We start from the raw sequence: 57,671 nt of genomic DNA on the forward strand, positions 1-57,671 counted from the left end.
CCGCATCGCCACCCGATACGACAAGACTGCCTCTAGCTTTCTGGCATTCCTGCACCTGGCTGCAGCCATGACACTGCTGCTATAATTGTCAACGCAGCCTAGTCTCCCACAGAAAAGCACAAGACCTTGTTAAAGCGGGCGTTCCACTCCAAAACCCACTGTTCCCTGAACATGAAGCCAGGTTCAGCACCAGCGGCCTTGGTGCTTATTCCCCTTCAATACATAGTCCCTCATGAGCCAGCTCAATCGTTTCTACAACTACTTCATTGCCACCCGATGCAAGACCTGGCCCCTCCACCTTGGTGGGCCAGGCAGCAGAAACTTTCCAGACAGCAATCAAATGTTGCTTTTCATCCAGGAGGCGAATCACCAGGTCTTTTCCTTCCTTCTCCGGGAATACTACACTGCGCTTTATCTGCTCATAATCCTAAACTGAGGAAACAATACCTCGCTTCAGTGTAATGGTAGAAGACTGATTGACTCCAGGAACCTTTCTGTGGGGCTTGCCTGCGTTTGTGTATGCTTCAGGCTGATAGGAAGCAGCAAGTCCCGACGCTTCCTGGAACGCCATTGTAAAATCCCCCACTCCACCTCAAAATGAAAAGCAGACCGGGAGCTTTTCCCCTTTAACATTTGCTTTAGCTGTTTCAGAAAGTACTGCATAGCGTAACATCATTTTTAGACTGGGGCTGCTTCATTTCAAATTCCCTTCGCTGGCGTTCTGCAAGCGAGAGTTATATTAAAGCCTCTGGCCTGATCGTTTTCAAAACCGTCATCCTTTTTAGCACAAGGTTGCATTTGCACCAGTCCAGGTGTAAAGAGGCATCTCTTATCTGTAGAGAAAACCTTCCAACAGTTGCTTTCTGTGCCTAGTTAAGAATGTGGAAAAGAGCAGTTTCAGCCACCAATAACTTAATCTTTAAGATAAACACAAACCTGTTAATTCACTGAATAACAGGTTTGTGTTTATCAACCACCTCATTTTACTCCCCAACCCTGGTAGTGTCCTGAATATCCGGCTTCACTTCATTTATCAATTTCTGCACAGCGGCATTGGCTACCATGTCGTCAGACTTATGTTTCAGTGTCACCATAGTTGCCCTCAGTTCCTTATACTTTTCCCAATCAAACTTTATCAGGAAGTTGGCGGCCCCTCTCACCCCTACCTCAAACAACCGAAGTTTCTCCTCATCCGGCATGCTGAAGTCAAGCCAGTTATAGTGGTGTGTGTCGAGGCAGTGCACCAGGTGTTTGTAATCAGGGTTGTTGGTAATGAAATCAAAATCATGTACCTGCCGGGCTGAGTCGAAAATAGCGCCAATCAGGTGGGGGAATTTGCTTATGACTTTGGGTCTGTCCCGGTCTGTTCCCAGCTTCACGCCAAAAGTGGGGGCATCCGGCACCCTCGTGTTGTCGTGGAAGAGATCGATTGGAAAGTTGGAGTTGATGCCGCCATCTATGAAGAAGACTTCGTCAGGTACGTTGCCAGTATACCCAATGTCTCTCCATTTTTTTAGCTCAGCCACGCCAAACGGCAGGTTCTTAACACGGAAAGGATGGAAGAAGAACGGAATGGACATAGAGGCCCGAACAAAATCTGCCGGGTTCACCTGCTCAGGATCTGCCCAGTACAAGTCTGCCATTGTTGGGAAATTCACCTTGGTTTGTGTGGTAATGTCAGCTGCCACAAGGGCCAACCGGCCTGCAGTATCTGAAGTGAAAGTACTGCCATCCCTGCGCCTCAGTTTTTCATTACCCTGTGCCCTGAGTTGCCTCAGTTTTCCCCAGGTGTCCACTCCCTTTTCTTTCAGGAGCGCCGACAACCAGTCATGGAAGTTTTGCCCGGGGTTCAGTCCGAAATCGTCCCGCAGGTTGTCCAGCACCTGCCCTCCTTTCCAGATAAGCTTCTTGATGCTGCTGTCTGACTTGACTGCGTCCACAAAATCCCTGGCGTCTGAGTCCCCGTCCATAAACTCATTAAAGTCTTTATTTGCCAGAACTTCCAGAATCCAGGTGCTGGCGTCCATGTTTTTAGGTCCGGCGGCCGCCATCAGCATGGCATTGATAGAACCGGCAGAGGTTCCTCCTAACTGCAGAAACCTTAACCCCACCTGCTCCAGCACATACACATACCCCACCAGGGCAATACCCAGCATGCCACCGCCTTCCATCACCAGGTCCACATACTGATGCCCTTCGTCATCCACCACATCAGAAAAGGTTTTGCCTTTTATCCGTTCACGCAATTCCGCCAACTCTGCCTGTACAAGGCCATTGTTTGTTGTAAATTGTTCTACTTTCATCTCTCAACTTTATTAAGGTTATGTGTAGGACTTGTTTCATTCATTACTAACTCAAAAGAAAGGCTCAGCCAGTGTGGCAGGAGCACCTGGTGTGTAGGAGTGGCAGGTGTACCATGGCAGGTAAGAAACGGCTTTTGGGGCATAGCGACTTGTCTGCAGCAAATAGTGCCGAAGTTCATAGTACATGTTGGAAAGCCAGCATAATGGCTGGGATGGGGGCTAAACCTGTTCGAATGCTACCTATCCGACAGGAGTAAGATTCAGATGCTGGGGGTGCGGTAACTGCTCATGGTCCGGTTGTAACGCAACACATTAGGGAGAAGAACCTGAGCAGGACAAGGCAACCCAGGTTGACAGGAGGTAACAGCGAAATGCCAGGGCCAGGTAGTTTCCCGGCATTTCGCATGGCAGGCATCAAAAGCCCAGGGCGTTTGCTTCTTTTAAATGCCTTACAATATAGTGAGCATTCTTGCCCAGTGTGTGTGCTTGGCAATATCAACAGATTTGCCCGGCACCTGTATGATTTAGATCAGGTTTAGAAGCAGCGATATATGCGTATGTACCTATTCTTTATTACGTGTTTAAAGGCAATAAGATATAAGTTAAAGCATAAAATTCCTCCGGTTTGTATAACGCGGAGATGTAACGGCTTTGCAGGGCACCAAAACCATTCCCTTATAGCAGGTATCTGCGTGCCACCCATCCTCCAGGTCCATGAGGCACCTCTTATCAAGTCTACCAGTTCTGTGCCTTCAGGCAACACTCAAAACTAATAATCAACTGCTTACACCAGACCACTTACAGGTGCGCTGCACTTTATATCATTTAGAAAATTATATTTTTTGTTTGCAAAGTTATATTACAAAAACATCCTATACTTCTTTTCTCCTTGGAGCTGCATACTTCTTTTTTGTATCATCGAGTATCAGTACCCAATCATTATCAGGGCCGCTACCAGGTGGCGTAAAGGCTTTGGTGCCTGTGTTCCTGAACTTGCCGATAAATGTGGACTGGCCCGTACGCGGATCAAACCAGGTGGCGTTCACATGCTTACCGGATATCAGCCCCATATTCACATCAATAGGCTTGCCTGCAGTACTGTAAATAAAGGCAAAGTCCTCGCCCCGGGTAGCCTGAATGCGCTCGGAGCCAGCATAGGCCTCCCGCACCAGCCCCTGGTCTGGGATCCGGGTCAGGAAAGGCCGCGATTCTATCAGTGTCCGGACATGCGTCATCTGAGAAGCTCCGGGTAAATCCAATGCCTCTTTCCATGATCTTCTGGGACCATTGATAGCGTTCCGCTCCGGCGTATACATCTGCCAGATGTCGTGGCAGCCGTAGGTGTGACCATGAGCACCTGCAAACAAGTCCTGGTACGCGGCACGGCGTACGTCATGCGCCTCCGAATAGCCCAGCTCTTTCGCGTTAAAGCAAACGGGATGGTCCTCATAGATAGGCTCACCGTCCATGGTTGGCTTGGTGTTGTTCAGGTTATAGTCGCGGCTGATATGCTCATACACCTTCGCATCACGGCAGTGGCCTGTCTGGTACATGTTAAAGTCTAACCAGGAGTCGTTATGAAACCAGGTGGAGGAACCGGCACCACCCTGCGGATGGTACGTCATCAGCACCTTCCCGGCCTCACCATTGCCTGCCCCGGTTGTAATGCCCTCTGCCATGGCACGCCAAACGGCTTCATCCTGCTCGTGGCGCGGGTTACGGTCTCCGCCCAATATCCAGATGATAGGCTTATCTTTATAACGCCTGCCCATGTACTCCCCAAAGACCCTCGCGTTGGAAGTGTTGAAAACCTCGGGCCCTACGCCCCAACTGTGCTTGTACAGTTTATCGCCCCACGTAGGCAGCATGCCAATAGTCAGCCCCAGTTCTTCGGCCTTGTTCACAATGTAATCTACATGCTGAAAATAAGCTTCATTTGGCTTGGTAGGGTTCTCGTTATGTAGTGGCAAATCGCCGTAGGGGTTTGGGTCCCGCAGGCCGTTAACCTCTGCCAGCACCACAGCCTGAATGACGGTAAATCCTTTTTCAGCCCTGTTTTTTAAGTACAGATCTGCCTCCTCACGGTTCAGCCTGTGAAACAACTCCCAGGCGGTATCACCCAGGTAAAAGAAAGGTGTGCCATCTGCTTTCACTAGAAAACGCTGGTTATCGCTTACCCGGAAATGCTGCGCTTCAGCAGGGCGGATGCCCAGTAACAGCACTGCGGCGCATCCAAGAGTTAAAAGTTTAGAGGTCATCTGAGGAGTATTTAAGTTTTCTTTATCAAGAAATTGCGCCCGTGTACTTCAAGCAATCCATACAATATATTATTTACAGAATACGGCAAAGGAATGCTCCCACATCAGGCGAATCCATGCGCGCGAGTGCGTACTACCTGGTACTTTCCGGCAGTGCAAACGCAATATACTGGTCACCGGAGGGACTGCCGATTTTACCGCCCCCGCAGGCAATCACAACATATTGCCTGCCGTTCAGGCTGTAAGTGGCGGGTGTGGCATAACCTGCCGCAGGCAGCTTCGCCTCCCACAGTACCTTTCCTGTTTTCTTATCAAAAGCCCTGATTTTTTCGTCCTTAGTGGCGGCAATAAACACCAGGCCTCCTTTTGTTACCAAGGGTCCACCGTAGTTTTCGGTGCCTGTTGGTGGCACCCCTTTCTTTGTCAGCTCCTCGTACTCTCCCAGCGGCACCTTCCACAGAAGCTTTCCGGAATTCAAATCAACCGCATTCAGGGTCCCCCATGGCGGCTTGATGCCCGGGTAACCGTTCTTATCCAGGAAACGGTGATACCCGGTTGATACATAAGGTATATCCCCGATAATATTCTTTGGCCCTGCGATGTTATCAGCCTCTGCCCCGCCAACCTCCTTTGCCAGCTCCAATCTGGCATGTGCTTCCTTTTCTTCTGAATTCAAAAGAAAGGAAATCAAGGCTATGCGCTCCCCTTCCGATATCTGCCGGAAAGCAGGCATCATGTTACGCCCCGACTGAATGATATGGTTCACCTGTTCCTCGTTCATGCGCTTGTTCAGCTCAACCAGGGCCGGAATAGAAGTACCATTCCCTTTGAGTTCTGTGCCGTGGCAGGAGATGCAATATTTATTATAAACTGTTTTACCGATGCCCTTCAACGACAAATCCTTTGTGGACTCCTTCGGCACATCTATCATGGTGAGTATCCAGGGCATTTCACTGCTGTTCACATACAGGATGCCCGAGGCCGGATCGACAGCAGCGCCACCCCACTCCCCTCCCCCATCATAGCCGGGGAAAATCCAGCTGCCTTCCTTGCTGGGTGGGTGAAACATTCCTTTGTGCTGCACCTGCCTGAACTTTCCCAGCAGCTGCTGGTGTGTTTCCGGCGTCAGGTCCGACACATCCTCCTCCTCGAACTTATGCCGGGCAAAGGGCTCAGGCAGTGTCGGGATAGGCTGTGATGGCCACACCTTTTCCCCAGGCAGGCCATTGGTTGGAACTGCCTTTTCCTCAATTGGGAAAATCGGCTCGCCGGTAGCTCTATTGAACATAAAAACATATCCGTGCTTCGTAATCTGGGCAACGGCATCTATTTTTTTACCCTCTTTGGTAATGGTAACTAGGTTTGGGTTGGCAGGCAGGTCTCGGTCCCACAGGTCGTGGTGCACCACCTGGTAATGCCAGATATAGTTCCCGGTGGCCGCATCCAGGGCCAGCAGGCTATTGGCAAAGAGGTTCTGCCCCTTGCGTACACCGCCGTAGAAATCAGGCCCGGCTGTACCGGTAGGAACATAGACAATACCCCGCTCCTCATCCAGCGACATGCCCGCCCAGCTGTTGGCGCCACCTATTTTCTGCCAGGCATCCGGATCTTCCCAGGTTTCATACCCCCTTTCTCCCGGGTGGGGAATGGTATGAAAAATCCAGCGGCGCTCGCCAGTGCGCACATCAAAAGCACGGACATGGCCGGGTGCGGCATCGCCGTCTTCGGTTACACGCATGCCCATGATGAGCAAATCTTTGTAGATGACACCGGGAGTGGTGCCGGCTATATAATCATCTTCTGTTCCTTCTCTGTCTAGGCCAATGGAAAGGTCGATGTAGCCACCTTTGCCAAAGCTTTCTATGAGTGCACCATCTGTGGCATTTACAGCAAAAAGTTTGGGGCCTACACTGTATAGGATGCGTTTTTCCTCCCCACCGTCACTCTCCCAATACACCACCCCCCGGTTGATCTGGTGAAACCAGGCCATGTTTCCGTCCGGGTTGTTACCGGCATCGGCCGGATCAAACAGCCATTTCTGCTCACCAGTGGCGGCATCCAGGGCAAACAGCTTCAGATAGGGGGATGTGCCGTAGAGCACGCCGTCTACCATAATCGGGTTGCACTGTATTTGGGAACGATTATTAGGGTCTTTGTCGCCTGTACTGTATTGCCACGCTATTTCCAGTTGGCTAACATTATCCGGGGTGATCTGCTCGTTTGAAGAGTAGCGGTTACCTGCCTTGCTTCCGGCATACGTACGCCAGTCGCTGTTTTTTACACCTGCTTCCCGTTCCGATACCAGTTGCTTTACACAGGAAACAGAAAGGACGCCGGCAAGAGGCAGGGCCATCCATAAAAGCTTTTTTCTCATTTAGTAGCTGCTGTAGAAACCGCCCTCAAAACAGGAGCGCAGTTGGTATGACTGAAGTCTGATTGCCTATAAAATTCAAATCAATATAATAAAATCAGCACAGGTTTCCCGCTTTTCCGGGCACTACTGCCTCGTTGTTTTTATCCGGGCAAATGGTGACGTAAAAGATGATTGCGATGTTTTGTGGATTAAGCTTTCTGCAGGGCATAAAAAAAGGCGGTAAACACCGCCTTTTTTTATGAAATTTCTATCTTTTTAACCGGCTTCTCTTTGGCTTCCTCTGATTTAGGAACTGTGATGCAGAGAATCCCATCTTTGTATTTAGCAGAGATCTTGTCGCCCTGCACCAGTCTTTCAGGCAGACTGAAACTGCGGGTAAATGACTGGTAGCTGAACTCTCTGCGGGTAAAATTACCCTTATCGTCCTGCTCCTCCTGCTTGTTTTCTTTTTCAGCAGAGATAATGAGCATGTTGTTATCCAGCTCTATTTTAAAATCCTGCTTGTCCATACCCGGAGCAGCTACTTCGAGTTCGAAGCTGTTTTTGGTCTCTCTGACGTTAACAGCCGGAACAGAGCCCCGCTCTGTATTATTGTTAAACGGCCAGTTAAACCAATCCCTCATCATACTATCATCAAAGAGTGATGGCATGGAAGGAAACAGGTTTCTGCCTTGCTTTGCTAATGCTCCCATAATAATACCCTCCTTTCATTAATTTAACGTTAAGTCTGTTCAAGTAAATCATGAGTATAAAAGCTAACTAACTTATAGCAAGTCGCTTACCAATTTGTAATTGGTGAAAAATTGACAGATTTTCTGACAGAAGTTCGGACACCGGCTGAAAAAATTTCAGACCAGGGGCTGTCTTCGTGCTTCACGCTGGCGATACGAGTTATGTGCTGGTGGTTTCCGGCACTGGAAGGAAAGGCGGCACCCACCGCACCAGCTAATCATATTCTTTTTTGAACTGGTGAAAAATGCCGAACACAAACATGAAAATGCCATAGGCGATTGTGCCGAAGGCAACCACCATAAAGGCAATGTCTCCCAGCGTGCTGCCTCCTGCTCCTATAAAATCGAAAGCGCTGTCAGTGTCCCCCACCTCCTGCGGATCCACCTGTATGGCTGCCTTGATGAAGAAATAGCCCAGCACTAACAGGAGAACTCCCCGGGCGCAGAAACCAGCCCAGGCTAAGGAATGAACGACTTTTCGCCACCCCTCAGAAAAGGCATCCATATGTATGCGTTGGATGTAGTTGCCCTTTATCACGTAATAAAACTGTACCAGGCCTGTTAGCGCGGTAACAAGGCCCGATAAGCCTACCAACCACCGCCCCCCGGTCCAGGTGAAAACCTCAGCAATAAAAAACTGCGTTTCCTGTTCAGAACCCTGGTTGTTTCCCATCATAATTTGTATGGCTGTATAAGCTACCATGGCATAGCCAAAGCCGCTCAAAGCGATACCTGTTCGCTTTGCCAGTCCGAAAGAATCTCCTCCCATTTCATAAGGGTCTGTTACGGCCTCAAATACCCGCCATACAATGTAGCCCCCAAGGCCCACGACGATGCTCCACAACAAGACTTCTCCAAGAGGCACATCCATTATAACCTCGACCATGCGCGCTTCATCCGCAGCATCTTCGGACATCTTAAGAAAAGATAAAACAGCAATGGACCCTACCAGGAGGTAAACCATCCCGATAGAAAAGCACCCGTAACGGGCAAGCAGGTGAACGATGTGTTTGTGTCTTTCCTTTACAGCCATGTGCGTGCATGCCGTAGCATTTTATGCATTTGTTGCGTTTAGATAGTAAGCGATGCGTTGTGCCGGCAGCGAAATGCTGGCCCCGAACCTTTCCTCCAGAAAACCTGCCCCGCGTATACTGTAGCTTCTGAGGTCTGTTCGTGCAGCGTTACGTAAGCTAACGTATCAGCAGATCAAAGTATACCTGATTTATTTAATACTTCTATTAAAAGCGATATATGCCTGCAGAAAGAAACACAAATGAATGGGACGATGAAAAGTACAACCTGCTGAATGCCCACTTCCGCCAAAGAATAAACGAATTACTCGGCACAAACCCTTACCTGGTAGAGAGAGTGGCAGAAGGCAAACAATTACAACTGAGCGAACTGATAGATAGGATGACAGCCAGAGACAAACAACTCTGGGTTGAATTCATGCGACTGGACCGGCTGAAACTGGATAGAGACATGCGGGACCACCTGGAGGGTAGAGGCACTCCCTACAGCCCCCAGAAAGGCTTCGGAAACAGCACAGGAAGCATTGGAGGCGAGGAAGAGCCCTGGTAACACCAGCTGAGAAAAGGGACTAAACAAATTTGTGCTTATGTTAAACGAGAAAGAAAGCATTCGCCTGAGCAAGTTTCTGAGCCTGGTGCTCCGGCACCGGCCTGAACAACTGGGCATAAAACTGGATGAGCTGGGCTGGACGGATGTCGGGTTCCTGCTCCGCCAAATGAACAGCAAAGGCATGGCTGTTACCCCTGAGGTACTGCAGCATGTGGTGGATACAAACAACAAGCAGCGGTTCGCCTTTAACGAAAGCAAAACAAAAATAAGGGCAAACCAGGGGCACTCTGTAGCAGTAGAACTTGGTTATGCACCACAGGTACCGCCTCCCGTGCTTTACCACGGCACCAGCACAAAAAATTTACTTGCCATCAGGGCAACAGGGCTTGAAAAGAGAAAGCGGCACCATGTTCACCTTTCGGCTGATGTTGCCACGGCCTTGCAGGTCGGGAAACGGCATGGCGAGCCGGTGGTTTTACATATCAACGCAGCAGACATGCATAAGGACGGCTTTCAGTTCTTCCTTTCAGAAAACAAGGTGTGGCTGACAGCGCATGTTCCGGTGCAGTATATAGCCGTGCCGGATGAGGAGCAGATAGAGGAGATAAAATGAAAAGACCCGTGCATATAAGCAGCTTTCTTCTGTTGGTACTGATGTCCTTTGGTAGTTTAGCCCAGGAGCGCCATTGGGAAGTGGGCATCGCCGGCGGAGTGGCACATAATTTAAAAACGCCGCTAAGTATCAGGCAGGCTGATGCAACACCCATACGCCTCAGCGCCAACTACCGGACAGAGCCGTTCACACCACCGGTTTATTATGATGTGCGGGTTAGCTCCTGGAAAGCAGGGAAAGGATGGGAGCTCAAATTTACGCACCACAAACTGATACTCCAGAACAAGCCCCCGGAAGTACAGCGGTTTTCCATAACAGATGGCTTCAACTTACTGACGTTGAACCGGCTCTGGCAAAAGAAAGGCCTCACACTATCAGCCGGAGGTGGTATTGTGATTACGCATCCTGAGTCTACCGTTCGGAATAAGCCCTTTCCGGAAAGCAGGGGAATCCTGAACAAAGGATACTATGTTTCCGGCCCTACCCTGGAGGCGGCTGTGAGCAAACGCCTGTACTTTGCAGCCCGGTGGTTTGCCTTTTGCGAAGGCAGAGCGTCGGCTTCCTACGTTCAGGTACCGGTGGCAGACGGCCATGCACGCGTGACCAATGCAGCGGTGCACCTCCTTTTTGGTGCCGGCATGAGACTGGGCAAAAAAGAAGCACAGGCGGATAGTAAGCTGTAAAGCAGTTTACTGGCCTTGTGTCTGTTCCACATGGTACCGAGAATGCGTCACCCTTCGATAAGCTGCGCCAGTTTTTCTTTTGTCAGTGGCTTGTTGATAAAGTCTTTTATCCTGAAGCTCTCGGCCGCCTGCATGTCCTTGGATGAAACAGAAGAAGAAAGCAGTACCACGCGAACGGGCTTACTGACAGATAGTAGCCGGAAGTGCTCCATAAATTCGAAGCCATCCATCAGGGGCATGTTGATGTCCAATAATATTAGATCAGGAAACACGCTTTGTCCGCAGGTTTCCTTCAGGAAATCCAGCGCTTCCTTTCCATTCGCTTTAAGAACAATGTGCTGCAGCTTGTTAAGCTTTTTGAGCAAAAACTGGCCAAGGTAACTACTGGCCGGATCATCATCTACTAATAATACGCTGTTAATCTGGTGCATAATGTATTGGGGTACCCGGAATATAAACGTGGAAAGTCGAACCTGCTCCTTCACTGCTTTCGGCGGTGATCTTACCTCCGTAGTTTTCTATTACTCTTTTAATGGTATAAAGGCCGATGCCATTGCCCTCTGTATGAGGATGCATGCGCTGGAACATTCCAAAAAGCTTTTTAAGCTGTCGGGGGTTGAGCCCTAACCCATTGTCTGCAACAGAAAGCTGTACGTGTTGTTCCTGCTGCATTGTACGTACCTTGATGCGGGGTGGCCGATCCGGATGCTGATATTTTATGGCGTTGGAAAGCAGGTTATACAATACGCTGCGCAAGTGCTTTCTGGGAAATATAAGCGACGGCACCTGCAGATCGTATTCAAATGCCACCTGGTGCCCCACTCCCTCTGCCAGAATATCGGTCTGCACGTCTTCCAGCACTTCCTGAACAAGGATAGCTTCCAGAGGCAAATCTGTGTCTTTCTGGGCCTTCACAATCTCAGAAAGATCCTTTATTGTTCGGTTGAGCTTCACCATGGAATTATTTAAATGCTCAAACAGGACATAATCCTCTTCCGCTAGCTTGCCCTCCAGCTGGTCCTGAAGCACAAGGATAAGACCTTCCATGGAATTAATAGGCGAGCGCAGGTCATGTGAGGCCGTGTAAACGAAGTTGTCGAGATCGGCATTGATGCGCTTCAGCTGCTCATTGGAAAGGGCCAGCTCTTTGTTCCGGGCCTGTATGTCGGTATTGGCTTTTGCCAGCTCCTGTGTAAGGGCCTGCAGTTGCTGCTCTGCCATTTTGCGCTCCGTCACATCTGTCATGACCCCAACTATCCTGTCTGGCTGCCCTTCCCTAACGTAGAACACCTTCCCGTGGCCTTCAATCCAGCGGAATTGTCCGTTAACATGCTTGATGCGGAAGCTCAGGAAAAGCCTGCCTGTTTCCAGCGAATGCTCATACTGCTTTGAAACCATTGGGCGGTCTTCCGGCAACAGGTGTTTCAGCAGGACCTCCATGTTCCATTCCGACAGCTCCGACGCATAGCCGAACAACTCATCGTGGTTGGCACTCCGGATTGTCTGCTGTGTCACCATGTTTAAATCAAACGTAGCCATGTTACCGGCATCCAACGCCATCCGCAGGTGTTCTTCACTTCTTTCCACATTTTTGCGGGCCTCCACCAGATCCGTTACCTCATGCGCAAACACCACCACGCCATCCACCTCTCCCTGTTGATTTAACCGTGCCTGGTATATAAAATTAAAGTACAGCTTTTCAAGCAGGGCGTTTTCGTAGCGGGCCAGCTGAACTTTGATTTCCTTGCCATGGAAGGTTTCGCCTGTTTCATATACATTCTTCAGGATAGTATAGATAGGCTGGTCAAGTATTTCAGGCAGCGCCTCCAGCACCGGCTTTCCCAGTAAATGGCGACCAGGGAAGAGTTGCTGATATCCTGGGTTGATGAACTCAAACACCATGTCCGGACCTGCCAGAATAGAAATAGCAGCGGGAGCCTGCATAAAAAGCCTTTCAAGGCGTGCGCGTTGCAACTCGGCCTCGGCATGGGCTGACTGCTCCTGAATCTTGCTTTGCAGTAGTTCATCTTCTGCCAGCCGGTGGTCGTGGATATCCGTAATGGTACCGTACCATTTGTTAATGCTCCCTTCTTCACCCTGGCCGGGAATGGCATGTATGCGGTGCCAGCGGTAAAGCCCGTCCGCCCTTCTGAGCCTGAAATCCAGCTCTATGCCTTTTCCGGTCTGCAAAGAATATTGCCCGGCTTCCCTTACCTGTCCTCTTTCATCCGGGTGGATGGCTCTTGACCACTTCCAGCCCAGCGTTTCTTCTTCCGTATGTCCGGTATATTCGTACCACTGCTGGTTCCCGTAGTCAACTCCTCCGGTGGTTGTGAAGGTTAGCACCAGGTGCGGAATAGAATTGGCCATCTGGCGCAATTCCCGTTCCCGCACCTCAATCTCCTGCCGGGACTGTACCTGAAAGATGTTGGAGGAAACCTGGTCTGCAATCAGTTTATGAAATTCCTGGTAGGCAAGGTCATATTCCAGCCTGAAACTGACACCTAATACAATAAAGCCATATAGCTGATTTTCTCCGGGCTTCGGGATGGGGAGCACTACAGCACGTTCCACTGCATCAGGCCATGTACCGTTGGCCAAATGTGCAAATTTACCTTTCAGGTCCTCTACCAACACATGCTGCCCATCTTGTTGCACCGCCTGCAGGGGCCAGTCTTTTTCCTGCACCAGGGCAAGGTCGATGTTTTGTGGCATGGCCGCAGCCGGTAAGTTTCCGGAATGACCGTACAATTCAGCGCTTGTGCCTTCCCCGTCCAAGAGGTAAATAAGGCTGAAAGCCACATCACTGCTGTTGCTCGTTAGCAGTTCGCAGGTTTGCTGGCAGGCCTGGGCCAATGAGTGCGAAGGGGCTGTAACTCTGGCTATCTCCTTTATTGCTTTTAACCGCCTTTCCCCGATAATCTTGCCTGTCACCTCACTACAGGCACAGAACATCCCTCCTGTGCTGCCATCGTTAGCTGGCATGGGGCTATAGGAAAAGGTCCAGTAAGTTTCTTCAAGGAAGCCTTTCCGATCCAGCAGGATCAGCAGGTCCTCCGCATAAAAAGGAGTTGATTCTTTCAGGATGTTCTCCGCAACGGCGCCTATCTGGTCCCAAATCTCTGCCCACATTACCCGGGCACTGGCTCCAAGAGCTTTGGGGTGCTTTTTACCTAAAGCAGGCAGATAGGCATCGTTGTGGAACATATACAGCTGATCGGACCACCAGATAAACATCGGAAACCTGGACTGCAGAATCATCTGAATACCTGTCTGGAGACTTTGCGGCCAGTCGGCAGGATTACCCAGGGGGTGCGAGTTCCAGTCATATTCCTGCATGAGGGCTCCCATCTCTCCCCCTCCCCTGAATAAGTGGGTTAAAGGTTGTGCTGAAGTACTCGTCTTCACTGTTGATCTCATCTGAAGTGGCAAAAGTAACGGTCCACTAAATTAGCTACCTTTCTTTACAATGCCTTATGGCTATAGCGAAAAAGCGTATCAGCAGGAACCTGGCAGCATCTGCAAACGGGCTTTTAGAGCTAAAAGACAGGGCTTTATTAGCCGGGCCGGCGTTTAGGGAAAAGACTGGAGTAGCTCAAACTTGTTTTTGCAGGTGGTAACAGAACAGTAGGGTGCTGCCGGCGCTACTGGCCAGGGAAGCCATCACGCAGGTTCCTTTTTGGGTTGTTTTGCGGCGCAAAGTATAAAGTAGAATATGCTCTTATTACTCCAGCACTTCGTAGAGCATCACAGGGTTCGACTTATTTTTGAGTTTCACTTCGCCCAACTGCCGGCACATGAAGGACTCTTTTACTTTCTCATACACATTGGAGGTGATAACTATCTGGCCAGGCTGGGCAGAAGCCTGCAGGCGCTGCGCAACGTTTACCACATCGCCAATAACGGTGTAGTCCAGGCGTTTGAGTGAAGCCGAACCAATGTTACCCGATACCATTTCACCTGAGCTCAAACCAATAGAGACCTTTGGTTTGTAAACAGTGCCATCAGACACTATCTCTTCAACGGCTTCAAACTCCTTCCTGATGGCGATGGCTGCATCTATTGCCCGGTCCAGATGGTACTCGCCCCGGAACACCGCGAGCACAGCATCGCCCATAAATTTATCTACATGGCCTTCCTGGGCTATCACCCCTTTCACCATCAGGTCAAACAGCCTGTTGAGTATGTTGATGACAGTATTGGCAGGAACACTTTCCGTGATAGCGGTAAAGCCACAAATATCAATAAACATCACTGTGGCCTCTATCGTCTCATTCAGCAGGAGGCTGTTCTCAAACTCCTTGTGCGTCATAAACTTCAGAACAGTCTCATCCACGTACATTTTAAGAATGTTGTTTTCCTTGATTGCTTTCAGGGTATCCCGCAGCTGGTTGACGTGCTGCATTGTTTTTTCTACTGTAAGCTCCAGGTCGTCAAAATTAACTGGCTTGCATACAAAGTCGAAGGCACCCCGGTTCATGGCTGTCCGGATGTTTTCCATGTCGCCATAAGCTGATACAATCACGGCTTTGATGATGGGGTTTACTTCCGGGATCTTGGTGAGCAGTGTCAAGCCATCCATTTCCGGCATGTTTATATCACTGAGCACAATGTCCAGATCAGGATGCTCCTGCAGTTTTTTCAGTGCCTCAACACCGTTCTGAGCAAAAACAAATTTGTAGGAGTTCTCCCTGATTTTCCGCCTGAATTTCTGTTTGATCAGAAGTTCCAGGTCGGCCTCATCATCTACCACGAGTATCTTTGCCATTAAATAACCAGAGTTTTAAACTTTTCTTTTAATGCACTGAAGTCCAATGGCTTGGTTAAAAAGTCATCGGCTCCGTATTGCATTGCCTGCTGGTAATTCTCTTCATCGCTGTAAGCCGTAATCATCATTACAACCGGCGGAGGTGAGTTAAACTTTCCACGAATTTTGCGGAGCAACTCAATACCGCTCATCCCGGGCATGTTGATATCCGATAATATGAGCACGACCTCCGAGGGATGCTGCTCCATATAGGACACTGCCTCTTCACCGGAAAGCGCAAAGGAAAAGCTAAGTTCTCCGTTCCGTATCTCTTTACGAAAGCGCTGTACGAACAGTGGCTGAACATCAGCTTCATCGTCAACTACAAGTATCTTCATTTCCTAATTTATATAATACAATATAATTTAAAAAATACATAGAAAGTAATATTTTTTATACGAAGATTAAAAATATTCTATAGCCTTTTCAGATACCAAATGCTTAGGTGAAACTAATTTCTACCTGCATGGCTCCCTGTAAAGCTTTCCAGCAGTTACCGCTTCCTCTATAAAAGGAACAGCCAGCCGGCAGTAAAAGACCAGGATGAAAAAATAAACTACTCTTTTAGATAAGGCATGAGAAGTGAGACACTTAGCTGTCTACGAAATTTTATTATGAGGTAACTCAATAATAAACTCAGTAAACTTCCCGACCTGGCTTTCAACCTGCAGCTTCCCTCCGTGGCCTTTCGTGATGATTTCATAACTCAGGGAAAGCCCAAGCCCGGTACCCTGCCCGCATGGTTTTGTGGTAAAAAACGGCTGGAATATCTTTTCCTTTACTTTGCCCGTAATGCCCGTTCCATTGTCGCGCACCCGCACCTCTATTACACCATCCAGCTGCCGGGTGCTTACCTGCACCTCCGGCTCATAATCAGGCTCTCCCTGCTGTTGCCGCTGTTGTACGGCATAGAAGGCATTATTAAACAGGTTCAGCAGCACCCGGCCTATCTCCTGCGGCACCACCTCTATCTTTTCAAGTGTAAGGTCCAGGTTCTTGATAAGCCGGACATTGAAGGTTTTGTTTTTAGCCCGCAACCCATGGTAAGAGAGCCGCATATATTCTTCCGTCAGCGCATTCATGTCAGTCTGCTCTTTCTGAACTGTGCTGCTTCGGGAATGCTGCAGCATCCCCTTCACAATAGAGTCGGCGCGCCTGCCGTGATGCTGTATCTTGTGCATGTTCTGGGCAAGGTCGTTGATCAGCGACTGTGCCGTGTCCAGCCGTCCTGCCTCCAGTTCCTGCTTTAGCTCCGCGCATAACTCGACGCTAACCTCTGAGAAGTTATTCACGAAGTTTAAGGGGTTCTGAATTTCATGCGCTACCCCGGCCGTCAGTTCCCCAAGAGAGGCCATCTTCTCCGACTGAATCAGCTGGGACTGGGTAGCCTTGAGTTCTGCCAGGGCTTTTTTCAGGTTATCACGCTGAAGCTCTGTCTCCTTTTTTTGCGCGATGATTTGCTGGTTCAGGTTTGCCAGTTCTGTATTCCGGAGCCGGTATAATTCTGTTTCTTTTTTAGACTGCTCTATTTTATGGGAAATCTCCAGGTTTATCACCTTCTTGTTCATAGCCTCGCTGTGCACCTCTTTTTCATAGGCCATGTGCTTTTCATAGTGATGCAGCGCCTCCTGATACTGCCCTACAGTTTTAAGAAGGCGGTAATATCCTTCGTGTATTCTGGACAATGTGTCCTTTGCCTTTATTTTGTTTCCAAGGCGTGCGCCTTTTTCAAGGTAGTGCAGCGCCTTCTCAGTACTGTACCCTGTGTAGCCCTTGTCGCTGTATAGTTGGCTCAGGCAGAACAGAATCTCCGCCTGGCCCTTTTTATCCTGCACTTGCATCCGTATTTTCTGGCTGTCCATCCAGTAGGCGCAGGCCTTTTCGTAGTTCCGGAGGTGAAAATGGATGTCTCCTAAATGGTACAGAGAATTTCCCTGCCCTTTTTTGTCCCCGGTCGCTTTTGTTATCTCTAAACTTTTCTGACAATATTCGATGGCCTCTGCATATTTCTTTAGTTTGAAGAAAGTGATGCCAATGTTGTCCAGGCACCGTGCTTCCCCCCACTCGTCGCCGTTGGCTTTCCTGATTTCTAAGCTTTGCTGATAATATTCCAGGGCATTCGCAAAGTCATTGTTCTCGAAATAAATCAGGCCAATGTTGTTGAGGCAGTATGACTCTCCTACCCAGAAATTATTTTTCCTGGCAATGCTCAGGCTTTGCAGCAGATAGTCCAATGCGGTGCTGTAGTTCCCTAAATACCTGTACGTTATACCGAGGTGATAATAAGAAAGGGATTTCCCCTCCTCATAGAGCAGCTTTTCCCTTAACCCGGCTGACTGAAACAAGAAATCCAAGGAGGCGGCATAATCGCCCTGGCTCCTGCGAATGATTCCTTTGTACTCATAAACATCAGACAGGCCCTTTTCATCATCCAGTACCTGAAACAGCTGAAGCGCCTCTTCCAAATGCTCCAGCGCCTTTTCATGCTCTGAAAGCCTGAGGTAGCAAAACCCGAGCGTTCTCAAGCCTTCGGCTTTGCCTTTGTCATAATGAATGCTTTCCGCAAGCGCCAGTGCTTCCTGGCTGTATTGGCGGGCTTGGTTTGAGTTCTTGACTCTTAGCTCCCAGGCCTGGCTATTCAGCAAGTCTACTTTAACTTTGGTGGATTCAGCAACGGAAGACATGAGCATCTTCTGCATAAACCTCAGATCATGTAAAGCTCCCATTGTATCCGGTCCGGGTCTTTGAACGCAACGTAGTTTTTGTTTAGAGTTTCATCCTTCTTCACACCGGTGTTTTCTACGCCAGCGTCTGACAGTGCCTTTGCTACCCGCTTTAATTCTTCTTCACTCTCACAGGCCATGGCCAGGTGATCCATGCCGATATGGAAAGGATTAAACCTGGTTTCTCCTCCTTCCGCTATTGCAGCGGGCCTGAAACCAATAAAATTGGAACCAACCATAATACCAAACAGATCCGGCGTATCAAGCGCTAAATCGAAGCCCAGCGTTTCTTTATAGAACTTTTTTGTCTGGTTCATATCCTTGCACCGTAAAGCAATATGATGAATACCAGGAGTTTTTATTTGAATAGACATAGCTTTTGAATTTTGGATGAAGTGACATAAGAAGGAAAATAAAAATAAGCTTTATCAGGTAGCAACCATGATGTGTTCATCTATATGCAGTACAGGCACCTGTATGATGAATTCTGTAAACTGCCCATCTACTGTTTCAAAATACAGCTTGCCTCCGTGGCCTTTGGTCACGATGTCATGACTTAAGGACAAACCCAGGCCCGTGCCCTGGCCTGTCGGCTTGGTAGTGAAGAAAGGCTGAAAGATACGTGTAACCGCCTCTTTCGAGATGCCTGTGCCATTGTCTTTCACCCTGATTTCAAAGGAATCACCAAGGCGGTGCGTGCTTACCGTTACCTGTGGCTGGTAGGCCTTGCCCAATTGCCTTTGCTTTGTTTGCACGGCATAAAAAGCATTATTCAGCAGGTTCACCAGCACCCGTCCCAGGTCCTGCGGAATAATTTCCACCTTACCTAACTCTTCATCAAAATCAGTGACAACCGCAGGCGAAAATCTTTTGTCCTTTGCACGTATCCCGTGATAAGAAATACGCAGGTACTCATTTACAAAGGCGTTGATGTCGATAGCCTCTTTGTGTCCCAGGTTCTTACGGGAGTGTTGCAGCATGCCTTTTACTATGGAGTCAGCGCGGAGGCCGTGAGCAGAAATCTTTGAAAGGTTCTGCTTCAGTTCGGAAAGCAGGTTGCTTGCCTCGCTTTTTGGCTCTTCCGGCAACTGCTGAACAGGTCCCTGCTGCAGTTCTTCCACAAGCTCTACATTAACTTCCGAAAAGTTATTAATAAAGTTCAGAGGGTTTTGGATCTCATGCGCAACACCGGCTGTCAGTTCTCCCAGCGAAGCCATTTTCTCTGACTGCACCAGTTGTGCCTGTGTTGCCTTCAGGTTGTCGAGGGTGTGCTGCAGTTCTGCTTTCTGCTGCTCCAGTTCCAGTGACTTACGCTCCAGTTCAGCGGTACGCTGTGCCACCAGACTTTCCATTTGCTCTGCGTAGCGCCGCAAAGATTCTGTCATCAGGTTGAAATGCCTGGCCAGCGCACCGATTTCATCCTGCACCTCAACAGGCACCTCTACTTTGAGCTCCCCGGCATTTACGCGTTTCACACCTTCCAGCACATAACTGAGGGGCCGCAACAAACTCTTTTGAAAAAAAGGCGGAAACACCAGCACTATCAAGAAGGTGGAAATAGGGATAAGATAGGCCAGGTACTTCAGAGCCTCTTCTGTGTGCTCATCAACTACTCCTGCTACATTACTGTTCCCGTACAGCATAAAGCCGAGCATACCCAGAATAACGAGGGTAAGGCACATAAAGAGACCGACCAGCTTTGCAAGAAAGGTCGTTTTCTCCTGTGCATAGGTCATGTAGTTGATGACAATACCTGTAATGAGTACCAGGTAAATGGCATGATGAAGCGGCTCCCACCAGCTGGAGGTGATACGGAATATACCCAAATTTGCATTTATCCAGGCAATAACAAGCAGCAGGCACCAAAGCGTAAATGCACGGTAGGCCTTCGTGTCGCGTGTGGCGGGATGTTGCAGCTTTCCTACCAGGAGCTTCAGTTTACCAGCTACGGTAGGTTGTGACACCGCCCTGCTGTCAACAGCTGTTTCTGCCTCTAGTTGCGTGGACAGGATGGCTTTTCTGATAAACACCACCACAAACCAGAAAGCCAGTAAAAGCTGGACCGGGAAAGTCCAGGGATAACCTACCTGATGAAAGTACATGCCAACACCCATCAGCACAAAACTTACCACAAGCGCCACCTTCAACTCCCTGGGGTATGGGTTGTACCGGTAAGTGTAACAAAAAAATAAGTTGTAAAGCCCCAGCACCACCAGGATAACACTGTGCACCCACACTATAGGCTCGTAGGCATAGGTACCAAAAGCGGAGTTACGGAGAAATGAAACGGCATTATATACCGTATGCAGCACAAACATGCCCGTAATCAGCAAGCCGTCTCTTGACTTGTTTTTGATGCTCAGCAGGTACATAGCCAGCGTCAGACAAAGTGTGAACTCTGCCAAGGCTGCTATTGACTGCGGTCGGAGTTGAAACCATTCCATGGTGTTGACCTCTAAAAAGTTTAATGTCTCATTTCTACCTCTTACATTCTGCTCCAACATAAACATTTAACTGCCCGGCCTTTCTGCCTCATACTGCTGCTCCCGCAGCCACTACAAGGTCTTTCACCGGCAGCGATATAATGAATTCCGCGTATTCGTATTTCCCTGATTCCATCTGCATGTTTTCTCCGTGCCCCTTCGTAATAATTTCATAGCTGAGCAACAGCCCCAGGCGGGTGCCTTCGCCAGAGGGTCATGGAAAAGCTAAGCCGTGCTCTCCAGCTAACAAATTCCTGCTTTCACTCCGCCTCCTTTGAGGCTGAAGCGGGTCCTGTTCTCTCCTATAACTGCCTCAGTAGACACAAAGGCGTAGCTATACTTTATGATTATACGTATAAATAATTTTAACATAACGCTATCAGGCAATTTTATTTACTTATTTTTAGCTACGGCAGGATTTATTTTCTTAAAGAGAAGAGTAAATGAGAAAATGTAAGTTTTGAGCTAGCGAACGTAACGCTGGGGGTAGGACTGGTTAGACCTGGTACATCAGAAAAAACACAGGTACTGTGGAACTGGCTAAAATCAAAAAACCGCTTCATTATAAAATGAGCGGCTTAATTTGAATAACTAACAAACACACTAACTAAAAAAAGTTCTTACAGGAACATGTTCAGGAAATCCTGCTTGCCGTTCAGGTACTCGTAGGCAAAGCCCTCTTCCGTCATCCTTTGTTTTATACCTTCCACATCCTCCGACTGCTTTACTTCGATACCAATAAAAACAGGACCTTTTTCCTTGTTGTTTTTCTTGATGTACTGGAAGTGAATGATGTCATCGTCCGGGTGCAGTACTTTGTTCATAAAGGTTCTGAGGGCACCGGGTTTCTGGCTAAAGGTTATCATGAAATAATGCTTCAGCCCCTGGTGCTGCATGGCCCGCTCCTTGATGTCCTCCATGCGGGTGATGTCGTTGTTGCTGCCGCTGATAACGCAGACCACGTTCTTGCCCTTGATTTTATCAGCGTAATATTTTAGCACAGAAACAGACAACGTGCCGGCTGGCTCCAGCACCACACCCTCTTCATTGTACATTTTGAGAATGTCTACGCATATCTGCCCTTCCGGCACGAGCACCACATCGTCCAGCAGTTCGCGGCAAATCTCAAAGGTTAGCTCGCCCGGGCACTTTACAGCCGCACCGTCCACAAAGGAATCAATGGTATCCAATGCCAGTCGCTGCTGCGCCTTCATGGAGTTGTACATCGACGGAGCTCCCTGCGGCTGAACACCTATCAGCTTTGTATTCGGGCTAATCTGCTTGAAAACACTGGAGAGGCCGGCGGCCAGGCCACCCCCGCCTATTGGCATGAACACATAATCTATCGGAAACGTGGCAGCTTTCAGTATCTCCAGCCCCACCGTTGCCTGCCCTTCCACGATGGCTATATCATCGAAGGGAGGCACAAAGGTGCTGCCACGGCTATCAGAAAACTCCTTGGCGGCTTTGAACGTGTCATCGTAGGTAGCGCCGGTCAGCACCACCTCCACCATTTCTTTACCGAATCCCCGCACCTTGCTCACTTTTTGAGCAGGTGTAGCGGCAGGCATAAAGATATAGCCCTTCAGGCCGAGAAGCTGGCATGCATAGGCCACCCCCTGCGCGTGGTTGCCGGCGCTGGAGCAGACAATTTCCCGCCCCTCCTGCTGTGGCAGGCTGCTCATCTTGTTATAGGCCCCCCTGATTTTATAGGAGCGCACTACCTGCAAGTCCTCCCGCTTCAGATACACATGGGCATCGTATAACTGCGACAGCCAGTGGTTCTGCAGCAGAGGGGTCTTGTTAATGACCCCTTTCAGGTTCCTCGCTGCCTTCTCTACATTCTCTAATGAAACAACCGTTTCTAAAGCGACTATATCTTTATTCATCTTGCCTTTACTTTGTTCGGGAGCGCAGCTTCCTTACGGTCGCTCCTGTTTGCCATAATTCTGAATCGCGAAGCTCTTTCAACTCTGCCTCTAATTCTTTTCTGTAACCCGGCGTTGAACCGCGCTGTATTGTGCGCGCTGCTTCTTTACCAGACGCTACACTGTCGTACAAATCGTTTAAAACAGGCAGTGTGGCATCTTTAAACTTACCTTTCCAATCCAGGGCACCACGCTGGGCAGTAACGGAGCAGTTTGCGTACATCCAGTCCATGCCGTTTTCGCCTACCAGTGGCACTAAGCTTTGTGTTAGTTCTTCCACCGTTTCGTTAAAGGCTTCTGATGGGGAGTGTCCGCGCTCACGCAGCACCTGGTACTGTGCTTCGATGATGCCCGCCAGAGCGCCCATCAGCACGCCACGCTCACCTGTCAGGTCGCTGTATACTTCTTTCTTGAAATCTGTTTCAAACAGGTAACCGGAACCCACGCCGATACCCATTGCTACAGCTTTTTCATAGGCTTTGCCTGTAGCATCCTGGAACACTGCAAAGGAGGAGTTAAGACCGCCACCGCTTACGAACAGCCTGCGCAGGGAGGTACCGCTGCCCTTAGGAGCCACCAGAATAACGTCTACATCGGCCGGTGGCACAATGTTGGTTTGCTCTTTAAATGTGATGCCGAAACCATGTGAGAAGTAAAGGGTTTTACCTGGCTTCAGTCTTTCTTTGATAGTTGGCCACAAGGCAATCTGGCCGGCATCTGAAAGCAGGTTGGCAATGATAGTACCACGCTCAGCAGCTTCTTCTATAGAGAAAAGAGTTTCTCCCTCTACCCAGCCGTCTTCGAGTGCTTTTTCCCATGAAGGAGAATCCTTACGCTGCCCAACAATTACATTAAACCCGTTGTCTTTCATGTTCAGTGCCTGGCCCGGGCCTTGTACCCCGTACCCAATCACTGCAATCACTTCGTCTTTCAGCACTTCCAGTGCTTTAGAAAGCGGGAATTCCTCACGTGTAACTACTGTTTCGTCTACTCCTCCAAAATTGATAGTTGCCATTTTGTTTTAGCTGGTTATAAGTGTATGATTTTTGTTTTTCTTGTTGAATCTAGCTACTTAAATATAGCTGCGCTGTTGTTTTCAGTTACTCGGAAAGGCATTCATCCACCCCTGCCCCTCCGTGGAGGGAAATTTTGCAAGTTTATTTAAACTTCCCTCCTCAGAGGGGCAGGGTGGGTTCTTATTGTATAGGCAAATTGGTTAGGCCATTCAGGATTAAAAGACCCGTCCTACATCGAGAAAATTTTGTCCCGGCTGTTGAGGTATTCGTTTTCAACACTCTCACTTCCGGGCTCGGCACGCTCAAACTCGCGCAGCTTCCTGTTAAAGCCTTCGCTGCCTTTGATGATGGCGATGCGGGCGCTCCGCACAAACTCAATCAAGCCGTACGGTTGCAGCACCTTAATAAGGTTGTCTGTTTCTTCGCGGTGGCCGGTGGTTTCAAACACGGTGTAGTCCTTCCTTATTACCACGGCTCTTGCACCATTCTCGCGCAATAACCGCTCTACCAGCGCCTTTTCTGCGATAACATCGGTCGGCACCTTGTACAGGGCCATTTCCTGCCATATCACGTCTTCGTTGGTGTGGTAGTACACTTTCAGCACCTCTACCTGCTTCTCAATCTGCCGGGTCAGCTTCCGGATAACGTCTTCTGTTTCGTTTATCACGATGTTGAAGCGGTGGATGCCCTCTATTTCAGATGGAGAAGTATTCAGGCTTTCAATGTTCATCTTCCTCCTCGAAAAGATGGTGGCAATCCGGTTCAGCAGCCCCACGTGGTGCTCTGTGTAAACCGTGATGTTAAATTCCTGCCTGTCGATATGATTCTGATTACTCATGCTGTTCTTCTGTTTAGGCTTACTTCAACCTGATTTCACTTACACTGCACCCCTGCGGCACCATCGGGAACACGTTGTTCTCCTTGGTAACCATCACCTCCAGCAGGTAAGAGCCATTGTGTGCGAGCATCTCCTGCAGGGCCTCTTTCAGGTTTTCTCTCTCAGATATTTTTCTGCCGGCAATGCCGTAGCCTTCCGCCACCTTGATGTAATCCGGGCTGGTGATGTCTACAAAAGAGTAGCGGCGCTCATGGAAGAGCTGCTGCCACTGCCGCACCATGCCCAGGAACTGGTTGTTCACGATGATAATTTTCACATCCACGCCGCTCTGCATAATGGTGCCCAGCTCCTGAATCGTCATCTGGATACCGCCATCGCCCACGAAGGCCACCACTGTACGGTCGGGTGCACCAAATTTAGCGCCGATAGCCGCAGGCAAAGCAAAGCCCATCGTGCCCAAACCTCCGCTGGTAATGTTACTGCGGGTATGGTTGAGTTTGGCGTAGCGGCAGGCCACCATCTGGTTCTGCCCCACATCACTCACAATGATGGCATCGCCGTTAGTCAGCTCGTTCAGTTGCTGCATCACCTCTCCCATCGTCATTTCGCCGGAAGTCGGGTGCAATTCATCCTGTATGACCTGCGCTACTTCCTCGGCTGCATAGTCCTTGAATTTCTGCAGCCACTCCGGATGGCTTTTCGCCTCCACCAGTTCCGTCAGCATCGGAAGCGTTTCTTTGCAGTCGCCCCACACCGGCACGGTGGTTTTCACGTTCTTGTCGATTTCAGACGGGTCAATATCCAAGTGGATTACCTTCGCCTGTTTCGCATACTTGTCCAGCCTGCCCGTCACCCGGTCGTCGAAGCGCATGCCAATGGCTATCAGCACATCGCACTCGTTTGTGAGCACGTTAGGGCCGTAGTTGCCGTGCATGCCCAGCATACCCACGTTCAGTTCGTGGTCGCTTGGCAGGGCCCCTGCCCCCATAATGGTCCAGGCAGCTGGTATGCCGCTTTTCTCTATGAATGTCTTAAACTCCTGCTCTGCCGAGCCCAGCATGACGCCCTGGCCCCACAGCACAAAAGGTTTCTTGGCCTGGTTAATCAGCTCAGCCGCCTGCTGTATGTATTCCTTCCGCACGATGGGCTTCGGGCGATAGCTGCGCACATGGTTGCATGGCGTATGCTCGCCGCAGGTAAACTGCTGTAACTGTGCATTCTTTGTAATGTCGAGCAACACAGGGCCCGGACGACCGCTTTTGGCAATGTAGAAAGCTTTGGCCAGCGCCTCGGGTATTTCACTTGCATCCGTTACCTGGTAGTTCCACTTGGTAACAGGGGCCGATATGCTGATTACGTCCGCCTCCTGGAAGGCATCCGTTCCTAAAAGATGCGCGAACACCTGCCCTGTGATGCATACCAAAGGCGTACTGTCAATCAGGGCATCAGCAAGACCTGTAATAAGGTTAGTGGCACCGGGGCCGCTGGTGGCAAACACCACCCCCACCTTGCCGGATGCACGGGCATAGCCCTGGCCGGCGTGGATCCCCCCCTGCTCATGGCGCACCAGCACGTGGTTTACCTGATCACGGAAGTCGTAAAGCGAATCATAGATAGGCATGATAGCACCACCCGGATAACCGAATATAGTGTCTACCCCCTCTTTCAGCAGACCACGTATAACCGCTTCACCTCCGGACATTGTCTTCTTCTCTTCAACCAATTCTGGAGCTTGTTTCTCTTGCGTTAACATAATCTTCTTCTAAATCTGTTATACATCCGTTACTGGCATCGCTCACCGTCCTGATATACTTCTGGAGCACACCGCGTTTCACCCTGGCCTGCGGAGCCACCCACTTGTCGCGGCGCAGGGCCAGCAGGGCATCATCCACGTGCATGTGCACTGTGTTGGTACCGGCATCCAGCGTAATGATGTCGCCATCCTCTACCAGTGCGATGTTACCGCCATCGAAGGCTTCGGGGGTTACATGGCCTATCACGAAGCCATGTGTACCGCCTGAGAAGCGTCCGTCTGTGATCAGGGCTACTTTATCGCCTAGTCCGGCACCCATGATGGCAGAGGTCGGCTTCAGCATTTCCGGCATGCCCGGGCCGCCTTTCGGGCCGACATAGCGGATAACCACCACATCCCCTGCTTTCACTTTATTTACTTTCAGGCCTTCGTTCAGTTCTTCTTCTGAGTTGAACACAACGGCGGGGCCTTCAAACTTCAATCCTTCTTTACCTGTGACTTTCGCCACGCCGCCCTTTGTTGCCAGGTTACCATATAGTATCTGGATGTGTCCATCTGGTTTGATAGGGTTGGAAAGCGGTCGCAGCAGGTCCTGCTCCTCGCCCAGCGGCTTTACATCCGCCAGGTTCTCAGCCACAGTTTTGCCTGTTACTGTCAGGAGGTCGCCGTTAATAAGGCCTTCGTTCAGCAAGGTTTTCATCACTGCCGGCACACCGCCCAGCGAGCAAAGGTCTTCCATGAGGTACTTGCCGCTTGGCTTCATGTCGCCTAGCACCGGCACCCGGTCGCTTACCGCCTGGAAATCTTCCAGCGTCAGCTTTACGCCTGCCGCAGAGGCAATGGCAATCAGGTGAATCACCGCATTAGTTGAACCGCCGAGCACCGTGATCACCACCATGGCGTTTTCGAATGCCTCACGCACGAGTATGTCGCGCGGCTTGATATCTTTCTCCAGGAGGTTCAGCAGGTAATGACCGGTATTAAGACATTCGTCTCTTTTCTGCTGGCTTACAGCCGGGGACGATGACGTATAAGGAATAGACATACCCAGCGCTTCTGCCGCTGATGCCATGGTATTGGCGGTGTACATACCCCCGCAGGCACCCGGCCCCGGGCAGGCATTGCGGATAATACCCCGGAAGTCCTCGTCAGATATGTTGTTGTTCAGTTTCTTGCCGTAAGCTTCGAAGCAGGACACAATGTTCAGCTTCTCCCCTTTGAACTCACCGCCTTTGATGGTGCCACCATACACCATCAGCGATGGTCTGTTGAGACGGGCCATCGCGATAAGCGAACCGGGCATGTTTTTATCGCAACCTACCACACAAGCTAGGGCGTCGTAATTGTGCGCACCTGTAATCGTCTCAATAGAATCCGCAATCACTTCTCTGGAAACAAGCGAATAGCGCATGCCTTCGGTGCCATTGGTGATGCCGTCGCTTACACCGATGGTGTTGAAACGCAGGCCAACCATCCCTAACTGACTGACACCTTTTTTTACTTCATCTGCAAGGTCGTTGAGGTGCATGTTGCAGGTGTTGCCCTCAAAGCCTGTGGAGCAGATGCCCACAAAAGGTTTGCGCAAGTCTTCTTCTGATAAACCGGAACCTATCAGCATCGCCTGCGAAGCAGGTAAGCTGTCGTCTTGTGTGTAGATGCGGCTGTATTTGTTTAAGGCCATTTTGGTGTTCGTTGTGTTGTTATGAAGCAGATGCATGCACTTTTGTCTGACAAGCTTTATCAATTTTGCTGCAGTGCATCTACATAGGTCGTAATTAGCTTTTGCAATTGTTAAATCGTTATAAAAGCAGGCATTTTGCTTCTAAACTTTCTACAATCTCCTCCTTTTAAATATTCTTTGAAAATCTACCTCCAGAATGCCTACTATTTCCAAAAGCTTTTATAACGCTATTAAATTGCTGATTATCAGTATTCTAACCAATAGACATATACATTATCTAAAAAAATATGCTGTGTTTATTTGTCTCTTTTGCTGACACAATTCATTAAAAAATGAACCTGCACCAAAGCCTGAGGGCAAAAAAAAAGCAGCCACCTTAGTAGAGATGGCTGCTTTTTTTTGCTGTGTTTTATACGCTTCAGTTTGAGCAAACCATCTCCACCCCCCGTGAAATATTCAAGAGGATAATAATGAGGCGGATGACAACGGCGTTCAGCATATTTGCTTTAAAGGATGAAACCAGTGTTTAACCTGGTGGTGATAAGGCGTTAGATAATAGTACTCAGGCCTAACTCAATGTTGTTCTTGTGCGGCACTACCAGAGCTCCTTCCAATACATAGTAGGCAATAAAACTTCCTACCTGCTCTGTGCTGTAAGGGGATGTCGGGTTCAGTTCTGGCGTTAGCACCTGCTTTTCAAGGGCATTGTGCACAGCTTCTTTCACAAGGTCAGCTTCGCGCTGCAGGCTGAAATGCTCCAGCAACATCGCCGCCGACAAAATGGCCGCAATCGGGTTGGCTATTCCTTTTCCTTTTGCCTGGGGATAAGATCCGTGAATTGGCTCAAAAAGCGATACATGGTTTCCTACCGAAGCAGAGGGCAGCAAGCCAAGTGAACCGGCAATTACAGAGGCCTCATCCGACAGAATATCGCCGAACATGTTTTCCGTCAGAATCACGTCAAAAGACCGTGGGTTCAGGATGAGCTGCATAGCGGCATTATCCACGAAAAGGTAGTCTACTGCTACTGCAGGGTACTCCTGCGCCATGTCCTGCACTACCTCCCGCCATAAACGGGATGTTTCCAGGACATTGGCCTTGTCTACCAAGGTCAGTTTCTGGCGCCTGTTCATGGCAGCCTGGAAGGCAAGGTGCGCAATGCGTACAATTTCTTCTTTGCTATAGGTGCAGTTATCGTAAGCTCCGTCAGGAGTGCGTCCTTTTTCTCCAAAGTAAATGCCACCTGTCAGTTCTCTGAAAATGAGCATGTCTGCCCCTGCAATGCGAGTGTTCTTTAAAGGAGAGTGGTCCAGCAGCACATCGTATGCAGTTACAGGCCTGATGTTGGCATAAAGTCCCAATGACTTTCTCAGTCGCAGCAGGCCCTGCTCAGGCCGCACTTTGGCAGCCGGATTGTTGTCATACTTTGGGTCCCCAATGGCACCCAGCAGAATGGCATCTGACTCCATGCAGGCATCTATGGTTTCCTCCGGAAGTGGGTTTCCTGTTGCGTCGATGGCGCAGGCACCCATCAAATGTTTCTCAAAGTGAAAACGGTGCCCGAACCTTTCAGCTATAGCCTCCAGCACTTTGATGGCCTCGTTACAAACTTCAGGTCCTATGCCATCACCTGGCAACACTACTATTTTCTTGTTTAATACGCCCATGGTCTTGTACTTTCGTATGCTTCTATGGCCTCTTTCTGGCTCACTAAAAAATCAATGTCATCGTAGCCGTTAATCAGGCACTCTTTTTTGTAGGGGTCAATGTCAAAGCTGACACGCTCATTCCATGCAGGAACAAAGAACTCCTGGCTTGGCAGATCCACCACGAATTCTGTTTGCGGGTCTTTTTCTATCTGCTCAAAAAGCCGCTGCAGCATCTCGTCCGACACCTGCAGGGGGAGCAAACCGTTGTTTAGCGCGTTGCCACGGAAAATGTCAGCAAAGTAACTGGATATCACCACCCGGAAACCGGCATCGTAAATAGCCCAGGCAGCATGCTCACGGCTGGAACCGCAACCAAAATTTTTACCTGCTATGAGTATCTGGCCGCTGTAGCGGGGATTGTTCAGCACGAAGTCAGCTTTTGGATTGCCGTTGCTATCATAGCGCCAGTCCCGGAACAGGTTCTCCCCGAATCCTTCTCTGGAAGTAGCTTTCAGGAACCGGGCAGGGATAATCTGATCAGTGTCTATGTTTTCTATCGGTAACGGAACGGCGCCCGACTGTATAATCTCGAACTTCTCCATTAATTCAGGTATTGGGTTATGTCAACAATTTTACCTTCCACGGCTGTGATGGCCGCTACCAATGGGCTGGCCAGTAATGTTCTGGAGCCTGGCCCCTGGCGGCCTTCAAAGTTTCGGTTGGAAGTAGAAACACAGTAAGCGCCTGCCGGTATCTTGTCTTCGTTCATGGCTAAACAGGCACTGCAGCCCGGCTCACGCAGTTCAAAGCCTGCCTCTGCCAATAGCTTATCCAGTCCCTCTGCCTTCGCCTGCGACTCTACCTGCTTGGAACCCGGCACTATAATCGCCTCCACGTGGCTGGCTTTCTGGCGGCCTTTCACAAACTCCGCCACTACCCGTAAATCCTCGATGCGGGAATTGGTACAGCTGCCAATAAACACGTAGTTTATTTCTTTGCCGACTAAAGACTCGCCCGGGGCAAAGCCCATGTACTGTAACGATTTGTCGTAACTAACCGCCTCTCTGGCAGGCACGTTCACCGGAATGGCAGCACTAATCGCAATACCCATACCAGGGTTTGTACCGAACGTAATCATTGGTGTGATATCGTCGGCATCAAAGAAGTATTCTTTATCGAAAGTAGCTCCTTCTTCTGTATAAAGGGTTTTCCAATAAGCCAAAGCCTGCTCCCAACGCTCTCCCTTTGGCGCATGCTCCCGGCCTTTTACATAGGCAAAAGTTGTCTCGTCCGGGGCAATCATACCGCCGCGAGCCCCCATTTCGATGCTCATGTTGCACACCGTCATACGGCCTTCCATGCTCAGGGAGCGGATGGCACTGCCGGCATACTCTACAAAGTAGCCTGTTGCCCCGCCTGTGCCTAATTTTGAAATCACGTAAAGGATCAGGTCTTTGGCAGACACGCCTTTGTGCAGCGGACCATCAATCGTAATACGCATCTTTTTGGGCTTGCTAAGCAGCAAACACTGCGAGGCCATCACCTGTGCCACCTGGCTGGTCCCGATTCCAAAGGCGATGGCACCGAAGGCACCATGCGTGGAAGTATGGCTGTCTCCGCACACAATGGTCATGCCCGGCTGCGTGATACCCAGCTCGGGCCCGATAACATGCACAATCCCCTGGTTCTGATGCCCAAGGCCAAAAAGCTCCACACCATACTTGCTGCAGTTCTCGGTCAGTTTGTCAACCTGCAAACGCGACAACGGCTCCTGGATAGGCAGGTGCTGGTCTTTGGTAGGCACATTATGGTCGGCGGTGGCTACTATCTGCTCTTTTCGGAACAGTGGCAGGTTGCGCGCTTCAATTTCATCAAACGCCTGCGGGCTGGTTACCTCGTGTATCAGGTGCCTGTCGATATAAAAAACATCCAGGCCGCCCGGAATAGAGCGCACCACATGGGCATCCCAGATTTTATCAAATAGTGTCTTTTTCATATTAGTTGGCAGCCACCAAATTTTCCTGTTCTACTAATGCATGCAAATCATTGTCCACTACTTCTTTCTTGCAATCTGCAACCTGCAGGAAAGAGGCATAGGCTTTATCGAGTGTGCTCTTGTCGAAGTTGTACCCGATTTTCTGCAAGCGGTATGCCAATGCAGCCCGCCCGGAACGTGCTGTAAGCACAATAGAGGAATCCGGTACGCCTACGTCACGTGGATCGATGATCTCGTATGTTTCGCGGTGCTTGATAACGCCATCCTGGTGAATACCGCTGGAGTGTGAGAAGGCATTGGAACCCACAATAGCCTTGTTCGGCTGCACCGGCATGCGCATCATGTGCGAAACCATGGTAGAGGTTTCCGCCAACAGTTTAGAGTTGACGTTAGTATCGAGCTTCAGGTAGGGGTGCTGGCGTAATATCATCACCACTTCTTCCAGGGCTGTGTTTCCGGCGCGCTCCCCTACTCCATTGATGGTGCACTCGATCTGGCGTGCGCCGTTAATCACACCGGCAATAGAGTTAGCAGTAGCCAGGCCTAAGTCGTTGTGGCAATGCGTGGAAAGGCGCACTCTGTCTATGCCCTTCACATTTTCATACAGGTACTTTATTTTGGCACCGTACTCTTCAGGCAGGCAGTAGCCGGTGGTATCCGGGATATTCAGAACCGTGGCACCCGCTTTCACGGCTGCTTCGCATATTTTAGCCAGGAACTCGTTCTCAGTTCTTCCGGCATCTTCTGCATAAAACTCCACATCCTCCACGAAGCTCTTAGCCAGGCGAACCGCCTCTACTGCACGCTCCATCACTTTCTCCTGCGAAGTGCGCAGCTTAAATTTTATGTGGGATTCAGATGTACCGATGCCGGTGTGTATCCTGGGGTTGCGGGCAGAGGCTAGTGCCTCCGCAGCAATGCGTATGTCCTGCTCCACAGCTCGGGACAGACCACAAACGGTTGCTTCCTTTGTCTGAGCGGCTATTGCTCTCACTGCCTCAAAGTCACCCGGGCTGGATACCGGAAAGCCAGCTTCAATCACGTCTACCCCCAGTAGTTCGAGCTGTCGTGCAATTACCAGTTTCTCATCCATGTTTAATTTGCAACCAGGCACTTGCTCGCCATCCCGTAAGGTGGTGTCAAAGATTTGTATTTTCTGAGCTGACATACTTAATTTGATTTATTATTGCAGATATAATTCTTTATCGAAGCGTAAATAAGGATATAAACAGCAGCTACAAAAACTATTTAAAGGAAGGCCTGTTATTTCTAAACGCTTTTTCTATCTCCATAAATAGCTGTTTACCAGCAACTTAATCCACAAGCTAATACAATGTCTACCAAAAATAATGATCCTGTTTTTCAATTGGTTAAGTCTCTTACAAAGTCAGAAAAGCGGCATTTCCGTTTGTTTGCCAAAAGACAGGGTGTTTCTGACGGGCTTAAGTTTCTTCAGCTTTTCGATGCGATGGACAGCCAAACAGGGTATGACGAAGAAAAAGTGCTGGCGCAAGCCCCGGACGTGAAAAAGGTGCAATTGGCAAACATGAAAGCAAACCTGTACAAGCAGCTTCTATCGAGCCTCCGCCTCTACCACGCGAACCAGAACCTCGACATCCAGCTACATGAGCAGCTGGATTATGCCCGCGTGTTGTATAACAAAGGGTTTTATCAGCAAAGCCTGAAAATGCTGGAAAAGGTAAAGCTGGGGGCACTGCAGGCTGAAATGCCACATATTGCCCTGACTGCTATTGACTTTGAGAAGCTGATCGAATCACAGTACATTACCCGAAGCCTGGAAGGAAAAGCAGAGACATTATCTGCTGAAGCGGTGGATACCGCCCTCCATGTATCGCAGATACATGCCCTTTCCAATGCTGCCCTGCGCCTGTATGGCCTGTACATAAAGGTGGGGCACGCGCGGAACGTAGAAGAGTACAACAGCACTACAACTTTTTTTCAGGAGAACCTGCCTGTCATTGATCTGAAGCGTGCCGGGTTCACAGAGAAGCTCTACTATTACCAGGCGCATGTGTGGTATCACTATATTATCCAGGATTTTAAATCCTGCTACAGGTATGCGCAGAAGTGGGTGGATTTATTTGAGGACAACCCGGAGATGAAGTACAAGCAGGACATGCTGTACATCAAGGGTTTGCACAATTTGCTACTAGCCCTCTACAACATGCTCTATTACAGCAAGTTTACACAGGTACTGCAGAAGTTAGAAGACTTTGCGGCTGACCCGGATAGACGAGCGAGTCCAAACTCGGAGGTGCTGCTGTTCCTTTTTATCTATACAAACAAGATAAATAAGTATTTTCTGGAAGGTAACTTTTCCGAAGGCGTAACGATTATTCCGAAATTACTTGAGAACCTGCACCGGTTTAAATCGCACCTGGACCCACACCGCAGGCTTACGTTTTACTATAAGATAGCCAGCCTCTACTTCGGCAGCGGAGACTACCAGCAGGCTATCAAATACCTCCAGAAGATCATTTATTACAAAGACATCAGTTTACGGGAAGACCTGCAATGCTTTGCCCGTATCCTCAACCTGATTGCCCATTATGAGGCTGGTGAGGATGAGGTACTGGAATACCAAATCAGGTCGGTGTACCGCTTCCTGGGTAAAATGAACGATCAGCAACAAATGCAAATCGAGATATTCAGGTTCCTGCGAAATTTAGGCGATGTGACACCAGGCGAACTGAAGGATGCTTTTGCTGCCCTGAAAGAAAAGCTGATGACCATCTCGCTGGACCCTTACGAGAAGCGCCCTTTCCTTTACCTGGATATCATCTCCTGGTTGGAGAGCAAGATAGAAAACACCCCGGTTCAGGAAATCGCGAAACGAAAGCACAAAACCATGAAGTAAGGTTGTTTTGCTGATTGCCCTAAGTAGACGCATCAGTCCCAGCGGGACGACCTTTTCATAGCAAGGGCACTTGTAAGCTTATAGCTCCAGAGGAGCGACCTGTTAAGACATTTTACAGGTCGCTCCTCTGGAGCTATATTTTTTTACTTATCTCTCTATCAACAGGTCGTCCCGCTGGGACTTTTTGCCCCGTCAAAGTGGCTTTGCTATATCGGTTTTACCTCTTCGAAACAAAAACAGGCGTCTCGGTCACATTTATTCTCAGCTTCCCGTTTTTCGTCTTTACCGTCTCTTTTTTCATGTCGTCGGCTCCTTCTACAAAGGAGTGGATAACAGCCTGGCCTGTACCCAGGTTTAGTTCATACTCCCCTGTCCGGCTTACCTGGTCTGGTATCCAGAGCACGTACATTTCATTCTTCCCGTGTTCATATACATCTACCGCCGGGTCAGAGCTGAGCGTTTTTTTGTAGGTGTAGTTCCCCATCAGCTTATTCAGCTGTGCCTTGAAGTCGGCTGCCGGCCTGCGCTTGTAGTTGTTCACCTTATCAATTTCGCCGGAGGTGGAGTACTTTCCGGAACCTGGGTTGGTCACATCAGTAGCCATATAGGTGTAGATGCGGTAAATACCCAGTCGCGCATACATAAGAGCTGTTCTGATGCCCCAGTCTGCCTGCGTCTGCAGTATGCTTCTGGTTGGTGTTGCCATCGCCCGCTGTGTTGATTCCGGATGCACATCATAACCTGTTTCGGAAATCTGCACCGGCATACCGCCGCATTCTTCATAAGACAGTTGCAAAAAAGAAATGGCTCTTTCAGTAGCAGTGGATTTTTCAGGGCATATTCCGGTGGTAGTTTTTTGCTGGTCCTGGGTGGAATTGGCAGTGTTATGGTACACATGATAATCGATGATATCGAACGGCAGGTCTACCACATTCCGGCCTTTTTCATCCAGTTTATACCCCCTGTGCTCTTTGCTCCAGTCTATCATGCCCCGGACAAACCCGATGTCCCCCACCAGGCCTCCTATCACTACCTGCATGGTCGGGTCGGCTGTTTTAACGCCATAGCCCGGCCCCATTGCGCCTTTGTGACCGTCGTAGCAGGCGGAGCTTCTGGCGGCATACTCCCTGCCATTCTGATACGCATGCCTTCCTTTCCAGTAGCGGTCCGGCTCATTGTCTACCTGGATATACTGCACGGTACCCAGGCCTGCTTTGGATTCGTTAGCTGGCTGATGATTATAAAAAGGACCTTCTTTTACAGTAAGAAATTCTGCCGGAATATCTTTGTTCCTGCCGTAGCGGGCGGAAATCCGGTAATAAAGGTTTGCTATTTTTTCGTAGGACTTCCAGTCTTCCCCGTCTGCATCCCATGCCTTGGGCACATTGTTTTCATCTCTCAGTTCAGGCGGATAATTGGCCTCCAGAAACCAATCCGGCACTTTCTGCGGGCACACCATCACCTCTTTGCCCTCGTCATGCATCCGCTGGTAGTAGGTATCTCTTAAAGCCTGTCCCCAGGCGGAGGGTTCATAAGAATACTCTCCCTCTTTTCCTTCAAAGGTTTTCCAGTCGGCATAGTCACGGAAGCAGGTATATCCTTTCAGCGCCTCCCATTTATGCTCTGCCACTCCTTTCCATACATTGCGCGGGTCTACTACATCTGGCCACAGTATCACCATACCCAGCATGTTGCCAATAGGTGCCAATTTCGGAACATACGGGGCAGGCTTCTTGTAAGGAAGCCAGTTTCCTGTCAACCTCACTTCGTTTGGCACATGCGTATCTACTTTGAAAATAATGTAGGCGACATCAATGGTTTCGGGCAGCTTGTATTTCGGCTTCGTGTTTTCCGGCGACCATGACAGCGGGTCTTTACCTGTAGTCCATGCCCGGTAGTCTGTGCCATCGAACACAGGTCCTGGCTCTCTCTTCCAGGTACCATCGGCTACCGCACTTCTCCTCACAAAGTAGGTGCGCATCTCCCCTTGCACAAGCTCACCTGTGCCGTCATAGAATTCAATGTTTTCTAGGTTAAACTCCAGTTCTTCCGGAATCCGTACCCACACCTCGGAGGGCTTCACCAGCGGTGTCCAGTCCAGCACAACGCTTTTATCTACATCACCGTCAAACAGTTCTCCTGCCTCCTGGTGCTGGCTATGGCTCAGGTGGTAGGTTTGAATATACTCAGAAGGCAATACACCTTTATACCTCCCGGAGGGAAGTATAACCGGGCTATCTTCTACTGGCTTTCCGGCAATCAACTGCTTTGTATCACTTAAGAGTGCATAGGCCCTGTCCTGGGCCAGCTTCACCACTTTCTCCAGGGCATGGCCCTTTATGATTTTAACGGAAGCATTGTGTTTTACCTCCAGAAAAGTAAAACCGCATAAAATCATTAGAACCCCACATACCAGGAACGGATGTGGTTTAAATCTTTTCAACTTCATGTAATGCACCGGGTTTAATAAGCTTAGACAATGAATTCAACATCAAAGATGTGTAGGTAGCGGTCTTTATACAGAACGATTACTTAGGGTTTTATTGCAGGCTTTCAAAATGAAGCTATACAATATAACGATCGTATAGTACAGGACTAAGATGGTATTTGTTTCAAATCAGGTTAGGGAGCAACTGGGCACATGGCCGTGAATGGCTGGAGAGGCGATATGCTCGTGAAATTTTAATGCTGCTCTTTCATACTTCTACCTTATCATAAACCGGCAACTGCACCATAATTTTTTCTTTTAGCGACGGTGAAGAAACCCTGTGTCACGTTTGTTGAGGTAGATGATGACTTCCTCTACAGAGACCAGATCTCCTTTTGCATGATAATTTTCTATGCGTTTCATTTCTCCCGATATCAATCCTGCCCGGGCAGCCTGTACCTTTCCCTGCGAGTGCACCACTTCTTCTTTCCATGGCAGTGGCTTGCCGGGGTAACTGTAAAGTTCTAATGTTGGGTAGCTTTTAAGGGCAGCTGTGACGGCGGTCATAAAGGCCCGGGGTTGCTGAAACGGGGCTGCTGTTACAATCAGCCGCTCGTACTGCTGCTCCAGGGCGTATGCCACGAGCGATTCTGCTTCAATGCCTGTGTGCAGAATATCTGTGTCTGCCGGCACAGGAGGCACCGGGCACAGTTCTTCCTCTCCCACTCCGGAACCCACCAAGGCATTTTTCCAGCTTTCATACCCGGGATAGCCGCTGATGGGGCCTGTGTTCAGGAACAGCACCTTCTTAACTTGCTTTTGCTGCAGTAGCTGCCGTGCCGCCGCAAACGCTGACTCCTGGTTGTCTTCGGTCTGTCCAAACAGGAACAAAGCATCTGCCGGTTCCTCAGGCAGCGTATCACAAAGGGTACGTATTATCAGTTCTTCTATCATAGCTACCCCTATACGGCAAGTGCCTGCGTCGGGTGCTGTACAAGGATGTAAACTATCAAGAGGTATTTTGTTGAGGCATATGAGGCTGCTTTACTGATGATGGCACCTTTCTTTGCCTTACTGGTAACTGTAACGGTATATTTACCATCATCTAGGTGGAGTTAAAAAGGAGTCTTTAAGTTCTTCTTTTTCAATTCAAAAGGTTCCTGGTTCCCATTTGCAGCGAGGGTGGCGCCTGTTACTGATAAGTCAAACAGCACTGGTTCCTGCGTCGGGGATTCCACAGTTACTTCAAAACTGTAACCCTCCTTCATGCTGTCCGGCGCTGGTGTGGAGTGCATAAAAAAGCTGAGGGACAGAAAGAGAAGTGACAGGAGTAGTTTCATCTTCTTAAATCTTTTGTTTTATATAAACAGGATTTCCTTTTTGCTCTACTTTACCCCATACAACACCCTGTATTATAACAATTTATCAACAAAAATTCATTCTTCCAGTTCTGCTACCACCTATGCTGCGCATAAGCCTGAAATCAAACAGCCCCTTTCTAGCTAGCGAAAGGTTGAAAACGCTCTGTCAGAAGGCCTGACCTGTAACAGCTCAGCAACTCCTTGAGGTCTTCAATCAAATCCTTGATCTTATCCCCATCCCTGATGTCGGCCACTTTCAAAGGTTTGTCTGAATAGGAATACAGCGTTTCGCTAGACAGAATATCCAGCTCATCCTCTATCGCTTTTTCTGTGGATTCGAAAGGTAAGTGTGCGATTAGCTGCTTTCCCTGCTCATCATAAATGAGGGTGTAGCCTGCAATACCTGTCTGCTCCTGGTACGCCTTGGCAAAGCCACCATCAATCACGATGAGTTTCCCGTTTGCCTTGATCGGGTTCTCCCCTTTCTTGACCACTACCGGCACATGACCATTGATAATGATGGAGCTGTCGGGGTCCAGTCCGAAGTTCTGCAGTATTTTACTACAGGTAACAGGGCTATCCCTGTACTGGTAATAGTAGCTTTTCGCTTCCTTATGAATAGAGGTGTCTTCTATAAAATAGCGTTCGAAAGTCGTCATTTTGTCTTTCCCGAATAAGGGCGACTGGGGGCCTGACCACAGGTACCACATCATGTCTACCGCCAGTTCATTTTCAGGGGTTCCCTCCACTCCGGAAAAAGCTTCCCGGGCCACTTTGTCCAGGAAGTCCAGGTACGCTTTGCCTTTCAGTTTTTTTCCCAGCATCTCTACCACAGCAAGGTCTCCGTTTTCATCAATCGGGATGCTCCCATGAAACAGCAGGCAGTCGTTTGAGATATGGTACATGGCGCCTTTTTCAAACAGGAACTGCACATGTTTTCGCAGTCTGCTGCTCTGCTGAAACGACTCGGAAAGCTTTGCAACAAGGTCCTCCTCTTCTCTGGACAGCCGGGTGGGGTCTTCCGGATCAATGGTGGGGAAAAACGTATCCCTCAACCTGTATGTCCTGTTATCAATTTCTATTTCACCTGTGGCAAAGTTGATGTTCGACAGCATCTTCCTGTGCCCAAGTCCGAAGTCAGGCCTGCGCTTAATGAGCTGTTCCTCCAGCTTAAACTGAATAACACTGATGGCTTTGTGCATGATGCGGTTCAGCCAGTGTTCGCTCTCATTCAGCAAATCTTCTGGGTTTACCTTCGGGTTAAAGATGAGGCTTTTGTCTTCTTTATAATGCTCCAGCGCAAAGGATGCCAGTGGTATCAGGTTAATCCCATAACCCTTTTCTAAGGTGTCGGTGTTGGCATAGCGGAGGGAGAGCCGTATAACATTCGCCATACAGGCCAGGGATCCCGAAGCAGCCCCCATCCACACAATGTCGTGGTTGCCCCATTGAATGTCCACAGAGTGATATTCCATGAGGCTGTCTACTACCGTTTCAGCGCCTGGGCCACGGTCGTATATGTCACCTATCACATGGATTTTAGAAACGGCTATCCGCTGAATAAACTCTGCCAGCGCGATAATTAATTTCTCGCAGGCACCAATCTCCATAACCGTTTGCAACACCGTTTCATTGTAAGCCTGCTTCCTGTCCCCCTGCGCCTTCCCCTGGAGCAACTCTGCTATGATAAGCCCATACTCCCGCGACAAGAGCCTGTCAATTTTTCTTTTGGTGTAGATGGCTGTCAGCTCATAGGCTATGGAGACCAGCCTTTTGATAGTGTCGGTGTAAAAGTTCTCCCAATCCGGATTTTCCTTTTTTACAATCTGCAGCTTCTCCTGCGGGTAATAAACCAGGAATGCCAGTCTTCGCAGGTCCTTCTCGGCCAGTTCTGCACCAAACAACTCCACTATTTTCTGGCGTATCAGCCCGGAACCGTTTCGGAGCATATGCTGAAAAGTTTCATGCTCCCCATGAATATCGCTGATAAACAGTTCAGGGCTTTTGGGGAGGGACAATAATGCTTCGAGAAGAATTATTTCCTTTCCGACCTGTGCCGCGTTGGGAAAGCGATCGGAGAGTAACTTCAGGTATTTGGTGTCATTTTTCATAAGCCATCAGGAGTCAGGACTCCTTTTTATCTTTTCAGCTTCGTAATTCCATTCAAAATGTTTACGATAGTTGAAAATACCAGTCGTGCAGGCGTAAAAGAAAGTCGAAGTTCTGACCCGAATGTTTTACTGAAGGGCGAAGCCGAAAGGCATCAAATTTTGATAAAAATAAAAGCTAATGCTGCTAGAACTGCTCCCAGTAATGGCCCTACAACAGGCACCCAACTGTAAGCCCAATCGCTGTGGCCTTTGCCACGGATAGGCAGGAGCCAGTGTGCTATCCTGGGGCCTAAATCTCTTGCCGGATTAATGGCATAGCCCGTAGTGCCGCCCAGCGAAAGCCCGATAACCCACACCAGAAAAGCAACCGGAATAGCCCCTAAAGAACCCAGGCCTACAGGGGTGTTATTTTCGTCGCCAATAGCTGCAGGCGTAAAGAAAAGAATGACAAATATGAGAACGAACGTACCGATGATTTCACTAATCAGGTTGACAGGGTAATTCCGGATGGCGGGACCCGTTGCGAAAACAGCCAGCTTTGTATGCTGCTCAGGCGTCAGGTCAAAATGGTCCTTGTGCATCAGCCAGGCCAGAGCAGCGCCCGTAAAGGCTCCAAAGAGCTGCATCAGCATATACGGCAATACGTTTGCCCACTCAAACTGGCCAGCCAGCGCCAGGGCCACGCTTACTGCAGGGTTTAAATGCGCGCCGCTGTAGGGGCCGGCTACCGCCACACCTATAAATACCCCGAGTGCCCAGGCTGTGGTAATGACTATCCAGCCACCTCCGTGCCCTTTGGTGCCATGTAACACCACATTCGCTACCACGCCTGCCCCCATCAAAATGAGCAAAGCCGTTCCGATGTATTCTGCTAATAAAGGATGCATGGGCTATTGCTTTAGGTTTGCTGCCCAGTTTTTCGCCCGCCCGATAGCTTTATGCCATGATTGCAGGTTGCGATCTACCGTTTCAGCATCCATCTTAGGTTCGAACACATCATCCTGCTGCCCAAGCGCCCTGAGCTCATTTATATCCTTCCAGTAGCCAACCGCGAGCCCGGCCAGATAAGCGGCTCCCAACGCTGTCGTTTCGCGCATCTTTGGTCGTTTTACAGTACAGTCTAAGATGTCTGCCTGGAACTGCATCAGGAAATTATTTTCTGTAGCTCCACCGTCCACTTTAAGCTCCCGGGTAGGCAGGTTGCTGTCTTTTTCCATGGCTTTCAGCACATCGTATACCTGGTAAGCAACAGATTCCAGTGCCGCCCTGGCAAAATGTGCAGAGGTTGTGCCGCGTGTAATACCAAAGAAGGCACCTCTGGCATCCTGGTCCCAGTACGGTGCTCCCAGGCCGGTAAGGGCAGGCACAAAATATACACCCTCGTTACTGGCCAGGCTAGTGGCCAGCGCTTCACTCTGCCGGGCATGGTCTATTATTTTTATGCCATCCCGAAGCCACTGGATAGCAGCTCCGCCAATAAAGATGCTGCCTTCAAGCGCATAGGCTACCTTTCCGTTTATTTTCCAGGCTATGGTGGTCAGCAGCTGGTTTTGTGACTTCACAGGCTGCTCTCCTGTGTTCATGACAAGAAAGCAGCCGGTGCCATAAGTAGTCTTCGCCATTCCTGTCTCCAGGCAGAGCTGCCCAAACAACGCTGCCTGCTGATCTCCTGCAACGCCCGCTATCGGTATTTTGGCAGAGAACATTCTGCCTGAAGTAGTGCAAACCACCTCACTGCTCGACTTTACTTCAGGCAGGAGACTGGCTGGAATATCAAACAGGTCCAGCAATTCCTGGTCCCACTGCTGCTCATGAATGTTGAACAGCATGGTGCGGCTGGCATTCGTGATGTCTGTATAGTGTTTGCTACCGTTAGACAGTTTCCATATCAGCCAGCTGTCTACTGTTCCGAAGCAGACTTCTCCTCTGCCTGCTTTTTCCCTGGCACCCGCTACATGCTCCAGTATCCACTTAATTTTGGTGGCGGAAAAGTAAGCGTCTATTACCAGCCCGGTCTTCTCGTTGATCATACTCTCCAGCCCCCTGGACTTTAGTTCGTTACAATAAGTTGCCGTTCTCCTGTCCTGCCACACAATGGCGTTGTAGAGTGGCTCACCTGTATTTCTATCCCATAAAATAGTTGTTTCCCTTTGGTTTGTGATGCCGATACCTGCTATGTCATAGGCAGAAAGATTGGCTTTTGTAATGGCTTCGGTTGCTACTGCTACCTGCGAGGACCATATCTCCAACGGGTCATGCTCCACCCAGCCCGGCTTTGGAAACTTTTGCTCAAAATCACGCTGCGCATCGGATACAATGCTGCCCTGCCGGTTAAATACAATAGCTCTGGAACTGGTTGTTCCCTGGTCGAGCGCAAGCAAAAACTGCTTTTCCTGATTCATGGTCTGGTAGGTTATGTAGGGATTTACTCATTGATTAAATACCGGCTCGCCAACTGCTGAAAGGACAGGATTTCGCTTTGCTCCCAGGCCTCACTAAGGCCCAGCTCCTCCCGCATGATCTTCGCCACTTCAGGGGCTATCTCTATGGCAGCCTGTGCATCCAGAAAGAGTATTCTCATCCTCCTGGCTAACACATCCTCCACCCTGAGTGCCATTTCGTTTCTGACCATCCAGACCACTTCAGCCCGCGTGTGGGGGTATTGCGGGTGGAGCTCCTGCCCTAATGCGGGATGTTCCGCTATCAGGCTTCTGATACCTGCTGCATCGCTGCCATAAACCGAAAGATGCCCCTCCCTGTTGGTGGTTTCACTGTAGCCATGCAGCCTGATAGACCGGGAGGCGCTTGCTGCTACTGATATGTTTTTTAGTTTCGCGAAGGCCTCTACGGTGTCTTCCCCCATCTTCCGGAAGGTTGTCCATTTTCCCCCGATAATAGAAATCAGGTGGCTGTCTGCTATGGTCACTTTATGGCTGCGGGAAATCTCTTTTGTCTTCGCCCCTTCTGCCCTGGGTGCCGCCAGCGGTCTTAGCCCCGCATATACTGCCAACACATCCTGCCGGGTAGGCTGCCTGACAAGGTATTCGCCACAGGTTTCCAGTATAAAATCCACCTCCTGCTCCAGTGCCCTTGGCTCTGCTTTCGTCTCTTTCACAATAGTATCTGTGGTACCCAGTACCATCTTCCCATACCAGGGAATACAGAAAAGTACCCTTCCATCTGATGTTTCGGGAATCATCAGGGCATCCTGTCCTCCTAAAAAAGAAAGGTCCAGCACCAGGTGTGCGCCCTGGCTGGGGATGATGGACCGCAGCGCTCCCGGGTTATCCATCTGCAGAATCCTGTCCACAAATACGCCGGTGGCATTCACCACAGCTTTTGCTTTTACTTCATACTGGCCCTGCCCGAGCTGGTCTTTCACTTTTACACCGCTGAGGATACCATTTTCATCACGGGTCAGGCCTGTTACTTCCATATAGTTAAGGACACAGCCGCCCATGTCGAAGCACGTCTGCGCAACATTGAGCGCCAGCCGTGCGTCGTCAAACTGCCCGTCATAGTACATCACCCCGCCTTTCAGGCCGCGTTGCTTTATGGTGGGAATTTTCCGGATGACTTCCTGTTTTGACAGCCACTTTGATTTGCCAATTCTGAGGCTGCCAGCCATCAGGTCATATACCCGAAGCCCGACACTGTACTTAATCTGATTCCAGAGAGAGTAGACGGGTATGATAAAGGCCTGCTTTTTTGAAACGTGCGGGGCATTTTGCATCACCAGCCCGCGCTCTTTTAGCGCCTCCAGAACCAGCGTAACATCGCCCTGCGCCAGGTAGCGCACGCCGCCATGCAGCAGCTTGGTGCTTCGGCTGGAGGTGCCAATGGCAAAATCAGCTTTTTCGAGCAGGACAACAGACAATCCCCTGGAAAGTGCATCCAGCGCCACACCTAAGCCGGATGCGCCTCCTCCAATCACCACCAAATCCCATGATTTCTGGTTATCCTTTAGTTCTCTTATGCCCCTGGCCCTGTTCACATCTTTAAATCTTTTCGTTTATCTGACCTATTTACAAAATATTCATAACCATAAGAGAAACAGGAAACTACAGGAGTAAGTGGAAAACCAATGGGTTGAAGCATTCTTGCAGCCTCTCTTTTACCTGAGCAGCATTAACATATTTTAATTTATAGTTTTATCTCTAAAACAGAAAAGAAAATATAGAATAATTTTAATGTGGTTTCTTTAAGCCATGTCTTCTTCCTGTTTGCAACTTATATAAAAGTAAAAGCCCGGGTAAGTGGAGATCTACCCGGGCTTTTAGCGTGATGAAAAATAAAGTACCTGCTTCCGGTAAACGGACCAGGCTCAATATGTAAAAAAGGATCTTTCTGCTCCTGGTGCAGCAAACTAACCGTTCGCCTTTTTAGCTGAATCTGCTGTTTTGATGTACTTTGCGGCTTCTATGAAAGTAGGGTTCCAGATTTTCTTTTCATTGTCCTTCAGAAAACGCAGCAGTTTGCGGTGAGACTCAAGGGAAACGTTCAGGGAGTGCTCTCCACCCACGCCATGGAAAAGGAATACAATCATGCTGTTTTTCTGCATCGCCTCTTTTACCAAAGCAATCAGCTCCTCTCCGGACTGCCCGTTGACAACATAGGAGCCTACGTTGTACAGGTCTGTCGACTTGTTAAGTTGCACCATTTCACTGTGTACCCCCCGTGCTGCCACAAAATCACCTTTGATAGTATCTATATAAGATACCTCTCCGACTTTTGTATCCCCGCATGGGTAAGCAAAGGTGCGTTCCTTCTTTCCGTCAAGTGTCTGCAGCACGCTGTTGGTCATTCTTATCTCATCCGTTAAACGGCGGAGAGAATAGGTAGACAAATCATAATCTGCGGTAACAAAACTTCTTCCGGGCTGACTTCCATCACAGGGGTGAAAAAGAGTATGATTCGCTAATTCGTGCTTGCTGGCTGCTACCTTTTTCCAATCCGCTATTCGCTGTGTAAAACCCGGGAAAGCAGCCGTTAAATAAAATGTCCCTTTCAAACCCAGGGAATCCAGAGCGGGAACAGTGTTGTCCAGGTGTACATTGAGGGCATCGTCATAAGTCAGTACGACAGCAGCCTGCTTTTTATTCCAGCTTTGTGCAAAAACAGATACACTGCACAGGCACAGCAAGAAAGCAAGGGTTCTTTTAAAGATTATCATGTTGTTTATAATGTTTGAATTGAAGTTGCCAGACGCTTAGTTCCCTTTTTTCAGGTAGCGGTAAAGTTCGGAATCGGTAGAGAGAATGATACTTGTTTTTCCGTCAAAAGACTTCTCCAGGGCCTCCATAGACCTGAGGAAACTGTAAAGTTCTCTTGCCTGTGCATTTTTGTTATAAGCTGCCGCGTAAATAGAGGTGGCCTGTGCGTCGGCCCGCCCTTGTATCACCTCTGCTTCCCGGGTAGCTTCAGATTGTATCTGGGCCAGGTCACGCTCTTTGTTACCTTCTATCTTCCGTGCCTCGCCCTGCCCTTCAGACCGGAACTGGTCAGCAATACGGTTTCGTTCGCTCTTCATCCTGTCATACACACGGTCCCGCACTTCGTCCACATAATTCATGCGCTTAAAGCGGAAGTCGAGGATCTGAACGCCAAGGTCTGAGGTTCTTTCATTTGCCCGCTGCAGGATCAGGGCTTCAATCCTGTCTCTGCCCACGCTAATCTTTTCCAGGTTTTCGAGGTCTTCCATAAAATCCTCTTCCACCTCTGGCTCACGATTAGTAGACCGGACAATGTCCAGCAGGTCGTTGCTGGCTATGGCATTGCGGGTCTCGCCATCCAGAATGTCATCGAGCCTGGACTGCCCGGAACGCTCATCGCGCAGGCGGATAAAGAACTGTAGCGGGTTGGTAATTTGCCAGCGGGCATAGGTATCCACGAAAATGAACTTCTTGTCTTTTGTAGGCACCTGGTTGGCGTCACCGTCCCATTCGAGGTAGCGCTTGTCAAAAAACTGTACTTTCTGGATGATGGGTATCTTATAATGCAAACCAGGTTCAGTGCGAGGGGCACCTACAGGCTTGCCAAACTGTGTCACGATGGCCTGCTGCGTCTCGTCCAGCACAAAGATGCTGCTGAAGGCCAGCGTCAGGAGAGCAACGGCGGCTAAAAGCGAGAGTATACTTCTTATGTTCAAGGTTTATTGCTTTTGAGGCTGATTATTCAGATTTAGTAAAGGCAGCACGTTATTGCCGTTTTCATCCACGATAACTTTATCGCCGATCTTTGGCAGTAGTCTTTCCATTGTTTCGAGATAAAGCCGCTTTCTGGTTACTTCAGGTGCCTTCACATACTCCTCGAAAAGGGAATTGAAGCGGGCGGCCTCGCCGGTGGCCACATTCACTCTTTTAAGGGCATAGGCTTCTGCCAGCTGTATCGTTTCATCGGCCTCTCCACGCGCACGTGGAATAATACGGTTATATTCCGACTCGGCCTGGTTGATGAGTGTTTCACGTTCCTGCTGCGCCTCATTCACGGCATTAAAAGACGGCTTTACGGGGTCCGGCGGGTTCACGTCCTGCAGCACGACCTGGTCAATGCGAATACCGTTCTCATACTCATCGCACATGCGCTGCAGGAGCACCTCCACACTGGTTGCCACCTCCTGCCGCCCCACTGTCAGGACTTCGTTTACGGTTCGGTCTCCGACCACTTTCCGCACCGCAGACTCTGACATGTCACGCAGCGCCTTATCGGCATTCCGTACCCGGAACAGGTAGCGGTAGGAGTCTACAATACGGTACTGCACTACCCACTCCACATCCGCCAGGTTCAGGTCGCCGGTCAGCATCAGCGACTCGTCTGCAAAACCCACATTCGCATATTGTGTAGTAGTGCCAGGCTCTACGGTACGAAAGCCGAACTCCTGTTTCAGCTGCCGCTGCACCGGTATCTTTTCCATTTCTTCTATCCCAAACGGCAGAATAAAATGAAGCCCAGGCTCCACCGTCCGGTCAAACTGGCCCACATACAGCACCACCCCTTCTTCCTCTGGTCCAACTGTTTTAATGGAAGTGAATACAATAATGAGCAGCACCAGGCCAAGAAGTATCTTACGGTAGTGCTTGCTGAGCAGGAACATGTAGTATTGTAGCCTGTAGTTAGATTCTTCTGCCATGGGCGCGGGCATTGGTTTGTACACGACAATTTACTAAAAATTGTGAGAAGCCCTAGCCCTTGTTTGGGTTGTAGTGCAATGTTCTCCTGCCATTTTACTAAATCCCATAACAAAGTATCAACTCAAGCAAAGAAGTTAAACGACTTAGTCCCTTGCCCACTTCTGTGCCTTTCAGTCTCTCTCCTTCTGGGTCAGCTTTCTGAATATCATTAAGATGGTTTGTTTTGTAACTTATGGTTAAAGTTGAACCCACACAGTAGTTCATGTTAGTGTGTGCCAGGTTGCCTTAACTTAAAATTTCAAATACCCGTTTAACGAAAACTGGTTGTTGATATTTTGAAAGAAAAGGTATGATATTCTGACTATCACTTCCTGCAGGCCACCTGTGAACTCCTTATTCAATACTTCATCCAGCTTACCCGGGAGAAGCCAAATGCCAGCTTCATGTATTGTTAAAAGAGAAGATAGCTGCCTCATGCTGGTTGTGTGGATGAAGCGCCTGCAAGGAGGCTTCCTGACCCTTAAAACGAACGGCACAAACCCTGTTTTAGAAGCTTTTAGCTACAAACAGCGTAAACAGAAACACGAAGAAAGAAACAGGACGGTTTGGAGTCTCCGATGAAAAAACTAAGCCCGTTTATGACCTTTGTAATAGCAGAACACACATTCTTAACATGCTAAATATTATCAAAAAGGGTATGCAATTGCAGGAATAATAACTAAAACTTCATTATATTGCGATAATCACAAATTAAAGCATCATTAAAACATATTTGAAAAGACGAATACACATGGATGGTTCTGCCAACAGCACATTAGAGGTTTACAATAAGCAAGTAGGTCTCCGGTTTCAATTGTACAACAGTTTATTCACTGCACTTCCCTTCCACCGGATGGAAAGAACCGGAGTATTGCTGACTATATTCCTGTTACACTGCGAAGAAGGCTTCAGTAAAGAACAGAGTCCGGTTGAAATAATAGACACATTTTTTAAGCAGCATACTTCCTATAAGGAAGACAAGGAAATGCTGGACCTGCTGTTCCGGTTTGTGCAGTACAATGAGCGCCAAGTCGTTTTGTTTGATGCCCTGGAGGATGCCGCATACCGCGACATTCACGACATGCAGGGCCCTGGAACATTGAAGCACCTGCAGTCGGAGGTACAGCAGAAGCAGAACCATGCCGAGCTGAAAGAAAAGTTGAAAGACTTTTCTGTTCGTTTGGTGTTAACCGCCCACCCTACGCAGTTTTACCCGAGCGAGGTGCTCGGCATCATCAACGACCTGTCGAAAGCGATGATGAACGACAACACCTCGCAGATAAACAGTTACCTGCGGCAGTTAGGTAAAACGCCTTTCTTCCGGAACGAAAAACCAACTCCTTATGATGAAGCCGTAAACCTTATCTGGTACCTTGAGAATGTTTTTTACCCGGCTGCAGGCCATATCCTGACCTACCTGAAGAACCAGTTCCCAAACGAGGTAAGCAGCAAGAACCCTCTTATCCGATTCGGTTTCTGGCCAGGTGGCGACAGAGACGGCAACCCTTTTGTAAACGCAGGCATCACCCTCAGAGTAGCAGAAGCGCTGCGGGGAGCTGCCCTTAAATCCTATTACCTGGATGTACGCCGGCTAAAGCGGCGTCTGACTTTTAAGAACGTGCTGAACGTGGTGGTAGCGCTGGAGCAGAAGCTTTATAACAACCTGTTCGTGCCCAACCATGAGCTGGATATCTCAGGCGAGGAAATCATACAGACACTGGTTCAGATTCGCACCACCCTCATAGAGGAGCACAACAGCCTGTTCCTCCAGCTGGTTGAAAACCTGTTGCGCAAAGTAGAGTTATTCGGGCTTTATTTCGCTGCCCTGGATGTCCGGCAGGACAGTTCTGTTCACGCGGAGCTGCTGCAAACTATAGCTGACACGACAGATGTGTTGCCGGCTGATTATGCTGACCTATCGGCAGAGGAAAAAATAGCTGCGTTGCTGGAGAACAGGAAAACAGTTGATCCGTCAGCTTTTGAAAACGAGTTGCACCGTGATGTACTGGAGAGTATGGCCGCCATCAAAACCATTCAGGAAACAAACGGAGAACAAGGTTGCCACCGCTACATCATCAGCCACAGCACCAGTGCCCTCGATATCCTCAGTGTGTACGGTCTGCTTACAATGAGTGGCTGGGGGCACGAATCGCGGAGCGTAGACATTGTGCCGCTTTTTGAAACCATAGACGACCTGCGAAACGCTGGTGACGTGATGGCTGCTTTATACCAGAATGAGGTATACCGCCAGCACCTTCATAACCGGGGCAACATCCAGACCATCATGCTAGGCTTTTCGGATGGCACCAAAGATGGCGGGTACCTGATGGCCAACTGGGGCATTTACAAAGCGAAAGAAGAGTTAAGCGCCATTTCGAAGCAATACGATGTGCAGGTCGTATTCTTCGACGGCAGAGGAGGCCCACCGGCAAGAGGCGGCGGACGTACGCACCAGTTCTATGCTTCTATGGGACCTAACATTTCGAACAAGGAAATTCAGCTGACGATACAGGGGCAAACTATCAGCTCGAACTTCGGAACAGTGGATGCCGCACAGTTCAACATAGAACAGCTGATGCATGCCGGCATCCATAGTGCGCTCTTTGCCTCTAAAGACGGCACGCTAACTTCAGAGGAGGAGGAACTGCTTTTAGACCTGTCGAAGGAGAGTTTTGAGAAGTACAATACCCTAAAGAACCACCCGAACTTCCTGGAGTATATGCTTTATGCCAGCCCGCTGCGCTACTATGCGGAAGCGAACATTGGCAGCCGTCCTTCAAAGCGCAAGCCAGGCAAGCTTAACCTGAACGACCTGCGTGCGGTGCCGTATGTGGGCTCCTGGAGCCAGCTAAAACAGAACCTGCCAGGTTATTACGGTGTCGGAACAGCACTTCAAAGAGTGGACGCAGCGGGTAAATGGGAAGATGTAGCCAAACTTTACAAGCGCTCCCTGTTCTTTAAAACACTGATAGACAACTGCGAAATGGCCATGACAAAATGCTTCTTCCCGTTAACTGCATTCCTGTCGACCCACCCGAACTATGGCGAGTTGTGGAACATGATTCATGATGAGTTCCAGCTGACAAAGAGCTATATCCTGCGCCTGACAGGAGCTGTTGAACTGATGGAAGACAAACCGATAAACTTACAGTCGATACAAATGCGCCAGCGGATTGAGCTTCCGTTGCTTACCATCCAGCAATATGCGCTGACAAAAATCAGGGAGATGGAAGAGCAAGGCCAGCAAAGTGAGTATAAACCGAAATACGAGAAACTGGTAGTGCGCTGCTCTTTCGGCATCATTAATGCGGAAAGGAACTCAGCATAATGAGTAGAAACATTTGATTTAAAAGTAAAGCTGCCACCCATACCGGGGTGGCAGCTTTACTTTTAAATCAAATGTTCTGGAACGGCGGCACGCGTTAGCTGCCGGTTTCTACCCCTACCATCCTGTTTTCACACAGGGCACTCCGTCCCGGATTAAAAAATCAGCGTCTTCGTGGGTGAAGCTATCACGGAATACTCCCCCAATACCTGGCTGTTACTTGATATAACGAAGTTACCTGTTATCTAAAACCTTTGATAACAACTAACCGATGCACTACCCTGGGAAATGTCTCTTCATCAAGACATAATACACCTTTCGTTGATCGCGCTTTTCCTCTTCCACTACACCAGATGTTCTAACAAAGGATTGGCAACTTCATTACTTCTGCTCCTGCACATGCTCATCCTATCCTATAGGGCTTACATTTTCTAAGAAAAAATCAAAAAATTTATCTTTGCGAACCTTGCAAGTTGATACCACCTTTTGCACCTCTATTTTCACAAAAATATATACAAAAGGTATTTTTTTTGCTGAATTTCTATCTAAAAATGCAGTTGCGATACAATATCTATAAAGAATAATTTGTTTTTTGGCGTTTCCTGTAGTAATTTATGCATTCGTTTACACGAATAAGTTAAGTGTTTACCTCAGTTTACGTTAGATGAATCAAGAAAATACAATAAATGCGGGGTTGTACAGACCCGAGTTTGAGCATGATGCCTGCGGGGTTGGGTGCGTTGTAAACCTGAATGGAAAGAAGGCCCACAGCATTGTGAAAGATGCGCTTACCATGCTGACCAATATGGAGCACCGTGGTGCAACAGGAAGTGATTCTGAGACAGGCGATGGTGCAGGTATTCTGGTACAGTTACCCCATGAGTTTTTCAAGAAACAGCTCGATGAGTTTGCCATCAAGCTTCCGCAGCCAGGCTTCTATGGCGTCGGGATGATTTTTTTCCCATCTGTATACGAGGTTAGAGACAAGTGCCGGCAGGTAATGAACCAGTGCATCCGCAAAATGGGCTTTAACCTGCTGGGGTACCGTTTAGTACCTGTAAACGGTCGTGTACCCGGGCATGAAGCCAAAGCGGTAGAGCCTTATATAGAGCAGGTTTTTGTTCAACCATCTGATGCAAGCATCAAAGAAGATGAACTGGAGCGAAAGCTTTTTGTGCTGCGTAGCCTGATAACACACGAAATCAAGAAAACAGTAAGCGGCGAGAACGGCACCTTCTTTATTGCCAGCCTTTCTTCGCGTACTATTATATATAAAGGACAGCTGAAGACAGACCAGGTAGAGAAGTACTATCATGACCTTCGCCACCCTGACTTTAAGTCTGCCCTGGCAGTGGTTCACTCCCGTTTCTCTACCAACACGTTCCCAAACTGGAAACTGGCACAGCCTTTCCGCTTTATTGCGCACAACGGTGAGATCAACACCATCAAGGGAAATGTGACGAAGATGAAGTCGAAGGAGGCTTTGATGTATTCTCCCCTGTTCACAGAAGAGGAGATGAAGTGGCTGCTTCCTATCACGAACCCGGAGAACTCTGACTCTGCCAACCTGGATGCCATGGTGGAGCTGCTGACGCTGGCCGGCAGGCCGCTGCCGCACGTGATGATGATGCTGGTGCCGGAAGCCTGGCAGGACAACCCGTTTATGGATCCCTACAGGAAAGCCTTCTATAAATACCATGCTTCCCTGATGGAGCCGTGGGATGGTCCGGCTGCCCTGTTCTTTACCGACGGAAAACAGATTGGTGCCACACTAGACCGTAATGGTCTGCGCCCTGTGCGTTTCTGTTTGACAAAACAAGGTCGTCTTATCATGGCATCAGAGGCTGGTGCGCTGCCTGTTAACCCGAAAGACGTGGTACGACGAGGCAGACTGCAGCCAGGCAAAATGCTCCTTGCCAACATCGAGGAAAATAAGATTTATGAAGATGAGGAGATAAAGCGCATCGTTTGCAACGATAAGCCTTATTTTGAATGGATACAGCAGAACCGCATTAAGCTGCACCAGCAGCCGGAGCCGGACATCTGCCTGAACGACGTGTCTCCGGAGGAATTGCTGCAGAAGCAGAAGGCGTACGGCTATACTGCCGAAGACTTAAAGCTGATCATCAAGCCAATGGCTACCACAGGCAAAGAGCCTTTGGGCAGCATGGGTTCTGATGCGCCGCTGGCAGTGCTCTCGCTGCAAAGCCAGCACGTATCCAATTACTTTAAGCAGCATTTTGCGCAGGTAAGTAACCCGCCCATCGACCCGATTCGCGAACGCTTGGTGATGTCACTTTTCACCCGTTTGGGTGAATCGCTGAATGTGCTGGATGAGACACCGGCCCATACGCGCCAGATACACATTTCGCACCCGGTGCTGAGCCACGGCGATTTTAACAAGATCATCAACCTTAAGTCAGAAGGCTTTGATCACGCTATTATAGACGCTACTTTCCCAACAACTGAAACAGGTGCATTGCAGGAAGCACTGGATGTTATCTGTGAAGCGGCAGAGGCTGCTGTGCGCGAAGGGAAGAAAATCCTCATCATCTCAAACCGTGCCATCGGGGCAACACGAGCTGCTATTCCTTCGCTTTTAGCGGTAGGCGCCATCCACCATCACCTGGTGCACAAGCGCATCCGTACAAAAACGGGATTGGTGGTAGAAGCCGGCGATGCCTGGGAAACACACCACTTCGCCACCATTATTGGCTATGGTGCCAGCTGTGTTTACCCATATATGGTGTACGACACGATTCAAAACCTGCTGCAGCAGGAAAAACTGGACACCTCTGTGCCATTCAACAAGTATGCAGATAACTTTATCTATGCTGTTGGTAACGGATTGCTGAAGATTCTTTCAAAGATGGGCATCAGCACCCTGCAGTCTTACCAGAGTGCCCAGATATTTGAGTGCCTGGGTTTCGGGCAGGAAGTAATTCAAAAATGCTTTAAAGGAACCACCAGCCGCCTGGAAGGTCTGAACTTCGAGGACCTGGAAAAAGAGGCGCTTATCAAGCACCAGTCTGCTTTCTTAGATGAAAACCTTCTGTTAGAGACAGGTGGTTTCTTCCAGTGGAGAAGAAGGGGGGAAGAACACCTGCTGCGTCCGGAGATCATTCACCTGTTGCAGAAGTCTACCAGATTAAATGATTTCCGCCTCTACGAGGAATACTCGAAGCATGTGCGCAAGCACCAGGAGTCCACTATCACGCTGCGTAACCTGTTCGAATTCCGCAAGCGCCAGTCGGTGCCGCTGGAAGAAGTAGAGCCAGCTGAAAGCATCCTGAAGCGCTTTGCCACAGGTGCCATGTCCTTTGGGTCGCTCTCACATGAAGCGCATGCCACCCTCGCCATTGCCATGAACCGCATCGGAGGCAAGAGCAATAGCGGTGAAGGCGGCGAAGACGAAGCTCGCTATGTGATAAAGCCAAACGGCGACTCAGAGCGTTCTGCTATCAAGCAGGTAGCATCAGGCCGTTTCGGCGTGACCAGCCATTATCTGGCCAACGCCGATGAGATACAGATAAAGATTGCTCAAGGTGCCAAGCCAGGAGAAGGCGGGCAGCTGCCAGGCCACAAAGTAGATGGCTGGATTGCCCGCGTACGTCACTCCACACCGGGCGTAGGCCTTATTTCGCCACCGCCACACCACGACATCTACTCTATCGAGGACCTGAAGCAGCTGATATACGACCTGAAAAACGCTAACCCGAACGCCAGAATCAATGTGAAGCTGGTAGCAGAGGCCGGTGTGGGTACGATTGCGGCCGGTGTGGCCAAGGCAAAAGCAGATGCCATTATGATTTCCGGTGCCGACGGTGGTACAGGGGCCAGCCCGCTGAGCTCTATCCGCCACGCCGGCTTGCCATGGGAAATTGGCTTGGCAGAAGCGCACCAGACACTGGTGAAAAACAACCTGCGCAGCCGTGTGGTGCTGCAGACAGACGGAAAGCTGATGACAGGTTATGATCTGGCCGTTGCAACCCTGCTAGGAGCCGAGGAATATGGTGTGGCCACCGCCGCCCTGATTGCCGAAGGCTGCATTATGATGCGCAAGTGCCACCTGAACACCTGCCCTGTAGGTATTGCCACGCAAAACCCGGAGTTGCGCCAGCTCTTTACAGGTGAGCCGGAGTATGTAGTGAACCTGTTCCAGTTTATGGCTGAGGAACTACGGCAGATAATGGCCTCACTTGGTTTCCGCACTATCAACGAGATGGTGGGCCAGAGCCAGGTACTGAAAGTAAGAAACGACCTGAACCACTGGAAACTGAAGAACCTCAACTTCGCCCCTATCCTGCACCAGGAATTAGTACCGAACAACGTAGGTATCTACAACCAGATTCACCAGGTGCATGATATTGAGCAGATACTGGACAGAAAACTTATCCGTGATTACAAGAAAGGTAAAACAGAGGTAGAACACCGCATCATTAACGTGGACCGCTCGGTAGGCGCTATGCTATCCTACGAGGTTTCCCTGGAGCACGGGAAAGCAGGCCTGCCGGCAGACAGCTTCAAGGCGACCTTCCATGGTTCTGCCGGACAAACGTTCGGTGCCTTCCTGGCACCTGGCCTCACCTTCAAGCTGGTTGGGGAAGCCAATGACTACCTGGGCAAAGGCCTTTCTGGTGGTAAGCTGATTCTGCAGCCGTTTGAAGGCACTACCTACCTGCCGCATGAGCACATCATTACCGGCAATGTGGCCTTGTATGGTGCCACTTCCGGAACCGCCTATATCAACGGTATGGCTGGTGAGCGCTTCTGCGTGCGTAACTCTGGAGTAGAGGCTGTAGTGGAAGGTATTGGCGACCACGGCTGCGAGTACATGACAGGAGGTAAAGTACTGGTACTAGGCTCAGTAGGTAAAAACTTTGCAGCCGGTATGAGCGGCGGTATGGCCTTTGTTTATGACCCTGCCAATGCCTTCCCGGATCAATGTAACCTCGACATGGTGGACCTGGAGCAGCCGAATGCCGAAGACCTGGCCTGGATAGAGCAAAAGCTGCGGGAGCATGCTTCCTATACTGGCAGTGTGCTGGCAGATGAGCTCCTGCAAGGCTGGCACGCACACCAGAAGTTCTTCCACAAGGTGATGCCACACGACCTGAAGAAAGCCTTGAAAGTAAAAGAAAGTGAAATGATAAAAGAAGTAGCCTGATGGGACACGCAGAAGGATTTTTAAAATATAACCGGGAGCTGCCACAAGCACGCGACCCGAAACAAAGAATAAACGACTCAAACGAAATATACACTGAATTCCCGGAGGAAAAGACAAAGATACAGGCTGCCCGCTGCATGGACTGCGGTGTGCCTTTCTGCCACAACGGCTGCCCCCTGGGTAACCTGATTCCGGACTTCAACGATGCGGTGTACGAAGGCGAGTGGGAACGTGCCGCGCAGATTCTGTACAGCACCAACAACTTTCCTGAATTCACGGGCCGCATCTGCCCTGCTCCCTGCGAGTCCAGCTGCGTGTTGTCTATCAACAAGCCAGCTGTAGCCATTGAGCACATCGAGAAAGCCATTGCCGAGAAGTCGTTTGAGCTGGGGCTGGTAAAGGCACAGCCACCTGTGCGCCGGACAGGCAAGAAAGTAGCCGTTATCGGTTCTGGTCCTGCCGGCCTGGCTGCCGCAGCCCAATTGAACCAGGCAGGCCATAAAGTGGATGTTTATGACAAAGACGATAAGGCAGGCGGACTATTGCGCTATGGTATTCCGGATTTTAAGCTGGAGAAGTGGACGATAGACCGACGCCTGGCTGTGCTGGAGGAAGAAGGTGTCCGCTTCCATTTAGGTGTGGAAGTAGGAAAAGACATCAGCCTCAAAAAACTGCACCGGAAGTATGATGCCATTCTGCTTGCCATTGGCTCTACCAAGCCAAGACCGCTGAACATTCCGGGTAACCATCTGAAAGGCATTCACTTTGCAATGGACTACCTCACCCTGCATAACCGCAGAGTGGCTGGTGAGGACATACCGGCAGACAAAGACCTGTACGCCCGCGATAAGCACGTGCTCGTGGTTGGCGGTGGCGACACCGGCTCTGACTGCGTAGGAACGGCTAACCGGCAGTTTGCAAAGTCTGTTAGCCAGCTACAGTATCGCACCATGCCTTCTACAGTCCGGACGCCAGATAACCCGTGGCCGGAGACGCCGATGACCTACACCTCCTCCAGCTCGCATGAGGAAGGTTGCGAACGCAGCTGGGGCTGGCTCACCAAAGAGTTTATCGGTGACGAGACAGGTCATGTCACAGGCCTGAAGGTGGTGGAACTGGAATGGAAGAATGGCCGGGAGTACACAGAGAAAGCGGGAAGCGAAAAAATACTGCCTTGCGACCTGGGCCTGATTGCTATCGGCTACGAGCGCCCGATGCATGATGCCTTTAAAGCAAGTTTAGATATTGAAACAGACCAGCGGGGAAACTTTAAGCTACAGAACTGGCAAACCAACGTGCCGGGTATCTTCGCCGCCGGAGACGCTTACCGTGGTCAGTCGCTGGTGGTGTGGGCCATTTCCGACGGTCGGGAAGCCGCCCGTGCCATCGACATGCACCTGATGGGTGCCTCTGAGCTGCCATCCAAAGAACTTTCCAAGCTGGTGCTGAACAGCTAAGGACCTGTTTCCATAAATAATAACAATAGAAAAGCCGCTTTGTCTTCTGACAGAGCGGCTTTTCTGTGTCTAAAACATCTATAAACACGAGCTCAAACCCTCACTAATGCTATACATAAAGTACTCGTTCACTTAAAGCAGTTTCTTGTTTGTTGCGTAAACTAATTAAAGCTTTTAAAAAAGTCCTGATCGATTTCAAATACTGTTACAGGCTTAAGCCCAAGTCGGTATTTTTCAAATAATTCAACTAACCTATTACCATCTATAAGTTCAATAGGTGTAACTCCATCTCTAGTAGCTTCTGACTTGGCTTCTTTTGTAAACCTTCCGGTTGTGATAATGAGCCCTTTTTCTCCTC

The 57,671-nt window shown here is 49.5% G+C and carries 40 protein-coding genes and 1 pseudogene (1 of these 41 running past the window's edge); 7 read left to right on the forward strand and 34 right to left on the reverse strand.

Annotated elements, in window-relative coordinates:
* Positions 1 to 205 precede the first annotated feature (205 nt).
* The 7 genes and pseudogenes from ACYVB1_RS18180 to ACYVB1_RS18210 form a co-directional block, all read right to left on the reverse strand.
* Positions 206 to 571 (reverse strand): annotated as a pseudogene (locus tag ACYVB1_RS18180) (phage tail protein).
* Between the two features lie 412 nt (positions 572 to 983).
* The gene (locus tag ACYVB1_RS18185; RefSeq protein ID WP_460925225.1) at positions 984 to 2,303 is read right to left on the reverse strand and encodes a patatin-like phospholipase family protein; all 1,320 of its coding nucleotides are present in this window, start codon (positions 2,301 to 2,303) and stop codon (positions 984 to 986) included.
* Positions 2,304 to 2,354: 51 nt separating this feature from the next.
* Positions 2,355 to 2,489: a hypothetical protein gene (locus ACYVB1_RS18190; RefSeq protein ID WP_460925226.1), complete on the reverse strand. Its 135-nt coding sequence runs from the start codon at positions 2,487 to 2,489 to the stop codon at positions 2,355 to 2,357.
* Positions 2,490 to 3,175: 686 nt separating this feature from the next.
* On the reverse strand, positions 3,176 to 4,561 hold the full coding sequence (locus ACYVB1_RS18195; protein ID WP_460925227.1) for a glycoside hydrolase family 140 protein: 1,386 nt from the start codon (positions 4,559 to 4,561) through the stop codon (positions 3,176 to 3,178).
* 133 nt (positions 4,562 to 4,694) lie between these two features.
* Positions 4,695 to 6,935: an outer membrane protein assembly factor BamB family protein gene (locus ACYVB1_RS18200; RefSeq protein ID WP_460925228.1), complete on the reverse strand. Its 2,241-nt coding sequence runs from the start codon at positions 6,933 to 6,935 to the stop codon at positions 4,695 to 4,697.
* Between the two features lie 236 nt (positions 6,936 to 7,171).
* Positions 7,172 to 7,585 carry an Hsp20/alpha crystallin family protein gene (locus ACYVB1_RS18205; protein ID WP_460925229.1) on the reverse strand — a complete coding sequence of 138 codons (414 nt, stop codon included), beginning with the start codon at positions 7,583 to 7,585 and terminating at the stop codon, positions 7,172 to 7,174.
* Between the two features lie 295 nt (positions 7,586 to 7,880).
* Positions 7,881 to 8,699, reverse strand: a complete 819-nt coding sequence (locus ACYVB1_RS18210; protein ID WP_460925230.1) for a DUF1206 domain-containing protein — start codon at positions 8,697 to 8,699, stop codon at positions 7,881 to 7,883.
* A gap of 218 nt (positions 8,700 to 8,917) precedes the next feature.
* Between ACYVB1_RS18210 and ACYVB1_RS18215 the strand changes: the two genes are divergently transcribed.
* Genes ACYVB1_RS18215 through ACYVB1_RS18225 form a run of 3 tightly spaced genes read left to right on the forward strand, consistent with a single transcriptional unit; the run spans position 8,918 to position 10,543 of the window.
* Entirely contained in the window at positions 8,918 to 9,247 is a 330-nt protein-coding gene (locus tag ACYVB1_RS18215) for a hypothetical protein (protein ID WP_460925231.1), read from the forward strand.
* Positions 9,248 to 9,284: 37 nt separating this feature from the next.
* Entirely contained in the window at positions 9,285 to 9,860 is a 576-nt protein-coding gene (locus ACYVB1_RS18220) for an RNA 2'-phosphotransferase (RefSeq protein WP_460925232.1), read from the forward strand.
* The gene (locus tag ACYVB1_RS18225; protein WP_460925233.1) at positions 9,857 to 10,543 is read left to right on the forward strand and encodes a hypothetical protein; all 687 of its coding nucleotides are present in this window, start codon (positions 9,857 to 9,859) and stop codon (positions 10,541 to 10,543) included. The genes ACYVB1_RS18220 and ACYVB1_RS18225 overlap by 4 nt, the downstream gene beginning before the upstream one ends.
* Positions 10,544 to 10,590: 47 nt before the next feature.
* Here ACYVB1_RS18225 and ACYVB1_RS18230 read toward each other — a convergent pair whose 3' ends face one another.
* The 16 genes from ACYVB1_RS18230 to ACYVB1_RS18305 all read right to left on the reverse strand — a co-directional run bounded on the left by ACYVB1_RS18230 (position 10,591) and on the right by ACYVB1_RS18305 (position 32,585).
* On the reverse strand, positions 10,591 to 10,974 hold the full coding sequence (locus ACYVB1_RS18230) for a response regulator (RefSeq protein WP_460925234.1): 384 nt from the start codon (positions 10,972 to 10,974) through the stop codon (positions 10,591 to 10,593).
* Positions 10,961 to 13,951, reverse strand: a complete 2,991-nt coding sequence (locus ACYVB1_RS18235; RefSeq protein ID WP_460925235.1) for a PAS domain-containing protein — start codon at positions 13,949 to 13,951, stop codon at positions 10,961 to 10,963. Before ACYVB1_RS18235 ends, ACYVB1_RS18230 begins: the two co-directional genes overlap by 14 nt.
* A 316-nt stretch (positions 13,952 to 14,267) precedes the next feature.
* The gene (locus tag ACYVB1_RS18240) at positions 14,268 to 15,311 is read right to left on the reverse strand and encodes an adenylate/guanylate cyclase domain-containing protein (RefSeq protein ID WP_460925236.1); all 1,044 of its coding nucleotides are present in this window, start codon (positions 15,309 to 15,311) and stop codon (positions 14,268 to 14,270) included.
* Positions 15,311 to 15,688 (reverse strand): response regulator, encoded by a 378-nt coding sequence (locus ACYVB1_RS18245; RefSeq protein ID WP_460925237.1) that lies wholly within the window; start codon positions 15,686 to 15,688, stop codon positions 15,311 to 15,313. The genes ACYVB1_RS18240 and ACYVB1_RS18245 overlap by 1 nt, the downstream gene beginning before the upstream one ends.
* Positions 15,689 to 15,949: 261 nt before the next feature.
* A complete protein-coding gene (locus ACYVB1_RS18250) occupies positions 15,950 to 18,049 on the reverse strand; it encodes a tetratricopeptide repeat protein (protein WP_460925238.1) in 2,100 nt (699 codons plus the stop codon).
* A gap of 5 nt (positions 18,050 to 18,054) precedes the next feature.
* Positions 18,055 to 18,447, reverse strand: coding sequence for a VOC family protein (locus tag ACYVB1_RS18255; protein WP_460925239.1), 393 nt, complete (start codon positions 18,445 to 18,447; stop codon positions 18,055 to 18,057).
* Between the two features lie 54 nt (positions 18,448 to 18,501).
* Positions 18,502 to 20,517, reverse strand: coding sequence for a sensor histidine kinase (locus ACYVB1_RS18260; RefSeq protein WP_460925240.1), 2,016 nt, complete (start codon positions 20,515 to 20,517; stop codon positions 18,502 to 18,504).
* A 659-nt stretch (positions 20,518 to 21,176) separates the two neighbouring features.
* Positions 21,177 to 22,445 (reverse strand): threonine ammonia-lyase IlvA, encoded by a 1,269-nt coding sequence (gene ilvA / locus ACYVB1_RS18265; protein ID WP_460925241.1) that lies wholly within the window; start codon positions 22,443 to 22,445, stop codon positions 21,177 to 21,179.
* Between the two features lie 7 nt (positions 22,446 to 22,452).
* Positions 22,453 to 23,499 (reverse strand): ketol-acid reductoisomerase, encoded by a 1,047-nt coding sequence (gene ilvC, locus ACYVB1_RS18270; RefSeq protein WP_460925242.1) that lies wholly within the window; start codon positions 23,497 to 23,499, stop codon positions 22,453 to 22,455.
* A gap of 230 nt (positions 23,500 to 23,729) precedes the next feature.
* Positions 23,730 to 24,338 (reverse strand): acetolactate synthase small subunit, encoded by a 609-nt coding sequence (ilvN, locus tag ACYVB1_RS18275; RefSeq protein WP_460925243.1) that lies wholly within the window; start codon positions 24,336 to 24,338, stop codon positions 23,730 to 23,732.
* Between the two features lie 19 nt (positions 24,339 to 24,357).
* Complete coding sequence (gene ilvB / locus ACYVB1_RS18280) at positions 24,358 to 26,091, reverse strand: biosynthetic-type acetolactate synthase large subunit (RefSeq protein ID WP_460925244.1); 1,734 nt, start codon at positions 26,089 to 26,091, stop codon at positions 24,358 to 24,360.
* A complete protein-coding gene (gene ilvD, locus ACYVB1_RS18285) occupies positions 26,054 to 27,772 on the reverse strand; it encodes a dihydroxy-acid dehydratase (protein ID WP_460925245.1) in 1,719 nt (572 codons plus the stop codon). The genes ilvB and ilvD overlap by 38 nt, the downstream gene beginning before the upstream one ends.
* Positions 27,773 to 28,320: 548 nt before the next feature.
* Positions 28,321 to 29,439: a 3-isopropylmalate dehydrogenase gene (leuB, locus tag ACYVB1_RS18290; RefSeq protein ID WP_460925246.1), complete on the reverse strand. Its 1,119-nt coding sequence runs from the start codon at positions 29,437 to 29,439 to the stop codon at positions 28,321 to 28,323.
* Positions 29,427 to 30,023, reverse strand: coding sequence for a 3-isopropylmalate dehydratase small subunit (gene leuD / locus ACYVB1_RS18295; protein ID WP_460925247.1), 597 nt, complete (start codon positions 30,021 to 30,023; stop codon positions 29,427 to 29,429). Before leuD ends, leuB begins: the two co-directional genes overlap by 13 nt.
* Positions 30,023 to 31,417 (reverse strand): 3-isopropylmalate dehydratase large subunit, encoded by a 1,395-nt coding sequence (gene leuC / locus ACYVB1_RS18300; RefSeq protein ID WP_460925248.1) that lies wholly within the window; start codon positions 31,415 to 31,417, stop codon positions 30,023 to 30,025. Before leuC ends, leuD begins: the two co-directional genes overlap by 1 nt.
* 1 nt (position 31,418) lies before the next feature.
* Complete coding sequence (locus ACYVB1_RS18305) at positions 31,419 to 32,585, reverse strand: 2-isopropylmalate synthase (RefSeq protein ID WP_460925249.1); 1,167 nt, start codon at positions 32,583 to 32,585, stop codon at positions 31,419 to 31,421.
* 165 nt (positions 32,586 to 32,750) lie between these two features.
* On the opposite strand from ACYVB1_RS18305, the gene ACYVB1_RS18310 reads away from it, so the two are divergent.
* On the forward strand, positions 32,751 to 34,295 hold the full coding sequence (locus ACYVB1_RS18310; RefSeq protein WP_460925250.1) for a hypothetical protein: 1,545 nt from the start codon (positions 32,751 to 32,753) through the stop codon (positions 34,293 to 34,295).
* Between the two features lie 217 nt (positions 34,296 to 34,512).
* Here ACYVB1_RS18310 and ACYVB1_RS18315 read toward each other — a convergent pair whose 3' ends face one another.
* From ACYVB1_RS18315 to hflK, 10 genes are all read right to left on the reverse strand, one after another.
* Positions 34,513 to 36,744, reverse strand: coding sequence for a hypothetical protein (locus ACYVB1_RS18315; protein ID WP_460925251.1), 2,232 nt, complete (start codon positions 36,742 to 36,744; stop codon positions 34,513 to 34,515).
* 297 nt (positions 36,745 to 37,041) lie between these two features.
* A complete protein-coding gene (locus ACYVB1_RS18320) occupies positions 37,042 to 37,677 on the reverse strand; it encodes a YdcF family protein (RefSeq protein ID WP_460925252.1) in 636 nt (211 codons plus the stop codon).
* Positions 37,678 to 37,838: 161 nt separating this feature from the next.
* Complete coding sequence (locus tag ACYVB1_RS18325) at positions 37,839 to 38,063, reverse strand: hypothetical protein (RefSeq protein ID WP_460925253.1); 225 nt, start codon at positions 38,061 to 38,063, stop codon at positions 37,839 to 37,841.
* Between the two features lie 158 nt (positions 38,064 to 38,221).
* Positions 38,222 to 40,195: a fructose-1,6-bisphosphatase gene (locus tag ACYVB1_RS18330; RefSeq protein ID WP_460925254.1), complete on the reverse strand. Its 1,974-nt coding sequence runs from the start codon at positions 40,193 to 40,195 to the stop codon at positions 38,222 to 38,224.
* A 152-nt stretch (positions 40,196 to 40,347) separates the two neighbouring features.
* On the reverse strand, positions 40,348 to 41,082 hold the full coding sequence (locus ACYVB1_RS18335; RefSeq protein ID WP_460925255.1) for an MIP/aquaporin family protein: 735 nt from the start codon (positions 41,080 to 41,082) through the stop codon (positions 40,348 to 40,350).
* Between the two features lie 3 nt (positions 41,083 to 41,085).
* Positions 41,086 to 42,597 carry a glycerol kinase GlpK gene (glpK, locus tag ACYVB1_RS18340; protein WP_460925256.1) on the reverse strand — a complete coding sequence of 504 codons (1,512 nt, stop codon included), beginning with the start codon at positions 42,595 to 42,597 and terminating at the stop codon, positions 41,086 to 41,088.
* 23 nt (positions 42,598 to 42,620) lie between these two features.
* Positions 42,621 to 44,189, reverse strand: a complete 1,569-nt coding sequence (locus tag ACYVB1_RS18345; protein ID WP_460925257.1) for a glycerol-3-phosphate dehydrogenase/oxidase — start codon at positions 44,187 to 44,189, stop codon at positions 42,621 to 42,623.
* 372 nt (positions 44,190 to 44,561) lie between these two features.
* Complete coding sequence (locus ACYVB1_RS18350) at positions 44,562 to 45,368, reverse strand: polysaccharide deacetylase family protein (protein ID WP_460925258.1); 807 nt, start codon at positions 45,366 to 45,368, stop codon at positions 44,562 to 44,564.
* A 36-nt stretch (positions 45,369 to 45,404) separates the two neighbouring features.
* Positions 45,405 to 46,343, reverse strand: a complete 939-nt coding sequence (gene hflC, locus ACYVB1_RS18355; protein WP_460925259.1) for a protease modulator HflC — start codon at positions 46,341 to 46,343, stop codon at positions 45,405 to 45,407.
* A 3-nt stretch (positions 46,344 to 46,346) separates the two neighbouring features.
* Positions 46,347 to 47,324 (reverse strand): FtsH protease activity modulator HflK, encoded by a 978-nt coding sequence (gene hflK / locus ACYVB1_RS18360; RefSeq protein ID WP_460925260.1) that lies wholly within the window; start codon positions 47,322 to 47,324, stop codon positions 46,347 to 46,349.
* Positions 47,325 to 48,097: 773 nt separating this feature from the next.
* Between hflK and ACYVB1_RS18365 the strand changes: the two genes are divergently transcribed.
* From ACYVB1_RS18365 to ACYVB1_RS18375, 3 genes are all read left to right on the forward strand, one after another.
* Entirely contained in the window at positions 48,098 to 50,692 is a 2,595-nt protein-coding gene (locus tag ACYVB1_RS18365) for a phosphoenolpyruvate carboxylase (protein WP_460925261.1), read from the forward strand.
* 661 nt (positions 50,693 to 51,353) lie between these two features.
* The gene (gltB, locus tag ACYVB1_RS18370) at positions 51,354 to 55,856 is read left to right on the forward strand and encodes a glutamate synthase large subunit (RefSeq protein WP_460925262.1); all 4,503 of its coding nucleotides are present in this window, start codon (positions 51,354 to 51,356) and stop codon (positions 55,854 to 55,856) included.
* Complete coding sequence (locus ACYVB1_RS18375; RefSeq protein ID WP_460925264.1) at positions 55,856 to 57,313, forward strand: glutamate synthase subunit beta; 1,458 nt, start codon at positions 55,856 to 55,858, stop codon at positions 57,311 to 57,313. The genes gltB and ACYVB1_RS18375 overlap by 1 nt, the downstream gene beginning before the upstream one ends.
* A gap of 161 nt (positions 57,314 to 57,474) precedes the next feature.
* Here the strand turns inward: ACYVB1_RS18375 and ACYVB1_RS18380 are convergent, their stop codons facing one another.
* On the reverse strand, positions 57,475 to 57,671 hold the 3' end of the coding sequence (locus ACYVB1_RS18380) for a restriction endonuclease (RefSeq protein WP_460925265.1). Its footprint extends 673 nt past the window's final position; only the last 197 of its 870 coding nucleotides appear in the window; its start codon lies beyond the right edge, outside the window; the stop codon is at positions 57,475 to 57,477.

The organism is Pontibacter brevis, from assembly GCF_054779655.1.

Coding starts and splice junctions, on each gene's coding strand:
- ACYVB1_RS18185 (WP_460925225.1), bottom strand. CDS start 2,303: ATGAAAGTAGAACAATTTACAACAAACAATGGCCTTGTACAGGCAGAG.
- ACYVB1_RS18190 (WP_460925226.1), bottom strand. CDS start 2,489: ATGTACTATGAACTTCGGCACTATTTGCTGCAGACAAGTCGCTATGCC.
- ACYVB1_RS18195 (WP_460925227.1), bottom strand. CDS start 4,561: ATGACCTCTAAACTTTTAACTCTTGGATGCGCCGCAGTGCTGTTACTG.
- ACYVB1_RS18200 (WP_460925228.1), bottom strand. CDS start 6,935: ATGAGAAAAAAGCTTTTATGGATGGCCCTGCCTCTTGCCGGCGTCCTT.
- ACYVB1_RS18205 (WP_460925229.1), bottom strand. CDS start 7,585: ATGCCATCACTCTTTGATGATAGTATGATGAGGGATTGGTTTAACTGG.
- ACYVB1_RS18210 (WP_460925230.1), bottom strand. CDS start 8,699: ATGGCTGTAAAGGAAAGACACAAACACATCGTTCACCTGCTTGCCCGT.
- ACYVB1_RS18215 (WP_460925231.1), top strand. CDS start 8,918: ATGCCTGCAGAAAGAAACACAAATGAATGGGACGATGAAAAGTACAAC.
- ACYVB1_RS18220 (WP_460925232.1), top strand. CDS start 9,285: ATGTTAAACGAGAAAGAAAGCATTCGCCTGAGCAAGTTTCTGAGCCTG.
- ACYVB1_RS18225 (WP_460925233.1), top strand. CDS start 9,857: ATGAAAAGACCCGTGCATATAAGCAGCTTTCTTCTGTTGGTACTGATG.
- ACYVB1_RS18230 (WP_460925234.1), bottom strand. CDS start 10,974: ATGCACCAGATTAACAGCGTATTATTAGTAGATGATGATCCGGCCAGT.
- ACYVB1_RS18240 (WP_460925236.1), bottom strand. CDS start 15,311: ATGGCAAAGATACTCGTGGTAGATGATGAGGCCGACCTGGAACTTCTG.
- ACYVB1_RS18245 (WP_460925237.1), bottom strand. CDS start 15,688: ATGAAGATACTTGTAGTTGACGATGAAGCTGATGTTCAGCCACTGTTC.
- ACYVB1_RS18250 (WP_460925238.1), bottom strand. CDS start 18,049: ATGCAGAAGATGCTCATGTCTTCCGTTGCTGAATCCACCAAAGTTAAA.
- ACYVB1_RS18255 (WP_460925239.1), bottom strand. CDS start 18,447: ATGTCTATTCAAATAAAAACTCCTGGTATTCATCATATTGCTTTACGG.
- ACYVB1_RS18260 (WP_460925240.1), bottom strand. CDS start 20,517: ATGGAATGGTTTCAACTCCGACCGCAGTCAATAGCAGCCTTGGCAGAG.
- ilvA (WP_460925241.1), bottom strand. CDS start 22,445: ATGAATAAAGATATAGTCGCTTTAGAAACGGTTGTTTCATTAGAGAAT.
- ilvC (WP_460925242.1), bottom strand. CDS start 23,499: ATGGCAACTATCAATTTTGGAGGAGTAGACGAAACAGTAGTTACACGT.
- ilvN (WP_460925243.1), bottom strand. CDS start 24,338: ATGAGTAATCAGAATCATATCGACAGGCAGGAATTTAACATCACGGTT.
- ilvB (WP_460925244.1), bottom strand. CDS start 26,091: ATGTTAACGCAAGAGAAACAAGCTCCAGAATTGGTTGAAGAGAAGAAG.
- ilvD (WP_460925245.1), bottom strand. CDS start 27,772: ATGGCCTTAAACAAATACAGCCGCATCTACACACAAGACGACAGCTTA.
- leuB (WP_460925246.1), bottom strand. CDS start 29,439: ATGGGCGTATTAAACAAGAAAATAGTAGTGTTGCCAGGTGATGGCATA.
- leuD (WP_460925247.1), bottom strand. CDS start 30,023: ATGGAGAAGTTCGAGATTATACAGTCGGGCGCCGTTCCGTTACCGATA.
- leuC (WP_460925248.1), bottom strand. CDS start 31,417: ATGAAAAAGACACTATTTGATAAAATCTGGGATGCCCATGTGGTGCGC.
- ACYVB1_RS18305 (WP_460925249.1), bottom strand. CDS start 32,585: ATGTCAGCTCAGAAAATACAAATCTTTGACACCACCTTACGGGATGGC.
- ACYVB1_RS18310 (WP_460925250.1), top strand. CDS start 32,751: ATGTCTACCAAAAATAATGATCCTGTTTTTCAATTGGTTAAGTCTCTT.
- ACYVB1_RS18315 (WP_460925251.1), bottom strand. CDS start 36,744: ATGAAGTTGAAAAGATTTAAACCACATCCGTTCCTGGTATGTGGGGTT.
- ACYVB1_RS18320 (WP_460925252.1), bottom strand. CDS start 37,677: ATGATAGAAGAACTGATAATACGTACCCTTTGTGATACGCTGCCTGAG.
- ACYVB1_RS18325 (WP_460925253.1), bottom strand. CDS start 38,063: ATGAAACTACTCCTGTCACTTCTCTTTCTGTCCCTCAGCTTTTTTATG.
- ACYVB1_RS18330 (WP_460925254.1), bottom strand. CDS start 40,195: ATGAAAAATGACACCAAATACCTGAAGTTACTCTCCGATCGCTTTCCC.
- ACYVB1_RS18335 (WP_460925255.1), bottom strand. CDS start 41,082: ATGCATCCTTTATTAGCAGAATACATCGGAACGGCTTTGCTCATTTTG.
- glpK (WP_460925256.1), bottom strand. CDS start 42,597: ATGAATCAGGAAAAGCAGTTTTTGCTTGCGCTCGACCAGGGAACAACC.
- ACYVB1_RS18350 (WP_460925258.1), bottom strand. CDS start 45,368: ATGATAATCTTTAAAAGAACCCTTGCTTTCTTGCTGTGCCTGTGCAGT.
- hflK (WP_460925260.1), bottom strand. CDS start 47,324: ATGGCAGAAGAATCTAACTACAGGCTACAATACTACATGTTCCTGCTC.
- gltB (WP_460925262.1), top strand. CDS start 51,354: ATGAATCAAGAAAATACAATAAATGCGGGGTTGTACAGACCCGAGTTT.
- ACYVB1_RS18375 (WP_460925264.1), top strand. CDS start 55,856: ATGGGACACGCAGAAGGATTTTTAAAATATAACCGGGAGCTGCCACAA.